Here is a 56,316-nt window from a genome sequence, read left to right as displayed (position 1 = left end):
CCTTGCCGGAGGGGCTCGATCCCACGGACGTGAAGCGCGACCAGCGAGACAGACCGGGCTACGGCCAGGTCAGCGGCTGAAATAGCGCCCCGGCGTCACCCCGAAGGACTTCTTGAACGTGGCGACGAAGGCACTCGGCCCCTCATAGCCCAGCCGGTCCGACACTTCACCGACAGCCATTCCCTGCGACAGCCACTCGACCGCCTTCATCAGCTTCGCCTGTCGTCGCCAGGCGCGGAAGGAAAGCCCCGTCGCGGCCGGAAAATGCCGTTCGAAAGAGCGCAGGGACAGGTTCGCCCGCCCCGCCAGGTCGGCAGCGGAAAGACCGGCCGCCGGATCGTCTATCAACGGCCGGATCGCTTCGCGCAGGCGCGGCTCCTCGGGGATGGGCAGATGCAGCGGCGCCACATGGGAGGTGGCGATCTGGTCGACCAGAACGGCGGCAAGCCGCCCGGTCGCATCGTCCGCGTCATAGTCGGGTGCGCAGGCCATGAAGGCGAGGATCAACTCGCGCAGCAATGCCGTCACCTGGACCACGAACGGCTCCTCCGGCATCGCCGGAAGCCCTTCGGGGCGCATGTACAGGAAACGGACTTCCGTCTCCGTGTGATAGCTGGAATGGTGCAGCACGCCCGGTGGAATGAAGATCGCCCGCTCCGGCGGTACGACGAAGCTGCCTCCCTGCGTGGCAACCGTCACCGACCCGCGCAGGATGTGGAAGAGCTGCGCCCGCCCGTGGGCATGGGGCCGCGTCACCGAGCCGGCCGGCTCCGTCCCCACATAGGAGATGATCGGGTCCGGATGCTCCTCCGGGAACTTCGTCTGACGCAGCGGATGGATCATGGGACCGTGGGTATCGGAACGCCGGTTCCCGGAACCATACAGGCAATGCCCTGGCCACGCCATGCCCCCGCCAGGCCTCTGACCGGACCTTCTGTCCGTCCTTCCGTCAGCGCGTCACGCAGCCGTGCGCCGTAGACTGAAAAAATAAAAACAGATCCAGTGCCCTAAAAAACATCAAACCTGAAAATAAAAGACAGATATAAACGCATATATTCAAAGTCGCCTTATTTGAGACTTAATTAAATATCAAAATAAAACTCGTACCTAAAAGATAATTCCAGAAAATACACAGCCCGGAAAACTCCGCAAAAACGGCGCCGAACTTGCCATCGGCGTGGCCATCACCTCTTGTTTGCCCGACCGGTCCGCGAGAGCCATGGGCTCGTTCATGCGGGCACCCTGAAGGTCGACAAGATGACCACCCGCACCACGCAATGCATCCTCCACTTCCCGACCCCTTTTCGGCTCGACGGTTTTGCCGACGCCCAACCGCCCGGCGAGTACCGGATCGACCGGGAGGACGAGTTGATCGAGGGACTTTCCTGGACCGCCTGGCGCAGGGTCGGAACCTTCATCCATTTGCCGGCGATCGGCGCCAGGGCAACAACGCAACAGATGGTGCGGGTCGATCCCGCAACTGTCGATGCCATAAGTGAAAAGGACGATCCACAATGACCACGGCAAGTTTTCGGCAACGCTATGCCAGCCAGTCCGCGGGTGATGCGGGAGAGCATCTCCTGAGTGTCGGGCAATCCGTCCGCCTGAAAAGCGCGATAGGCAACACGACCGGACAGACGCAGGTCTACCGCATCACCGGCATGATGCCGGCATCCGCCGGCGCCCCGCAGTATCGGATCCGCAATGCCGAGGAAAATCACGAGCGGGTGGCGCTCCAGGACGAGCTGGAGCTCGTCGACACGACAGGCCTCAACGCGAAGGCAACCTTGATGGAAAGGACGTTTGGGCATGGCTAAGGGACAGAAGCGTAGCAACCGGGAAATCCGCAAACCGAAGCAGACGAAGACGGAAGCCAAACCGGAAGCGCCATTTGCCAATCGGATCAAGCTCTCGGTGATCTCGGCCTCGACCGGCCAGCGCGAAAAGAGCAAGGCCTGAAGGTCCGGTCGGCCGTTTCAGGAGCAGGCAATGAAAGTCGTGATTGAATTCTTCCGGCTCCGGAAAACGGACAAGGCACATGCCGTTGTCGGGCGCGAGACGGTGGATGCCGTGGATCGGGACGATGCGATCGCGATCGCCGGACGCCTGCTCGATACGCTCGGAATGCCGCAGCGACCGGACGGCATGACGATCACCGAAGCCGGGGGCGCGGCGCTTCATTCCTGCCTTTTCAGCAACAGTCACGGCCAACCGGAGAACGACAATGATGAAAACCGTGAAACATGAGCCCGACCGCCAGCCAAACGTGGCGGCCATCGCCATCTGGGAAAACGAGGGTGGCGCATCCCGGCCCGCCCGCATGGACCAGCATTTCGGCAGACGGATCGAGAAGGACCGGACCTGGACAATCTATCACGTCTATACAGGGATCCCGGCGACGTCCAACGGCCGCAACATGACCGGCCTCAGTCATTCCGATGCGACCGACGGCATGCTGTTCCTCAATGATCGCAACACCAGAAACCGCGCTCATCGCCACGCCGCGCAAGCAAAGCCGCGGCGCGGGCTTTCGGCATTCCTGCTGGCGACCTGGCGAAGGACCGGAGGTCTCTCATGACATTGAGCTTTCCCAACCCCAGCCGGAGCTTCGACGAAGGTCGCAAAGGCGTGCGTTTCATCGGCCATGACGGCGTGTTCGAGGTCCCCTTCTTCATAGAAGCCGACGCACTTGCGAAAGCGGGCGGCGCCACCGCCCGCCTCGATGCCTCCCAGGCCGACTGCCTGTCGGCCTTCGACCGGCTGCGCGCCACCATTCACGACGTCGCGCGCACGATCCACACAAGCCGCCGCCGGTCCTCCTACACGTTGAACGCCTCCGACTTCCGCTAGGTCGTGGACTCATAATTGTGCCGGAAACGGCGTCTGGCCCGGCAATGATATGCCAGGAGGAGCGTGATGGCCGGGGCAAGTCCCCCGGCCGAGCGGTCCGACGCCGCAGATCGAAGCCGGACCGACGCCCTTCGGGTCTGTGCGAACCTGCCGGCAACGGCGTCGCAAAACCTTGAAAACCGAATGGTTTCCTGCGGTCTTGCTCCTTGTATCCGAACAGGTTCGCGCAGACCGTTTCTCGCCAGAATTATCAGTTCACGACCTAATGGAGGGAGCGATCCCGAACATGCTCATTCGCTGCGGCTACGAGATCAGGCTGCAATGCCAGCAGCCGACCGCGCTGGTCTGCCTGATGTCGATAGAGGACGCGCGCACCCCCGACATCCGGGTGCCGGAGACCCTCGACACCTCTCCCGCCGTGCCAACGGCCCTCTATCGCGACCTTTTCGGCAACCGGTGCCGCAGGCTGGTCGCACCAAGCGGCGCGTTCACCATCCGCAGCGATGCAACGGTCGCAGACAGTGGCCGCACGGACCGGATCCGGCACGGCGCCCGCGAGATGCCGGTCGAGGACCTGCCCGACGACTGCCTCGTCTTCCTGATGGGCAGCCGCTACTGCGAAACCGACCATCTGAGCCAGACGGCTTGGGACCTGTTCGGGTCGCTGCAACCGGGATGGCAGCGGGTGCAGGCGATCTGCGATTTCGTCCACCGGCACCTGCAATTCGACTACATGCAGGCCAGAGCGACCCGCACGGCCTTCGAAGCCTTTGAAGAGCGCGTCGGCGTCTGCCGCGACTATGCCCACCTTGCCCTGGCATTCTGCCGATGCCTCAATATCCCTGCCCGCTACGTCAACGGCTATCTCGGCGACATTGGCGTTCCGGTGGTCGACCCGATGGATTTCAGTGCCTGGATAGAGGTGTTTCTCGACGGTGAGTGGCACACGTTCGACCCTCGCAACAACATCCCGCGGATCGGCCGGATTGTCGTCGCCCGCGGCCGGGATGCCGCGGACATTCCGCTGATCAACTCCTTCGGTCCCCATGTCCTGAAAGAGTTCCGCGTATGGGCCTACGAGGAAGCGGTCTCCTCATAGGTTGGTCGGCACTCCGACCGGGGTATCCGTTGGTCACGCGGGCACCGCCCAGAACGCAGCTGCTTCTGCGGGAAGGGCCGCGAGCGCACGGTCGAAGGCCTGCTGGTCGACATGCTTGCGAAGGGCCGCTGCCACATCGGCAATCGCGGTGTCGGGCGAGAAGTTATGATGCCGTCGCAAGGCCTGCACCTCGCCGGTCATCTCCTCGCAGCTGCTGAAATCCCGTTTTGGCGCGTCCAGGTCCCAGTCGGCGATGAAGATCGCGCGAAGAAGCGGTGGCAACACCCCGGCGAAGCGGATCGCCTCCTCAAGCTCAAGCCGTGCCCGGAAGACCTGGAGCACACCCTGGACCATCGTGTAGGTCTGGTTGCGGGTCGCAAGGCCGGCACGGTCCCGCGCATCCTCCAGAAACCGGTCGAACACGACCGAGGCGTTTGAATATTCGGCAGGGATCGTCATGACCGTGCGCCCCTCACCGCGCCTTGCGGGCCTGGCCCGGCGGCTGGCCGGTGACGCGCTTGTAGGCCCGGCTGAAGGCCGCCTGCGACTGGTAGCCGAGTTGGCGGGCGACCTGGTCGATCGACATCCGGTCGCGCGACAGCCACTGCGCGGCCAGGCGCATGCGCAGCGCGCCCACGTAGCGCAGCGGCGTGGTGCCTGCCGGTGGCAGCGGCGAACCTTTCAGCAAAGACCGAGCGGGAGCTGCCCATGGCTGTCGCCATTTCCGCCAGCGTCCAGTCGCGCCCCGGATCCCGGTGCAACTCCGCAAGCACCCGCCCGAGCCGCTCGTCGCGCAGGGCCGCGACCCAGCCGCTGGCATCGCCGCACCCGCACTCGACCCAGTTGCGCACGACGGAGGCGGCGACCACCTCGGCCAGCCGCGCCAGGATACCGGCCGTTCCGGCCCGGTTCGTCGACATCTCCCGCTCCATCGCGTCAAGCAGCGGCCGCACCTCCGGCTCCTTGCCCGGTATCGACCCGACATGCAGCACCGACGGCATCAGTTCGATCAGCGGATGCAGCGTGTCGAGCTCGAACTGCATCGCGGCGGAAAAGATCAGCACGCCCTTGTCCGGAGAGGTCTTTCCGCATCCCGGCTCGAAGGAACACATGCCCGGACACAGCGGCACGGTAAGAAAGGTCTCGATCGGGCGCACCTCGGCGTTCGTTCGCGAGACAAGCGCATGTTCGTCGCCGCGTGGCAGCAGGATCGCATCGCCGCAGGACAGCGGCATCAGCTCTCCCGAGGGCGATCGCAGCAGCCCCGTACCGCCGGCAACGAAGTGGAACCGGGCTTCGGACGAGGCCGGGAACGCGGCTCCCAGCGGCGGCGGGAGATGCAACTTCCCGTAGCTGGCTCCGCGCATGCGCATGCCCATCAAGAGCTCGCCGATCGGATCCGCAGACATGGTCAGGGTCATGGCAATTTCCGGATTTTCGATCAATGATTGCAGAATATGTGTCATGGATCGTCCGGAAATGCCACCCATCTATCACCCATCTCGCTCCTAAGATGGGGACTTCAATGACTAGCGAACACAGCGCCGCCGGCACTCCGGCGGCAACCCTGACGGCTGCCTGGGCCGCCGTCTTTTCCATGTGCCTGGGGGTTTTCGGCCTCGTCGGCGCGGAATTCCTGCCCGCCAGCCTCCTGACGGACATGGCGCAGGACCTCGGCATCTCCGAAGGCCTCGCCGGGCAGGCCGTGACGGCGACCGCGGCCATGGGCGTCGTCGCAAGCCTGAGCGTCGCCGCCCTCACCCGGTCGATCGACCGGCGCCGGGTGCTGCTCGGCTTCTCCGCCCTGCTGGTCCTCTCGAACCTCGTCGTCGCCTTCTCGACGAGCGTCGAGATCCTGCTTGTCGGCCGGCTGATGCTGGGCGCGGCGCTGGGCGGCTTCTGGTCGCTTTCCACCGCCGTCGTCATGCGCCTCGTTCCCGAGGCCAACGTGCCCAAGGCGCTGTCGATCATGGTCTCCGGCGTCTCCGCCGCAACCATCTTCGCAGCCCCTGTCGGCAGCTATGTCGGCGACATGTTCGGCTGGCGCGTCGCCTTCGCCGGCGCGGCGGGGCTTGGCCTGGCGGTCTTCGCCTTCCAGTTCGCGACACTGCCCTCGCTGCCCTCGCGCGGCCGGGCGCGCTTCGGCATGCTGGTCGAGCTTATGTCACGCAGGCGCGTGGCGCTTGCCATGCTGGCCGTGCTGATGGTGTTCGGCGGACACATGTCGCTCTTCACCTATATCCGCCCCTTCCTTGAGACCGTCACCGACATCGGCATCACGGCAATCTCCGCGACACTGCTCGCGTTCGGCATCGCCAACTTCATCGGCAACTACCTGGGCAGCATGCTGGTCGCCCGCTCGCTGCTGATGACGCTCGCCATCATGCCGCTGACGATTGCGGTGCTGGCTTTCCTGCTGGCCACGATCGGCGGAACTTTCGCCATCGACCTGACGCTGATTGCCCTGTGGGGTCTGGCCTTCGGCACGGTTCCGGTGGCGTGGTCCGCATGGATCGCCCGTTCGGTGCCCGACGAGGCGGAAAGCGCCGGCGGACTGCTGGTCGCGGCGATCAACCTTGCCATTGCCCTTGGCGCGGCAATCGGCGGCCTGATCCTCGACCTGAGCGGCGTCCAGAGCGTGTTCCTCGCCAGCGGCTCCGTTCTGGTGCTTGCGGCGATCACGGTCATCGCCGGCGTCGACGCCAGGACCCCGCGCACGGCGGCGGAGGGCGCCGGGGCCTGACAAGGACATCTCCCCAACCACAAGTTGGCACCCGCCGGACCATGCCTGCGCGTTCAGGAGCGGTTCGGCGGGGGCAAGCATTCGTCGCCTCATCGACATAAATTGACAAAATGGCGATAACACGCAGACGGCCTTTCGCGGTAGAGGATTGGCAACGCGGTACTGCAGGCGCCTCCTGGCCAACACCCCCTTCCGGGTTGCCAACCGGTCGCAGGCGCACTGTACCGCCGTTCCTGTCTCCTCTTGCGGATGAACCCGATGCCAGACCGTCGCCCCACCACCTCCTCCATCGCACCGGTGGAGACGATACCGGCCTTCGCCGCAAGCGAGGCGGGCGCTGCCGTCCCGGGCGCCCCGCCCCCGTCCGGCGCGCCCAGGGGCACCGGCTGGCGCTCGCCGCTGGTGTTGCTGATGATCATGGCGGCGGCGATGCAGTTGTCCTTCGCCGCCTGGTGGAACCTGATGAACAATTTCGCGGTTCACGAGCTCGACTTCACGGGCCGGGAGATCGGCATCCAGCAGTCGATCCGCGAGATCCCCGGCTTCCTCGCCTTCACCGCCATCTACCTGCTTCTGGTTCTTCGCGAGCAGACGCTCGCCTATCTGTCGCTGGCACTGCTTGGCGTCGGCGTCGCCGCGACCGGCTACTTCCCCAGCACATGGGGCTTCTACATGACCACCTTCGTCATGTCGGTCGGCTTCCACTATTACGAGACGATGAACCAGTCGCTGTCGCTGCAGTGGCTGCCAAAGGAGAAGGCCGCGGCCGGCATGGGCAAGATCCTCGCGGTCGGAGCCTTCGCGCAGCTGGTCGCCTACGGCATGATCCTGGTCGCGTGGAAGACCTTCAACCTGAGTTTCGCCACCGTCTTCCTGATCGCCGGACTGCTGACGCTGGTGGTTCTGGCCTTCCTCGTCATCGCCTTCCCGCAATTCCGCGAAGGCGTGCCCCAGCGCAAGCAGCTGGTGCTGCGCAAGCGCTACTGGCTCTATTACGCGCTGACCTTCATGGGCGGCGCGCGCCGGCAGATCTTCACCGTCTTCGCCGGGTTCCTGATGGTCGAGCGCTTCGGCTACGACGTGCACGAGGTCGCCGGCCTGTTCCTGCTGAACGGTGCGGTCAACATGCTGCTGGCGCCCAAGATCGGTTCATGGATCGGCAAGGTCGGCGAGAAGACCGCACTGACGGTGGAATATGTCGGGCTGATCGGCGTCTTCGTGACCTATGCCTTCGTCACCAACGCCCATCTGGCCGGCGCGCTCTACGTCATCGACCACGCTTTCTTCGCCGTGGCCATTGCCATGAAGACCTATTTCCAGAAGATCTCGGACCCCGCCGACATCGCCCCGACCGCCGGCGTCGCCTTCACCATCAACCATATCGCGGCCGTGTTCATTCCCGCGCTGTTCGGCCTGATCTGGCTGGTCTCTCCCGCCGCCGTCTTCCTGATCGGCGCGGCCATGGCCTGCGTCAGCCTGATCCTGGCGCGGCTGGTGCCGGACGATCCCGCCGAAGGCAACGAGGTGACATTCTTCTGGCGCCGCGCCGCGCCGGCCCCGGCGGAATAGGTACCCGCCGCGAAAAACGGACGGCAGGCGCGGCGGAAGATCCTCGCCAGCGTCCGGCTCTGGCATCCCCCACGCCGGAAGCTTCAAACGTTGGACAGCACCCAGGTGGAGATCTCGCGCAGCACCGCGTCGGCGGCCGCGTTCATCGCTGCCACCGCGTCGGTGACGCTGGTGCTCTTCGCAGGCACCTCCGTGCGGAAGATGCGGGTCGCCTTGGTGCGGCCGTTGCGGTCGTTGACGAGGCGAACCATCATCTCCACGACGGCGCGGTCCTGCCCGTCGATGCGCAGTTCGAAGGCACGCAGGTCGCTCTGCAGCTGGTAGTCGATCAGCAACCCCTCGCCCGGCAGGCCGACACCGCGCAGACCCCTCGTGTTTTCCAGCGACTGGACGATCTTCGCCTGCACCACCTTGGGCAGCGTGTCGGTCCACGCGGCTTTCGGGAAATAGGTATAGACCGGCCCCGTATCGACCACCGCGATGGAGGCCGTGTCGAGCGCCTGCAGCGCGCGCGGCGCGGGAACCAGCACTTGCACACGGGCAGCCCGGCCCGCACGCCCTGTCTCCGCCGCCGGCGGTGTGGTCAGGCCGTAATAGGCATCCGGCGCACTCGATCCCGCACAGCCGGCAACGACGAGCACCAGCGAGAGGCCGATCACCGAGAAGGCGCGCCTCAGGCCGCCATGCCGAACATCATCCAACCGCATGCCCCACCCCGTCTGCATTCTCATCGTCTTTGCGCCCCGCCGAAGGTGGGCTTGTCGTCGCCGCCGAAGATCACACGCTGCGGGTCACGGTTGAGATCGGCGACGGTGCGCTGGATCTCCACCAGCGTCCGGCTGAGTTGTGCCATCGCACTGGAGAAGTCGGCCGAGCCGCGTGTGGTGAACCGCTCCAGCCCGCTGGTCACCGGACCGACGCGCTCGGCCAGCACGTCGGCGACCTTGCGGATCGAGGCAGCGGCCTGGGTCGCTTCCGCGACCAGCCCCTCGCCGTCGCCCTCGACCATGGCATCGACCTTGTCGACGACACCCTGAAGCCGTGTGCCGGTTGCATTGAGTTTCGCGGCAAGCTCCTGCGCATCGGCAAGGATCTGGTCGATCTCCGGCCCGCGCCCCTTCAGCGACTGCGAGAACTCGGTGACGTTGTCGACCGCCTCTCCGGCCTTGTCGATGGCCGTCGCAATCGTCTGCGTGCGGGTCGCAAGCCCCCCGGAAAGCTCCTCGACCGAGGCGACGACACTCGCCACCTTCTGCGGATCGACGGCGGCGACGATCCGGTCGATCCGCCCGACGGTCTCCACCAGTTGCTCGCCCAGCACGCGCGCGTCGGAGAGTATCTTGCGGATGTCCTCCTCGCTCGCTGCGGCGACCGAACTGACGCTCTCGAAATTCTCCATCGTGCGCGTCGTCGAGACGACGAGCCGGTCGATATCGTCGGAGCGGTCCTTGAGGATCGCTGTAAAGGCGGCCACGCCGTCGACGATCTCGGAAATCGCACCGGGGCGGATCGCGGCGATGACCTTGTCGAACTCGCCAAGGCTCTGTGTCAGGCCCACGGTGAACTGCTTCAGTTCCTCCGCCGCCTTTTCCGCATCGTCGATCAGGCCGACAAGCCCGTCCGCGGCATTGGCGACCTTCGAGGTGACGGAGGCCGCGTCGTCGACAATCTGGGTAACCTTCTCGGGCGGCACTGCATCGACGATTGCCGTGGCGCTGTCGACGAGCCCCTCAAGCCGGCCGGACAGGCTCTGCAGGGCTTCGCCGGTGCTCGCCACGCTCGACATGAACGTGTCGACGCCGTCGGCGTTCTTGGCCAGCGCATCGGAAAAGACGCGCGCGTTGACGATGATCTGGTTCACTTCCTCGCGGTTGTCCGTGACGACCTTCTCGACGGCGGCAAGCGTTGTATCGGCCCGGGTCAGGATATCGCGGGCGCCCTCGACGATGTCCTCGAAGGCGGAACGCTCGGCATGGATCACCGGCGGCTCCTCGGCATCGGGATCGAGCAGCAGCGGCGCGTCTGTGGTGCCCCCGGAAAGGTCGACATAGGCGATGCCGGACAGTGTCTGGAAGCCGAGCGTCGCCTTGACGTCCCTGCGCAGCGGCGTCGACGGGCGCACACGGATTGTCGCGATGACAACGCTGGGATCCTGCTGGTCGAAACCCAGGTCGCCGACGTCGCCGACCTTGATGCCGTTGAAGTTGACGGCGCCGCCGACCGACAGTCCGGTGACCGCCCCGTTGAAGATCACCTTCACCGGCAGCGCGCGCGGCCCTTCGGCGCGGCTTCCCAGCCAATAGATGAAAACGAATCCGATGATGAGCGTCGCAAAGACGAACGCGCCGATGGCAATGTAGTTCGCGCGGGTTTCCATGCTTTTTTCAGTTCCTGCTCATACCCGCCGCAGCGCCCGCTCACCGTTGAAATAGGACTGGACCCATGCGTTGTCGAACTTCATCAGTTCGTCGATGGTCCCGACCCTGAGCACCTTCTTCTCTCCTAATACCGCGACCCGGTCGCAAATGGAATGCAAGCTGTCCAGATCGTGGGTCACCATGTAGACCGTCAGCCCGAGCGTGTCCCGCAACTTGCGCACCAGATCGTCGAAGGCCGCCGCGCCGATCGGATCAAGCCCGGAGGTCGGTTCGTCGAGAAAGACCAGATCGGGATCGAGCGCCAGCGAGCGGGCAAGGCTTGCCCGCTTGATCATGCCGCCGGACAGTTCGGACGGAAATTTCTCGGCCGCGGAGCGCGGCAGACCGACCATCTCGATCTTGAGCAGCGCCAACTCGTCCATCAGCCGCTGCGACATGCGCATGTGCTCGCGCATCGGCACCTGGATGTTCTGCCGGACCGTGAGCGAGGAGAACAGCGCGCCCTGCTGGAAAAGCACTCCCCAGCGCCGCTCGACCTCCTGGCGTTCGTCGGGCGTCGCCTTCTGCAGGTCGACGCCGAACACCTCGATCGTGCCGGCGCGCTTCGGCGTCAATCCGAGAATGGCACGCATCAGAACCGATTTGCCGGTGCCCGACCCGCCAACGAAACCGAGAATTTCGCGCGCGTTGACGTCGAGGTCGAGATCCCTGAGCACAATCGTCGAGCCAAAGCCGACGGTCACCCCGCGGGCGCTCAGGATAACCTGGCGCGAACCCGCGTGACCGGCCGGAGCCGGGTTCTGCGCGGGAAGACTGTCGCTTGCCGGCTGCATTCAGATTCCGATCGAGGAGAAGAAGATTGCGAAAAGCCCGTCCACCACAATCACCATGAAGATCGCCTTCACCACCGACATCGTGGTGTGGTGCCCGAGCGATTCCGCCGAACCTTCCACTTTCATGCCCTCGACGCAGGCAACCAGGCCGATGATCAGCGCCATGAACGGTGCCTTGATGATCCCGACCATCAGCGTATCGACGGTAACCGCCACCTGCATCAGATCGATGAAAACGCGCGGCGCGATGTCGAGATAGATCCAGCTCACCAGCCCGGCGCCGAACAATGCCGCCAGGTTGGACAGAAAGGTGAGCACCGGCAGGGCAAGGATCAGGGCGAACAGGCGCGGCAGGATCAGGACTTCCGTCACCCTGAGGCCGATGACATGCAGCGCGTCGATCTCCTCGCGCATCTTCATCGAGCCGATCTCGGCGGTGAAGGCCGAGCCGGAGCGGCCCGCGACCATGATCGCGGTGAGAATGACGCCGATCTCGCGCAGCACCAGCACGCCGGCGAGATCGACCACGTAGATGTCGGCACCGAACTGGCGCAGGTAGAACCCGCCCTGCTGCGAAATGATCGCCCCGATCAGGAAGCTCATCAGCAGCACGATCGGCACTGCGCCGATGCAAGCCCGGTCGAACTGGGTCGCAACGGACACCAGACGCAGGCTACGAGGGCGCAGGAAGACGCCGGAAAGCACGCTGACCAGCGAGCCGACGATATGCAGCACGGCCTTGACGTCGCCGCCGACATCGACGACCTCGCGCCCGGTCTTCTCCAGGATGCCAAGCAGCGACAGAGGGTGGCGCTCCGGCTTCCAGGCCGGCGGGTGATGCTGCTCGACCTCGCCGATGAGGGCCTCGTAGGAGCTGCGCACGCCCGTTCGCTCGACCCGCCCCCCTTGAAACTCGATGTCCGCCTGCAGGCGGTGGATAAGCCAGGCTCCGGCGGTATCGAGCCCCTTGAGCTGCGACAGGTCGAGCTGAACCATATTTGCGCGCGGGATCGCGAACTCGCCGACGGCCAGCTCCATCGCTTCGCTGTTGCGGATCGTCCACGGCCCCTCGATCACGATCCGGCAGTCGCCTTCCCGGTCGCTGACCGAAATCCGTGGAATATCCTGCGCCGCGTGGACCGTCATCCGCCTCTGCCATTGTCGTGGATGCCATCTCGGCGGATCTCCGCCGGGCAAAGGTCGGAAGCTGCCGCAGGGTTTGCCGCACCGCCGCGCGCCCCCCTTGCCGAGCCTCCTCTCGCCCACGTATACCTTGACCCCGATGCAAGCGTCCAGCCGTGCGGGCCGGCGACATGCAGCCCGCGCCGGACACGCCCCCTCTCCCCTCGTGCCGGCCGGACATTCTTCAGGTATCAGGAGCATCCGATGGAAATCGCCCATCCCTATCTGCTGTTTCTCGGCGACGTGCCGGACGCGCTGGCGGCCAAGACCGGCCTCGGCATCGTCGACTGGCGCCGGGACTGGTGCCATGGCCAGCTCCGCCTGGACGGATGCAAGGCGGATGCGAAACTGCCCGACATGACGCCCCAGGAAGCCGCGAAGTCCGGTGTCAAGACGATGGTCATCGGCGCCGTCAATGCCGGCGGCGTGCTGCCGGACCATTGGATCGCCTCGGTTGTCGAGGCGCTTGATGCCGGCCTCGACATCGCCAGCGGCCTGCACATGCGGCTTGCCTCCGTGCCTGAGATCCGCGATGCGGCCGCCCGCAACGGGCGTCAGTTGCACGATGTCCGCCATTCCGACATGCGGTTCGACACCGGCAAGGGCACGAAGCGCAGCGGCAAGCGCGTGCTCGCCGTCGGCACGGACTGTTCGGTCGGCAAGAAATACACCGCCCTGGCGCTGGAGCAGGCCATGCGGGCGAAGGGCTTCGACGCGGATTTCCGCGCCACCGGCCAGACCGGCATCTTCATCTCCGGCCGCGGCGTCTCGCTCGACGCGGTCGTCGCCGACTTCATCTCCGGCGCGGCGGAATGGATCTCCCCCGCCGCCGATGAGAACCACTGGGACGTGATCGAGGGTCAGGGCTCGCTGTTCCATCCCTCCTTCGCCGGCGTCACGCTCGGTCTGCTGCACGGCTCGCAGCCCGACGCCTTCATCGTCTGCCACGAGCCGACCCGCACCAACATGCGCGGCGTCAAGACCCCGCTGCCGACCATCCAGCAGGTGATCGACCTGACCATCGCCTGCGGCCGGCTGACCAACCCGGACATCCGCTGCGTCGGCATCTGCATCAACACGGCCGCCCTCGGCGAGGACGAGGCGCGCAAGCTGCTGGCCGCCACGCAGGCCGAATACGGGCTTCCCGCAACCGACCCCGTCCGCTTCGGCTGCGACAACGTCGTCGAGCGGATCGCAGCCGAGTTCGGTCAGCCATGACCGTCGATCTGGCGGTCGCAACGGACAGTTGGCCGATCGAGGGCGGTTTCACCATCGCCCGCGGAAGCCGCACCCACGCCCATGTCGTCGTGGCGACCCTGACATCGGGACCGCATGGCGGGCGCGGCGAATGCGTGCCCTATGCCCGCTACGGCGAGACCGTGGAGGGGGTGATGGAGGAGATCGCCCGTCTCGCCCCGGACATCGCCCGCGGGCTCGACCGGGAAAGCCTGCAACTCGCCATGCCGGCCGGCGCGGCGCGCAACGCGCTCGACTGCGCCTTCTGGGACCTTGCCGCGAAACAGGCCGGCGTTTCCGCCGCCGAGCTTGCCGGCGTATCCGCGATGACGGCGATGACCACCGCCTTCACCATCAGCCTCGGCACGCCGGAGAAGATGGCCGACGACACGGCCCGCGCCCGCACCCGGCCGCTTCTGAAGATCAAGCTCGGCGGCGAGGGCGACGATGCCCGCATCGCCGCCGTGCGCGCCGCCGCGCCCGACGCACGCCTCATCGTCGACGCCAACGAGGCCTGGACCGAGGATCTGTTCGCCCGCAACATGGCCGCCTGCCTTGCCGCCGGGGTCGAACTGATCGAACAGCCGCTGCCCGCCGACGCGGACGGCGCGCTGGCAACGCTTGCCCGGCCGATCCCGGTCTGTGCCGACGAGAGCCTGCACACCGCGGCCGACCTGGAGCGGCTCGCACCGCTCTACGACGCGGTCAACATCAAGCTCGACAAGACCGGTGGCTTGAGCGAGGCGCTGGTGCTGGCCCGCGCCGCGCGGCGGATGAACTTCAAGGTCATGGTCGGCTGCATGCTCGGCACCTCGCTCGCCATGGCGCCGGCGACGCTGGTCGCGCAAGGAGCCGACTATGTCGACCTCGACGCACCGCTGCTGCTGGCCAAGGACCGCGAACCGGGCCTCGTCTTCGAGGGCAGCACGCTGCATCCCCCGCAACCGGCGCTCTGGGGCTGACATCGGCGCGGCCGCGAGGGTTCAGCTCTCGCGCCGCACGGCGAGGCCGGCGACCAGGAAGACCCCTCCAAGCGCGGCGAGCCCCGCCATTGCCGCGAAGGCCGGCACCGCGCCGCTCGCGTAGAGCAGGCCGGCGGCGGTGGACGCGAGGGCCGTGACCACCCCGCCGGCCATCGACATCACCCCCTGCGCGGCCCCGGCCCATTGCGGCGGGGCATTGCGCGCGACGAAGGCGACGGCGCCCAGATGAGTGGCGCCGAAACTGAGCCCGTGCAGCAGTTGCAGGGCTGCGATCGACACCGGATCGCTCGCCAGCGGGAACAGCAGCCAGCGCAGGACGGCGCCGCCGATCCCCAGCGCCAGCAGGCCGGTGACGCCGAGCCTTGCCCTCACCGTTGACGACATCGCGAAGAGGCCGATCTCGGTGATCACTCCGAGCCCCCAAAGCCCACCGACCCAAATACCGGACAGGCCGACCCCCGACCAGAACAGCGCGCTGAAGGCATAATAGGCGGCATGGCTCGCCTGCACGCAGCCCGCCGCCAGCACGACGAGCAGGAACCCGGCATCGAGGAAGCGCGCCTCGCCCCTCAGCAGGCGCAGTTTCGCCGCAAGACCGCTCCGGCGGCGGCCGCGCCCCGCCTCCTCCGTCTCGAGCCCGGCAAGGGCAAGATCGGGCGAGACGAAGGAGACCGATTCGTTTTCCAGGACCCGGACACGCCCCAGCGGCACCGACCAGCCGGCAAGAGCGGCGCCCGCAAGGCCCGCGACGATGCCACCGACCACAACTTCCACGGTCCATTGCCCGACCAGCGCGCCCCCGGCAAGGTTGGCAAGGATGAAGGAGATCGATCCCCACATCCGCATGCGCCCATAGTCGCCAGCGCCCTCCCGCTCGACCCGCGCGGCAAGTGCATCGCCCAGCGGCATCAGCGGCGACCAGGCGATGGAAATCACCACCAGCAAAAGCGCGCTGGCAAGGAAGCCCGTGACCACGAAGAATCCGGAAAACGCGATTGCAGCCAACAGGCTGAGCAGGGCAATGGCCCGTCCGGGCGAGGCGAAACGGTCGACGGCGGCGGAGATCAGCGGGTTGGCCGCAAGCCGCACGACAAGCGGCACGGCAAGCAGCGTCCCGATCTCGCCTGCGCCCAGGCCCGCCTCTGCGAGCACCAGCGGGAAGAAGGGGAGAAACAGGCCGAGACCGAAGAAATAGGCCGCGAACAGCGCCGCAACCCTGGCTCGCAAGGGCATGGATGGAGAACCCGTGTTCCGGTTGGACTGGCGTTCTATACCGATTTTAAGGATTTGGCGATTAAGCATGTGGGATCGCAGTCGGCATGCCGGCACCGGGAAAATTCAGGAACGCGGAACGATACTGATGGCTGACATGGGCACGCCCAGCGCGATCCGGGAAAGCGACTATGACGCGATCCTGACCGCCTTGACGGATACCGATCGCGGCCGCTGGTTCCTGCAGGAATACACCAAGCGGAACCAGAAGCCCGACACCCAGGTGGTGCTGGAGGCGATCGGTCGGCTGGAAAAGGCGATGACCCGCGAGCGCGCGGTGCCGAACATCGACCGCATTCGCCTCGATATCGCCGACATGCAGGAAGCCATCGAGCGCACCAAGCGCGAGATCGCCAACATCAAGCACGAGCAGGAAGACGGCAACCGCTTCATCGAGGCCTCCAACGAACTCGACGCGATCGTCACCAAGACGGAAAGCGCCACCCAGGAGATCCTCGCCGCCGCCGAAGCCATCCAGGAAACCGCCTGGACGCTGCGCGAGAACGGTGCCGACGAAGCCAGCTGCGACGACATCGATGCGCGCGCCACCGAGATCTTCATGGCCTGCTCCTTCCAGGACCTGACCGGCCAGCGCACCCAGAAGATCGTCCAGGTGCTGCAATACCTGGAATCGCGCATCAACCTGATGATCTCGATCTGGGGCATCGAGGACGCCACCGCCACCGACACGAAATTCGTCGAGGACACGCGTCCCGACGCGCATCTGCTCAACGGCCCCCAGATGGACGGCAAGGGCGTATCCCAGAACGCCGTCGACGAGATGTTCGGCAGTCTCGAGAAGGACACGAACGCAGCCGGGGAAGATCCTTTCGAGGCCGCGGCCAGTGCCATGGAGGCCGAGGTCGAGGAAATCCGCGCGGAAGACGAAACCGGTGCCGACGACAACGCGGACGACGCCTCGGTCTTTGCCGGGGAAACCGCCTCGCAGGACGAGATCGAGGCGCTGTTCGCCTCCCCGCCCCCTGCCGTTGAGGCTGACGAGGATCCCGCCGACGTCTTCCAGACCGCCCCTGAGGACGACGCCGGAGACCCCGACTACACGGCCGGCCTGGAATTCGACGACATCGATTTTGCCGAAGCCGATGTCTTCGAGCGTCCCGAAGCCAAGACCACGGCGGACGACATCCTCCCCGAGGACGACATCGTCATGATCGACGACGAGGACACCGCCGCCTGGGAAGCGGAGTTCAAGGTCGAGCCGGAGGACACCCCGAAGCCGGTGAAATCCGCCGCTCCCCTGTCCGACGATGACGGCGACGATCCGATGGACCAGTTGTCGCCCGGCGAAAAGCAGTCCCTGTTCAGCTAGGCTCGGGACCCGGGCGGGTTCATGCCGGGTCATTGCGGACAGCTGCGCTCCTGCCGCAGGGGAAGTGTCACTACGTAATTTTAACGCTCTGAAACTACGATTGTTCTTGGGAGGACGGCGTGTTTGCCGTTATCTGTTCCGAATTGAAACGACTGCATTGGACCATGGGGCATGATCCGGGACAGACTGGAGGAACTGGCGCGTATCCGTGAGCCTTCGGCTCGCTCGGAACTCGTTCGCCTGCTAAGTGCCCAATATGCCGACAAGCTGGAGCGCGAGCCGACCGACGCGGAGCGCTATCTTTTCTCCGGCCTTGTCCTTGATGTCTTCGAACAGCTCGAACATTCCGTGCGCCTCGACATTGTCGTTCGCCTGGCGCGCACCGAGCGCATCACCCAGCCGCTTGCCGACCGCCTCGCCGAGGAGCCCTTCGAGCTGTGCGAGCCGGTGCTCGAACATTCGCCCGTCGTCAGCACGGAAAAGCTGATCGAGGTGTCGCGCAAGCGCAGCGACCATCACAGGCTGGCAATCGCCCGGCGCATCCGCGTGCCCAAGGAGGTGGTCGATTCGCTGGTGGCCCGCGGCACCTTCCCCGTTCTCAACGCATTGCTGCAGAATGACGGATCGGAATTCGCTGTGCGCGCCCTGCTGGCGCTGCTGATCCTTGCCGGGTCCGACCAGCGTCTGCTCGGCGCCCTGGCGCTCCGCTGTGCCCAGGATGACGGCTTCCGCGACGACCTCCGCATGATCTCGCAGACCGACTGCCCCCTGATGCCGCCCGAACTGGAAAAGGCGCTCGACGACGACGAGACGCTGACCAGGATCGCCAGCCGCGCCGTTGCCGACGACCGCGACGCGGGACTGGAGATTGGCGGCGAGCAGCTCTCGAAGCACGAGATCCGCATCCAGATCGCCTCCGGCGAGCTCAGCTTCGAGAACATCCTGCTGACGCTGCTCGAGCGCAAGGACATGGATGCGATTGTCTGGCTGGTCTCGCGCCACCTCTCGCTGCGCGACGGCTCGGTGCGCGACACCTTCGCCTCGCAGGCCGACGGTGCAGTGGCAATGCTGATGAAGGAAACCGGAATCGGCCACAAGACCTACGGCAAGTTCCTGAAATTCCGCTGCGAATGGTTGGGGGTAGGCTCCGCAGGCGTTGCCCAGGAAGTCTACACCTACCGCACCATGCGCCACCCCGGAGGCAAGCGCACCTTCAACTGAGGGGCCTTTTGGCCGAGGCCTGGTTCACCCGGCGGCCAGCGCCTCCGCCATCACGTCGGCGTCGATATTGCCCCCCGACAGCGTCAGCGCCACGCACCGCCCCGCAAGCGGCAGTTTTCCGGACAGCACGGCGGCAAGACCGACCGCCCCACCCGGCTCGACCACCAGCTTCAGCTCCCTGAAGGCAAAGGCAACCGCCGCCATCGCTTCGGCATCGCTCACTGCAATTCCGCCCCATGCCCGCCGGCTGGTGATCGAAAAGCCGAGCTCGCCGGGTTCCCGCGACAGCAGCGCATCGCAGACAGAGCCGGCTTCGCGCGCATTGGGAACCCGCGTCCCGGCCGCCAACGAGCGGCCGTAATCGTCGAAGCCTTCCGGTTCAACCGGAACCATGTCGCAGGCAGGCAGGAGCGTTTCCAGTGCCAGCGCGATGCCGCCGGTCATACCCCCGCCACCGGCGCAGGTCAGCATCGCATCGGGAGAGAGCCCCATGGCCATCGCCTGTTCGGCCAGTTCCGCGCCGATGGTTCCCTGCCCGGCGATCACCCCGGCATCGTTGTAGGGGTGAACGAACGTCGCCCCGGTCTCGGCGCCGATTGTCGCGGCAATCGCGTCACGGTCCTCTTCACCGCGCCTGTAGGTGACGACGCGCGCGCCCGAACGCCGCGTGCGCTCCAGCTTCGCCGTCGGTGCATCCTGCGGCATGACGATGGTCGCCGGCATGCCGAGCAGCCGCGCCGCTTCGGCGACGCCTTGCGCGTGGTTGCCGGACGAGCAGGCGACGACGCCGCGCGACCGCTCGCCTTCCGGTATCAGCGACAGGCGGTTATAGGCGCCGCGAAACTTGAACGATCCGGTCCGCTGCAGGTTTTCCGCCTTGAGCAGCACGGTGCCGCCGACGAGTGCATCGAGATAGGCGGAGCGCAGCAGCGGTGTCAGTATCGCCTCGCCGGCAATGCGCGCCCGCGCATCGACGATGTCCTGATAGGACGGGGCAACTGCGAAACTGTCCATGGAGGCCTCCACCGGAGCGAAAAGGGATGCCCTATCCGTACACGATGGCGGCACGCGGAAGAAGGGCAAGACATTCGCTTGCCACGTCTTTTGGCAATCAGGCCGCGCCAGGCATCGCGGCGTTGGCCGCCGCCGCATTGCAGTTCTCGATGAACTGCCGGGTGCTCTGCGCCCAGCGATAGGTCAGCGCGACCTCGCGGCAGCGCGTTCTGGAAACTCCAAGCGCGGCAAGCGCCGCCTGCCCCAGGTCGGAAGCGAGGATGCCGGCGCCGGTCCCCTCAAGAATGTCCTGCGGGCCCATCACCGGGTAGGCCGCCACCGGCACCCCGCAGGCAAGCGCCTCCAGCACCACATTGCCGAACGTGTCGGTCAGGCTCGGAAAGACGACCACGTCGGCCGCCGCATAGTGACGGGCAAGTTCATCGCCGGTCTTCGATCCGGTGAACAGCACCTGCGGGTAGCGGGCCCGCAGCTCCGCCAGTTGCGGCCCGTCGCCGACCACGACGCGCGTGCCGGGAAGGTCCAGATCGAGAAAGGCGGCGATGTTCTTCTCCACCGCCACCCGGCCGACATACATGAAAACCGGCCCGGCAAGATTTGTGAGCCCGGCGGGGCGCGGCTCGCCCTCGCGCGGACGGAACAGCTCGTGATCGACACCGCGCGACCAGCGCATCAGGTTGGTGAAGCCGCGCGCGCGCAGTTCGCGCTCCAGCGTCGGCGTCGCCACCATGCAGCCATGGCCCGAATTGTGAAACCTGCGCAGCCAGGCATACGACCAGGAGACCGGCACCGGCATGCGCGCCGAAAGATACTCGGGAAAACGCGTGTGGTAGCTCGTCGTGAAGGCCCGCCCGAGGCCGCGCGCCACCCGCGCCGCGAGCAAGCCCAGCGGGCCTTCCGTGGCGATGTGCAGATGTTCGAAATCCCCGGCCTCTATCCGCCGGCGAAGCGCCGCCGGCGTCGTCAGCGTCAGCCGGATCTCGGAATAGGTCGGGCAGGGAACGGTGTAGAAATCGGCCGGCGACAGCACCTCGACCCTGACGCCCAGGCGCAGCAACTCCTCTACGGTACGCTCGATCGAGCGCACGACGCCGTTGATCTGCGGGTGCCAGGCGTCGGAGACGATGAGCAGCGATTTCATCATGCGGCGGCCTGCGCGCCGCGCGGCGCCTCGTCGAGGGCGGGCAGTTCGCGTGCCCGTTCCGCCCAGCGGATGATCTCGAACGTGCCGTCATGATGCTCGGCAACCGCGGTGCAACTCTCCACCCAGTCGCCTGTGTTAATATAGTGGGTGCCGAACTCGCGATGATCGGCGGCATGGTGGATGTGGCCGCAGATCACCCCGTCGACCCCCTGGCGCTCCGCCTCGCCGGCCAGCGTCTCCTCGAACTTGCCGATGAAATTGACCGCGTTCTTGACCTTCAGCTTGGCCCAGGCAGACAGCGACCAGTATTGCAGCCCAAGGCGGCGGCGCAGCACGTTCAGCACCGTGTTGAGGTTGAGCGCGCTGACATAGGCCCAGTCGCCGAGGAAGGCGAGCCACTTGGCATGACGCACGACCACGTCGAACCGGTCTCCGTGGATGACAAGATAGCGGCGCCCGTCAGCCGCCTCGTGGACGGTCTCCTCGACCACCTCGATGCCGCCGAAATGGGTGCCGAGGAAATCGCGCAGGAACTCGTCGTGATTGCCGGGCGTGTAGACGATGCGCGCGCCCTTGCGACCCTTGCGCATCAGCTTCTGCACCACGTCGTTATGGGCCTGCGGCCAGTACCACATGCGCCTCAGGCGCCAGCCATCAACGATATCGCCGACCAGGTAGATGGTCTCCGCATCGTGATACTTGAGGAAATCGAGAAGCAGCTCCGCCTGACATCCCCGGGTTCCCAAGTGGATGTCGGACAGGAAGATCGCCCGGTAATGTCGCGGGGCCGGCTCGATGGACATGGCACGCTCCTGACAAGACTTTGAGCGTTTAAATGCGCGATTCCGGTCTCAGAAATATGACAGCACGCGGAAACGGCTGCCGTCCTGCGGCAAGGGCGGGGTCGACTGGACGCGCGCCCTGCCCCTCCGCTATCACTTCTTGCAACCGCGAACGCGGCCCCGACAAGCCGCTTCGGCGACATGTCACCCAGGGAGAACGGACATGGATCTTGGAATTTCCGGCCGCACGGCCATCGTCTGCGCCTCGAGCCGCGGCCTCGGGCGCGGCTGCGCCGAGGCCCTCGCCGCCGCCGGCTGCAATCTCGTCGTCAACGGCCTCGACGCCGTCCGCCTCGATGCCACGGCCAGCGACATTCGCGCCCGTTTCGGCGTCGACGTGACCCCCGTCGTCGCCAATGTGTCGACGCCCGAGGGGCAGGAAGCCCTTCTCGCCGCCTGCCCGGAACCCGACATCCTGGTCAACAACAACGGCGGCCCGCCGCGCCGCGACTACCGGGAACTCGACCGCGAGGCGATGATCGACGGCGTCATCCAGAACATGATCTCGCCCATCGAGATGATCCAGAAGGTGGCCGACGGCATGGCCGAACGCGGGTTCGGCCGCATCGTCAACATCACCTCGATCACGGTGCGGATGCCGCTTGCCGGCCTCGATCTTTCGAGCGGCGCGCGGGCCGGACTGACAGCCTTCCTGGCCGGTGTCGGACGGCCCTACGCGGCGCGCAACGTCACGTTCAACAACCTGCTGCCGGGCAAGATGGACACCGACCGGCTGCGCGGCGGGCTGGAGCGGGCGGCCGAAACCTCCGGCCGCAGCGTCGAGGAGGTCGGACGGGCGCAGGCCGCGGAAATCCCGGCCGGGCGCTTCGGCACGGCGGAAGAGTTCGGGCAGGTCTGTGCCTTCTACTGTTCCGCCCATGCCGGCTATGTGACGGGGCAGAATATCCTCGTCGATGGCGGGCTCTATCCGGCCGCCTTCTAAGGTCGCAGGGCACAAACGAAGACACCGGCGGAGGGCCTCCGCCGGTGCAATACGAACAATTTCGAACATTGTTTGCGCATAATTGCGCGAAAATTGATCGAAACTTGCAGTTTTTTTGATACGCCGGACGGGCTCAGTAGCCGCGAACCGGATCGGCCTCGCCGCGATGCTTCGGCCCGCCCCAGCGATAGCGCATGGAGGCCGAGACGATGTTCACATTGGCATTGGCCTTGCCGATATAGGTACCGACTGCGGGAACGTAATCCTGATGGCCCGGGCCGATATTGATGTTCGCCTGTTCGCCGTGGATATAGGTGTAGCCGAGGTCGAACGACAGGTCCTCGCTGAACTCGTAGGAGGCGCCGGCCGACAACCACAGGCGGTTTGAATCCGGCAGACGGGTCGAGCGGATCGCATCGTCGATCGGCGAGAGCTCGTAGCCGATGCCGGCGCGCATCGTCAGGTCCTCGGTCACGTCGTACTCGCCGCCAAGGGCGAAGAACCAGCCGTCATTGTAGTTGAAATGCAGGGTCTGGACCGTCGCGCCATTGGCCTGAAGGGTGACCCGCGGCGACTTCAGCCGGCTCCAGTTGGTCCACTCGGCCGTGCCGAAGACGCGGAAGGCGTCGGTGACGCGCTGCTTCACCGACAGGTTGACCATGTCCGGCGTGATCAGGTTGGCGTTGATGGCATTGGTGCCGGCCGGTGACTGGATGCTGCCGCCGAGCGTGTGGGCAATGCCCGAGCGATAGCCCAGGCCGATCTCGGTGCCCTTGAACGGCTTGTAGGTGACGCCGGCGGTCACGCCGAAACCGATGTCGTCGCCTTCGAGTATGCCCGACGGGAAGCCCGCCACAGTGGGGATACCCGTCTTCAGCGACACGGCGAAATGCTGGAACTGCACGCCGAAGGCGACCGACAGCATGTCGTTGATCTTGTAGCCGATGATCGGGTTCACGTTGATCGACTGGGCCTTGGAGGAACGGGAATAGAACTGGCCGGCCCAGTTCTGCCCCGGCTTGGTGGCAAGGCCGAAGGGGGCATTGATCGCCACGCCGAAGAACACCTGGTCGGTCACCTTGTAGGCGGTGTAGGAGGCCGGCACATAGGCATCGTTGCCGATATCGCCGGACGGGACCGTGCTTGCGGGAACCGGTACGACGCCGGGCGTGAACGTGCCTGTGATCTCCGCGTTGGGAACGATCAGGGTGTTGTGCGTCTCGAAAGTAAACCCTTCGCCCGCGCCCGTAATCGTCGCCGGGTTCCAGAACATCGACGAGATGGACGGCCCCGTCGTGCCGTAGCCCGCGAAGGACATCCCCTGGTAGTAGGAGCTTTGCTCACGTAGTGCAAAACCACCAGCCTGCGCAGATGTTGCGGCAACAAGCCCGCCAACAACAGACAATGAAAGAATTACCGATGCTCTTTGTGTCAGCATGACTCGACCTGCTCCTCCCCGATACTTTCCGCGAGGCGATTGCCCCATCCCTCGCGGTCATTTCGACAAGGATGATCAAGTTGGTTCCGCTTCGCAATCGCGATGGAGACAGCAGAATGCGCAGGCCTCCCGGCGAAAATCCGTCGAAACCGCGCTTCCGTAGCGCCAACCTTCCCCTAGGGAATGTCCAAGCAACGGTTAAATCAGGACGTTTGACGACATTTTTGTAACGCCCTGCGCAGTCGCCGCGCAGATGCACAAAAAATATGCAAATCGCGAGAAGGGCGCAGGGCGCTTCGTTTCCAAAACAACTGTGGCGAATTTATCACTCAGGGCGGGTCGAAAGGGCGGCGTTCTCACGGCGCGGCGTTCCGCTTCCCGAAACGGTTCGGGATTCGAGCGGACCGGGGAAAGGGCGGCGACGGAACGACGGGGGCGTCATTCCGCCGCCTGAGGCAGAGCCGGCGCGGGGTCCGTTGCACTCTCTGCCTTGTCGGACGGGTCCTTGCGGGACACGACACCGCCGGAAGGAACGGTCTTCGCCGGAGCCGTATCGGACGCTGTTCCACCGGCCTGGCCTTCCTCCTCCGGCGCATTGCCCGCACGCGCGGCAAGCACCTGCGCCTCGGTGCGATCGAGGCGGCGCCGGAACCAGAGCGCATAGAGCGCCGGCAGGAAGATCAGCGTCAGCACGGTGGCGACCGTCAGGCCGCCGATCATCGCGATCGCCATCGGCCCCCAGAAGATGCTGAAGGTCAGCGGGATGAAGGCCAGCACGGCGGCAAGCGCGGTGAGGATCACCGGCCGCGCGCGGCGCACGGTGGACTCAACGATGGCCTGACGCATGGTCGCCCCCGCCTCCAGGTCGTGCTCGATCTGGTCAGCCAGGATCAGCGTGTTGCGCATCACCATGCCGCCCAGCGCGATGACGCCGAGAATGGCGACGAAACCGAACGGCGCGTCCGTGACAAGCAGCGCCGCGACCGCCCCCACCAGCCCCAGCGGGAAGGTGAGGAAGACCAGCGCCATCTTCGAGAAGGACTGCATCTGCAGCATGATGAGGACGGCCATGGCCAGCAGCATCAGGGGGAACACCGCGGCGAGCGCCGTGTTTGCCTTGGCTGATTCCTCCGCCGCGCCGCCCGCGTCGATCCGGTAGCCGGGTGGCAGGCCGGCCGCGATTTCCTGCATAACCGGCGTGAGCGCGGCGGTGACATCCGGCGCCTGAAGGCCCGGCGCCACGTCGGCGCGCACGGTAAGAACGGTCTCGCGGTTGCGCCGCCACAGGATCGGATCCTCGGACGTGTATTCGACACGCGCGACCTGGGAGACCGGGATAGCCCGCCCGTCGCGCACCTGCAGCACCAGGTCGGAGATGTCGCCGATCGCGGCGCGTTCGCTTTCCGCCGCCCTGACGACGACACCGACGGCATGGCGCCCCTCGCGCAACGAGGTGACCTCGTAGCCGGCCAGGAGCGTCTGCAGCGAACGGCCGATCTCGCTGGTCGACAGGCCGAGCGCGCGGGCCCGTTCCTGGTCGACCTCGAGGCGGACGCTCTTCACCTTCTCGCCCCATTGCAGCTCGGTGTTGCGCGTGTCGGGGCTCGCCCGCATCGCGTCGCGCACCTCTTCCGCGATGCCGCGCACCACGTCGAGATCCGGGCCGACCACGCGGAACTGCACCGGATAGCCGACCGGGGGCCCGAGCTCGAGCTTGTTGGCCCGCCCGCGAACGGCCCCTTCGGTGGCGGCGAAGCGCGCCTGCAACTGGTCGACCAGTGCGTCGGCATGCTCGCCGCCCTTGGACTGAACCAGCAGAAGGGCATAGCCCGGATTGGGCAGCGCCGGGTTGTAGGCAAGGAAAAAGCGCGGCGCACCGGCACCGATATAGGTGGTGAAATAGTCGACGTCCTGGCTGTCGGCAAGGAGCGCCTCGATCTCCCGCGTCGCGCGCTCGGTGGCGGCGAAGGAGGCCCCTTCCGGCCCCTTCAACTCGACCAGCACTTCCGGGCGCGAGGAATTGGGGAAGAACTGCTTCTTGACGTGTCCCATGCCGTAGCCGGCAAGGACGAGCAGCCCGATCGTGGCCAGAACCACCGGCAGACGGAAGCGCACCGCGCCCGTGACCATGCGGCGCAGGCGGTTGTAGGAGGGCGTGCGATAGATCGCGTCCTCGTCGACGTCGCCCCGCGCTGCGGCGTGACGCTCCAGCGAGCGCGGCAGAAGCTTGAGCCCGAGATAGGGCGTGAAGACCACCGCCACGACCCAGGAGACCAGCAGCGCCGTGGTCACCACCCAGAAGATGCCGCCCGCATATTCGCCGGCCGAGGACTTGGCGAAGCCCACGGGCAGGAAGCCCGCAGCCGTCACCAGCGTGCCGGTCAGCATCGGAAAGGCGGTCGATTCCCAGGCGAAGGTCGCCGCGCGGACCCGGTCCCAGCCCTGCTCGATCTTCACCACCATCATCTCGATGGCGATGATCGCGTCATCGACCAGGAGCCCCAGCGACAGGATCAGCGCGCCCAGCGAAATACGCTCCAGGTCGATGCCCATCAGCATCATGAAGACGAAGGTCGCGGCCAGTGTCAGCGGCACCGACAGCGCCACGATGATGCCGGTGCGAAAGCCGAGCGAAACGAAGGAGACAAGCAGCACGATGGAGATCGCGGCGACGAACTTCAGCAGGAACTCGCCAACCGCCTCCTCGACCACGTCCGGCTGGTTGGAGACCTCATGCAACTCGGCGCCGAGCGGCAGCCGGGCGCGGACCTCGGCCGCCTTGTCATGCAACAGCTCGCCCAGTTCCAGCACGTTGCCGCCATCGGCCATGGCAACGCCGAGAAGGATCGCGTTCTCGCCATTGTAGCGTGTCACGTAGGACCGCGGATCGGAAACGCCGCGGCTGACGGTGGCTATATCGCCAAGCCGAAACGTGCGCCCGTCCGCCTCGACCGGCACCGAGGCCACCGCCTCGACCCCCTTGAGGCTGCCGGTCACGCGCACCTGCACGGTCTCGCTCGGCGTGTCGACCGAACCGGACGGGACAACCGCATTCTGCGCGGCCAGCGCATCGAAGATGGCGCTGGCCGGGATGCCGAGCGTCGCCAGCTTGGCATAGGAAATATCCACGTGGATCTTCTGGTCCTGCTCGCCGAAGAGCTGGACCTTCTCCACCCCGGGAACGGAGAGGAAGGACTGACGCGCCATTTCGGCGAGATCCGAAAGCTCCGACCAGGTGGCATCCGGCGCGCTCAGCGCATGCACCTGGACGTAGACGTCCGCGTATTCGTCGTTGAAGAAGGGGCCGACAACGCCAGCCGGCAGGTCGGCGGAAATGTCCCCGACCTTCTTGCGGGCCTGGTACCACAGGTCCTCGACCTCGCCCGGCGGGGTGGCGTCCTCCAGGACGATCTGCGTCGCCATGAAGCCGGGACGGGTATAGGTCTCCAGCCGCGCCAGCCAGGGCAGCGTCTGCAGCCGCGTCTCGACCCGGTCGGCGACCTGATCCTGCATCTCGGCCGCGCTCGCGCCCGGCCACACGGCGGTGACCACCATCACCTTGACGGTAAAGGCGGGATCCTCGTTCCGGCCCAGATTGCTGTAGGCAAAGATGCCGGCGGCGGCCGTGACGAAGATGAAGAACAGGACCAGCGTCTGGTGGCGGATTGCCCAGGCGGACAGGTTGAAGCCGCTCATCGCAGGGCTCCCACGCGAACCGGGCCGGCCGTGTCGCGCGCGACCACCCTGAGCAGCAGACCCGGGTCAAGCCGGTGCGCTCCCATGCTCACCACATGCTCGCCCGTCGCGATCCCGCCCGAGACGATCGCCCGCTCGGCCTCGATCCGGCGGACGGTGACGGGGACCGGCTCGACCCTTTCCGCTCCCGGTTCCGCATGCCAGACATTGGCCTGGCTGCCGTCATACCAGACCGCAGCAAGCGGCACCGCGACATCGCCCTTGTCCGCGGCCCGATCCAGATGCACCGTCGCGGTCATGCCAAGACGGGCATCGACGCCTGGATCCAGGATGGAGAAACGCGCGGTGAAACTGCGCGCAGCCGCATCGGCAACGGGCGACATTTCGCGCAAGGTGGCCCGGAAGGAGCGGTCGGGCTCGGCCCACAAGGTAATGCGCGGCGTCGCGCCGGACACGGCGGCGACCTGCGCCTCGGGAATGGCGACCTCGACCTCGCGCTCCGCATCGCGGGCGATGCGCAGCACCGGCTGGCCCGCCGTGACGACCTCGCCCGGCTCCGCCAGGACAGCGGTCACGACGCCTTCGGCATCCGCCTCCAGGCGGGCATAGGCAAGCTGGTTGGCGGCGAGGATGCGCTGCTCGACGGCCGCCTTGAGAGATGCGGCCGCGGCATCGTCCGAGGCAACGGCCTGATCGAGCGCCGCCTGGCTGACATGCCCCTTTTCCTTCAGTGCCGCGATCCGCAGGCGGTCTTCCGCGGCACGGCGGGACTGTGCCCGCGCCGCCCGCTCTTCCGCCTCGCGCGCTCTCAGCGCCGCCTCCAGATCCGAGGCATCGAGCACGGCAATGACGTCGCCGGGCTTCACCCGGTCGCCGACATCGGCGCCGCGTTCGGAAATCTTGCCTCCCACCCGGAAGGCGATGGGTGCGTCACTGCGCGCGCGGATGATGCCCGTCAGCGAAATCGTGCGCCCGCCCGCCGGCGCCGCCGGCTCGACCCACACCGTGCGCGCCGGCTTGGCCACGTCCTCCTCGACGGCCGCCTCCGGCTGGCATGCGGCGGCGACAGCGCCAAGCGCGACAACGCCTGCAAGGCGCAAAAGAGGCACGCGGCGAAGGCGAGCGCCCGGAATATCTGGCCGGATCAAGTCGACGAGGCTGGAAAATGCGGGGAAACGGCTCATCTCATCTTTTCTCCGGTCAGGTATTCCGGTCGTTCAGGGCATGTGGAGCGCGGCGCTCCCGGACAGGCAGCGGATGGTTGCCCGGACGGATCACCAACGGCCGCCGGATTGCGGCGACCGCCCGGCACGAATATGGATATTAAATGACGATTGTCAACAAACGTCAGAGAACATATATCATACAGAAGAGCGGGACGATCCGCCGGATGCCCTTCGCGCGCGGCTGTCCGCCATCCACAGCCTGACCGCAGATGAAGGGACAAGTTGACGCAACCGCCGGCTCCTCCCATTGTTGGTGTGAACCGGCCCACGCGAGGCGCGCCCGGCAAGCGGGCAACCCGTGCGGCACTGCCGTCGTTCCCATCGATCGCGGCGTACCGAAGAAACAGAAAACCGGATCAGTGCATGATGAGTGACGTGCTTGAGAGCGAAGAGACACTGGCGGCGACCCGGGACGGGACGACGAGCGCAGCCGCGCATGACATGCGCCGGCGGATCGTCGAGAAGGCCAGCGAGCTTTTTCACCACTACGGCTACCAGAAGACCACGGTCGCCGACATCGCCCGGGAACTGGGCATGTCGCCGGCCAATGTCTACCGCTTCTTCGCTTCGAAAGCGGAGCTGACCAAGGCCGTCACGCTGCTGGTCACCGGCGGTTTGCGCGAGGCAATGGAAAAGGGCATGGAGACGGCCGAGGGCAGTTCGGCCGACCGGCTGCGCCAGATGGTCCGCCAGCATTTCCACCACACCCGCGACAGCTACACAGCGGACCGCAAGATCCACGACCTGCTCGAAGCCGCGATGGAGGAGGCCTGGGACGAGATCGAGGTCCACAAGGCCGAGATGCGGAGCTCGTTCGCCCGACTGATCCGCGAGGGAATCGACAAGGGCGAGTTCGCCGACCAGGACGCGAACACGGCGGCGATGCTGTTCCAGCACTCGCTGGTGATGTTCTTTCACCCCGCGCTCGTGGCGCAGACCTGCCGCTGCCTGCCCGAGGGGCACCAGGACCTGATGTTCGATCCGATGGTGGATTTCGCCCTCGCCGCGCTGCGCGACGGCCGGTTCCGCGAACTGCCGCCGGAACTCAGGGGCCCCGGACCGGCAAAACCCCTTTAGGACAAGCGGCGGCGCTCGAGAAACAAGCGCTCGGACGCATCGCTCCACAGGGCCAGCCTTGCGAGCGCGCGGACATAGCTCTTGTAGATCTCGCGATCGAGATCCCCGCCGGCGGCAAGACCGGCGACCACATCGTTCGACGTGTCGCGCAGCGCGCTCGTGATCTCGGTCGGATAGACCTTGAGCTCGACGCCGTCCTCGGCGACCAGCTGGCGCATCGCTTCCGCGTTTTTCCAGGCGCTTTCCGACATGCCGTGCAGTGTTTCCATCCGGCAGGCGGCGGCGATGATCGCGCGAAGATCGTCGGGCAATCCCTCATAGGCGACCCGGTTGACCAGTGCCTCGGTGGTGCCGTTCGGCTCGTGGAAGCCGGGCGTGTAGCAGAGCTTGCTGACCGTCTGGAAACCCATCGCCCGGTCGCTCTCCGGTCCCAGGAACTCGGCCGCGTCGATCAGCCCGCTCTTCAGCGCCGGCACCAGCTCGGCCGGCGGCAGGGAAACCGGGGTCGCCCCGAGCCGCCGCATGACCTCGCCGCCAAGGCCCGGCATGCGAACGCGCAGGCCCTTGAGGTCGTCGAGCGTCTGCACCGGTTTCATGAACCAGCCGCCAAGCTGGCCGCCGCCATTGCCGCCGGGAAACGGCTTGACCGCGAAGGGCGCGTAGAGCCGGTCCCACAGGGCCTGGCCGCCGCCCTGCTCGATCCAGGTCACATGCTCGTGCGGCAGGAAGCCGAAGGGAACCGTGGCGAAGAAGACCGCCGCCGGCAGCCGGTCCTGCCAGAACGTGGCGGAGGCATGGCCCATCTGCGCCGTACCGGCGGAGACGGCGTCGAACACCTCGCTGCCGGGCACCAGCCCGCCGGCGGGAAACAGGCGCACCCGCATCCGGCCGCCGCTCAGCAAGGCGATGGCATCGCAGATGCGCTGCGCCGCCTGGCCGGGGCCGGGAAGATCGGCCGGCCAGGCGGTGGCCATCTTCCATTCGATCGTCGGTTGCGCGAGCGCCGGCGTGGCCAGACCGCCAGCCAGCCCGACCCCGGCAAGGCCGAGCGCGCCACGTCGCGTCACCGTGAAGGACGGCGCGGGGTGTGTAGGGGACGTCGGGCGGGTCATGGGGCCATGTCTTCGGTTCGGTATTCGTCCTTGGCCGGCTGCGCCGTGCCGGGTGCCTGCCAACGGATGCCGGTGCACTGTCTCGTCGACCGGACCGGCCTGCCCGGACGCGGGATCCGAACATGCACCGCGGCAGGGATACTCAACGGTTTCATGGCAGACTCCGACACCCGCCGCAACTTCGCAAGCCCGGAACGTTCAAGTTTTCGGGTTCCGCGACGCTTCCACCCGGCCGTTTCATGCCTTGCCGGGGGGTGCTGCCGCCAACGGGCGAGGTTCCCCTTGCCCCGCACCAAGACATCCGCTTCACTGTCGGGCGACTCGCGGCACCCGCCGCCCCGGCTCCGGAGACTGAAATGGTTCCGTTTTTCGTGATGATCAAGTGCCACCTGGGCAAGGCCTACCAGGTCGCCAACGCCATCGCCGACGCCGAGATCGCCTCCGAGATCTACTCAACGGCCGGCGACTACGACCTCCTGGTCAAGGTCTATGTCGACGACGACGCCGATATCGGCCACTTCGTCAACGAGAAGCTGCATCCCTTCGACGGCATTCTCGACACCAAGACGATCATCACCTTCAAGGCGTTCTAGGGTGCGTTCCGATAAACGAGGAGCGGCCGGTTCTTCTAGATGAAGTTGATTTCAGGCGCAGTGACCTGACTTATCAGTCCGCCGGTGTTCACCGCACTGTAGATGGACCTTGGCGGGCGGGCGGCTCCGTCAACGCTGCGGCGCACCCAGCTTCTTGCTTCCATTGATTTCAACGACTGCGACAGGGCCCGGTCCGTTATGGACGGCAGGCTTCGCTTGATCTCGTTGAAATGGCTTGGCGTGCGCAGCGACGTCAGCACCGGCAAGGTCCAGGATCGGCGCAGCAACCGCCAGTCTTCCTCCGTGGAGACAGAGCGGACCCGGTTGGCGATGACAGCGGCAGCACCTCCCATCTGTGTGAGCCGGAATTCCGGGCGCAGCGGATGACCGTAACCGGGGTTGCGTTCAACCAATCCCATTTCGATCAAGTGATCCATGCTTTGCGCGAAGGCGGTCCGGCTTGCGCCGGTCGCGGCCAGGAGCGGCGCCTGCCGCCCGGCGACACCCGAATGCAGGCTCGACAATATGGGCAAGGCCCAGGCCCTTGAAGTGATGTTGACAAGCATCCCTATGTCCATAAAATATAGTTAGTATATTTTGAATCATGAGGAAAGCCCATGTCACTCATTTCGGTAGATCAAACCATCACCATCGCAATGTCGGTCAAGGACCGCCATGCGAGCGCGAAGTGGTACGAAACCATGTTGGGATTTGAGGTGCTCTATCACGCAGACGAGGCTGGCTGGTCCGAGCTTCGGACGAACACGCCCGGCGTCGCGATCGGCCTTGGCGAGCACACCAGGCCCGCGCCGGGCAACTGCGTGCCGGTCTTCGGCATCGCCGACCTGGATTCCGCGCGGCGGAAACTGGAAGAGGCCAAGGTCAGGTTCGATGGCGAAACGGATGTCGTCGAGGGCATGGTCAAGACCGCGACATTCTACGATCCCGACGGCAACGCGCTGATGCTTGCAGAGGATTTGACCGGAGAAGCTGCATAAGACGCAGGCTTCTTATGGCCCCACCGGTGTGTGCTTCCGGCGGGCACGGCCTCAGCGGAACCTTTCCAGGACGTCACGGCCGGGTTTCGGCAAGGTCCATCGCCGATACGGGGGCGTTGCATCTCAAATTGTCTGGCGGAGATGTCGCCTCGACCTCAAATCGAACGCTTCCGCTTGGGTCGTCCGCCAGACGCCGCGATCACACCTTGGATGGCGTCACCGTGCGCCGCTCCTTGGAGCGGTCGAGGCCGAGCTGTCGCTCGCGGTAGATGACGAAGACGCCCGCGCCGATGACGATCACCGCGCCCAGAACCACCTCCCCGGTCGGGATCTCGGAAAACACCAGCCAGCCGACAATCACCGTCCAGATCATCGTCGTGTACTCGAACGGCGCGATGGTCGAGGCATCGGCATAGCGGTAGCTCTGGGTCAGCAGGATCTGGCCGACGCCGCCGAGCAGCCCGATGAGCACCAGGATCACCGCATCGCCCGTGTCCGGCACGACCCAGCCGAAGGGCGCGGTCATCAGCGCGAAGAGCGAGGTGACGGCGGCGAACCACACGACGATGGTCGAGGTCCGCTCCGTGCTGGTCAGCCGGCGCACGGTGATCATGGCGAGCGCCATGAACACGGCCGCGGCGAAGGCGAGCATGGCGCCTTCCGAAGCCTCCTCGCTCAGCACCGCCCCGCCCAGATGCGGCGACAGGATGATGAGGATGCCGAAAAACCCGACGACCACCGCGCTCCAGCGGTAGGCACGCACCTTCTCGCGCAGGATGATCGCGGCAAGCGCCACGGTGATCAGCGGCGCGGAGAAGCTGATGGCGGTCGCATCCGGCAGCGGCAGGCGCGCCAGCGCGCCGAACCACATGGCCATCGCCGAGCCGCCGACGATCGCCCGGCTGACATGCCCCCACGGGCGGCTGGTGGTGAAGGCGACCGCGAGCTGCCCCTGCCAGGCGACCATGACAAGGACCGGGATCATGCCGAAGAAGGAGCGGGCGAAGATCAGCTCGCCGACCGGATAACGGCCGTCGAGGACCTTCACCATCGCGACCATGCCGGTGAAGATCAGCGCCGAAGTCACCTTCAGGCCAATGCCCAGACGCGGATTGTAGGCGTTCAGTTCGCGCGCGGGCGGGGCGACGGGCGGTTCTTGCGAACGCGTCGAACCTGCCGGGACGTCGCCGGGATTGTCGCCAGGAACTTCATTGGGGTCGGAACGGTCAAGAGGCATGCCGGCAAGGATCCACGACTGGCTCCAGCGACGCTGGGCATGTGCCTGAACCCGCCGGTTTGGAACGACTTTCCGTATTTATATGATGAATCGCAAGGGGCTTTCCCGCGCAAAACGCAAGGCACCCCCGCGCCTGCCACATGACCTAGCGTAAGACCGGCAGGCCAGCGGCGCGGAACCCCGCCGGCCTGCCCCGGTTTCAGTTGCGCGCGGCGGCGATCGCGTCCCACACCCGCGACGGCGTCGCCGGCATCTCGATCTGCGGCACGCCGGCACCACGACGCAGCGCATCGTTGACCGCGTTCATGACCGCCGGCGCCGCCCCGATCGTGCCGGCCTCGCCCGCGCCCTTGATGCCGAGCGCGTTGGTGGTCGAGGGCACGTTGCGCGTCTCGAAGCGGATGTCGGGAATGTCGGCGGCGCGCGGCATCCGGTAGTCGAGGAAGGACGCCGTCAGGAGCTGGCCGTCGCCGTCATAGACGGTGTGCTCCATCAGGGCCTGGCCGATTGCCTGGACGACGCCGCCATGCACCTGGCCGGCGAGCAGCATCGGGTTCACTGTCACCCCGAAGTCGTCGACGATGAGATAGCCGACAAGCTCGATGTCGCCGGTCTCCGGATCGACCTCCAGCTCGCAGACATGGGTGCCGTTGGGATAGGTCGCCTCGGCCTGCTTCACCTCCTCGCGGCCCGAAAGGGGCTCGGGCGCCGTCGCCGCGATCTCGGCCAGAGTGATCGCCCGGTCGGTGCCAACGACCCGCACGGACCCTTCCGCCAGTTCCAGATCCTCGACACCGGCCTCCAGCTTGTCGGCGGCCAGGTCCTTGACCTTCTTCACCAGGGCCTTGGAGGCTTCCAGGACGGATGGCAGGCCGATCGGGATCGAACGCGAGCCGCCCGTGCCGCCCCCCTTGCGCACCCGGTCGGTGTCGCCCTGGATCATGGTGATCCGGTCGAGATCGACGCCGAACTGCTCGGCGATGATCTGGCCATAGGCCGTGGCGTGTCCCTGGCCGTTGGTCTGGGTGCCGATCAGCAGCGTCAGCGAGCCGTCGCCGCCAAGCTCCACCGTCGCCTCCTCGGAGCCGGCAAAGGCGCAGGCCTCGATATAGGTCGCCATGCCGATGCCGCGATATTTTCCCTGCTCCGCCGACGCCACCGCGCGGGCCTCGAACCCGTCCCAGTCGGCCTCGGCCAGCGCCTTGTCCATATGCGCGGCAAACTCGCCGGTGTCGTACATGCGGCCCGTGTGGGTGGTGTAGGGAAGCTGCTCCGGGCGGATGAAATTGCGCCGCCGGATCTCGGCCGGGGCAAGGTCCATGTCCGCCGCCGCCTTGTCGACGAGGCGCTCCAGAAGATAGGCCGCTTCCGGGCGTCCGGCGCCGCGATAGGCGTCCGTCGGGACGGTGTTGGTGAAGACGCCCTTCATCGCCGCGTGCATGGCCGGGATGTCGTAAAGGCCGGTCGTCATCGACAGGCCGAGGAAGGGAATGAACGGCCCGTACTGGTGCAGGTAGGCCCCCATCGCGGCAATCAGGTCGACCCGCATCGCGAGAAACCGTCCGTCCGCATCGAGCGCCATCTCGGCGACCGCGAGATTGTCGCGGCCATGCGCATCGGCGAGGAAGTGCTCGGTGCGATCGCAGATCCACTTCACCGGCCGTCCCAGCCGCTCGGCGGCAACCAGGCAGACGGGATATTCGGGATAGACGAAGTTCTTGGTGCCAAAACCGCCGCCGACATCCGGCGTGACGACGCGCAGGCGATCCTTCTCGATGCGAAGAATGTCGCCGGCGATGATGTCGCGCATGCCGTGGCCGCCCTGGGTGCCGGCGGTCAGCGTGTAGCGCCCCGTCTGCGGATCGAACTCGGCGATACAGCCGCGCGGCTCCATGTAGTTGCACACGAGCCGGTTGTTGACGATCTCGATGCGGGTGACGTGATGGGCCGTGTCGAAGGCGGCGGCGGTCGCGGCCGCGTCGCCGATCTCGTAGTTGAAGGCGACGTTGGTGCCCGTTTCCGGCCACACGAGCGGCGCGCCGGGATTCAAGGCGTCCCCGGTCTCGACCACCGCATCGAGCGGCTCGTAGTCGATCTCGATGAGTTCGGCCGCCGACTTTGCATTGGCCAGCGTGTCGGCGACGACGAGTACCACCGGTTCGCCCACATGGCGGACCGTGTCGGTGGCCAGCACCGGGCGCGGCGGCACCGCATGGCGGGTGCCGTCGGTCTGGGTCAGCACCACCTTGGTGGGCATCAGTCCGAGGTCGGGAATATCGGCCGCGCTCATCACCATGACCACGCCGGGCGCCGCGCGGGCATCGTCAAGCGGCCCCAGCACGATGCGGGCATGCGCCATGGAGGAGCGCAGGACGAAAGCCCGCAAGGCCCCCTCCGGCGCAAGATCGTCGGTATAGCGGCCGTTGCCGGTGACAAGCGCGTCGTCTTCCTTGCGGCGGACGGGCGCACCCATCCCGAACTTGGCGTGAACCGTCTCGTTCATTGAAAATGCCTCGTTGCTACGGCCGGGCCGGGCCCGGAAATCGCTGCGGTGAATGTGAAAATCGTTGCGTGCGACATGTCGCGCGAACCGGGAGGGTCAAGGGCGAACCGTCCAGGCATGGAGGATCCCGGCCGGAGCGGACCGGCGGCGGAGCCGCCAGCCAAGCGTTGACCGCAACTGTAACGGCAATCGGCGCCTTTCGCCAAGTGCCTCGAAACGGCGGTTGAAAGCGTATGCAGCACGCCCCTTTCGCCTAGGGTCAGGACCCGTTAAATTGACGAAAATGGCGTTCGATATGACAAGAGATGCCAGGAAAAGCTCGAAGAGCGGGGTTGGCGCCCCGGTCGAGAGCTTTGACGCCGCTGATCGCCGTCAGATCGGACGTCCTTCGGATCGGGCGAATTTGCACGGGCGTCAGCGTCGCAAGACCTTGAAAGGCTTCAGCCTTCCTGCGGTCTTGCTTCTCGCATCCGCACAAATTCGCTCCGACCATGTCCGCCAATTCAATGGGCCCTGCCCCTAGCCCGCGAGGCGCGCTATGCTTGCCGCCTCGCCTCGACGGGTTCAACCCCGCCTCCCATCGCACCGGCACGGATCGGCCCGCCCATGTCCGCAAACCAAGAGCGCCCCGACCCCGGCGACAACGGCAAGAGGAGACAGGCGCCTGCCGCAAGGCCTTCGGGGCGACACGGGCTGGCGGACCGCTACCGCGATGCCGGCGACCGGCTCTCGCTTCTGCCCGGCAATGTGCGCGGCATTCTCTGGATGCTGGTTGCCGGCCTGTTCTTCACCTTCATGGTGACCCTGATCAAGCTGCTCGGCGAACGGCTTCACGTCGCCGAGATCATCTTCATCCGGCAGATGGTGATGGCGACGATCGTCGCCCCGACGATCATCTACGGCCTGCCGGGATCGCTGAAGACCAGCCGGCCCCACCTGCATGTCATCCGGGTGAGCTGCGCCTCGGTGGCGATGCTCACCGGCTTCACCGCCGTCGTCCACCTGCCGCTTGCCGACGCCACCGCGATCGGCTTTTCCAAGACGTTTTTCCTGACGATCTTCGCGATCCTGTTTCTCGGCGAGACCGTCGGCAGGCATCGCTGGACGGCAACGGCGGTCGGTTTTCTCGGCGTGATCGTCATCCTCCAGCCGGGCGGCGACAGCGGCTTCAACATCTACGCGGCGATGGCGGTTGGAGGCGCGGCGGCGGCGGCCGTCGTCATGATCATCATCCGCAAGCTGTCCCAGGTGGAGAGGCCTGTGACGATCCTCACCTATCAGGCGGTCTTTGTCGGCCTGATCATGCTGCCCATCGCGCTCTATTACTGGGTGACGCCGACCCTTGCCGAATGGGGCCTTCTGATGGTCGTCGGGCTGGTGTCCTGGGCCGGGCAGATGTGCAACATCCGCGCCTTCCGCGCCGGCGAGGCCTCTGCCCTGGCAGCGCTCGACTATGCAAGGCTTCTCTATGCGACGGTGATCGGCTTCCTGGTCTTCGGCGACCTGCCGGCACTGGCGACCTATGCGGGCGCCGCACTGATCGTGGCCGGCGCGCTCTACACGGTGTGGCGCGAGAACCGGCTCGGGCGCCAGGTCACGGCACGCAGCGGCGTACGTGCCGACCCGCCATAGGCGCAGCCCCCGGGGGGGGTGGGGGCGACCTCAGCTGCCGTTGAACTGCGGGGTCAGGATCCCGTCCACCCGATAGCCGCCAAGCGAGGCGGCCATGGCGGCAAAAGCCGGGGAGCGGGTGAAGGCGACCAGCGCCTGGAACGGCGCCTCGAACCACTCGCGCCGGGCAACGAGCAGATCGAACCGTTCTTCGCACACGGGCACGAAATCCAGCTTGAACTGGCGAGCGGAGGCGGCAAGGCCGAAGGCGGCATCGGCGCTGCCGTCGAGCACGGCGAGTGCGGCCTCGCGTTCGTCGCGCGCAACAGGGCCGCCCTGCGGCACGGCAAGGCCCGCCTCGCCGAAAAGCCGCTCCAGCAGCAATTGCCCGCCGGCCTGAGCCTGCCGACGCACGATCCTCTTGCCGGCAAGATCCTGGAGGGCCGAGATCGAGGCGGGATTGCCCGGCGGCACGATGATGCCGCGGCTGCGCCAGGCCCATTCGACCAGGACGACGGGACGGAAGCGGAAACGCCGGGCAATCAGCTCCCTGTTCCAGCCCTCGTCCTCGACCACGTGCAGGCCGGCGGCGATCCCTTCCAGCCGGTCGAACCGGTCGAGCCCGTCGAGACTGCCGTCGAAGAACGTGGCGAGGCCCGACCCGGATTCGCGCAAGGCCCATTCCAGCAGCGGATCGTGGCTCCCCAGAACCACCTGCGGGCGCGCGGCCTCGTGGCCGGGCGCATCGCTGGCATTCTCGATCCAGGCCAGCACCACCTCGCGCGGGAACAGCAGCTTGCCGGTGGCGCGGCTGTGCGGAATCTCCCCGGCAGCAGCAAGGTCATAGATCTTGCGCTCCTTGACGCGGAGCAGGTCCGCCATTTCCTTGGTCGTCAGATAGGTCGGCGGTTCGGCCGTCATCGTGCCGGGAATCCTGTTTGCGGGCAGCTTGTTGCGGCGAAATAAAACGTGCATCCGACAATGCCAAGCCGCCGCCCGCACTTCAAGCGCGACGCGTCATCCGTCCCCCTGGGGGACGATGCCCAAGGTCAGGCCTCTTGCGCGCGTTTCGCGCTCTCCTCCTCGACCAGTTCCTTCTTCGAAAGCTTGCCGACCATGGTTTTCGGCAGGCTGTCGCGGAACTCCACCTCCTGGGGCAACTCGATTGGCGAAAGATGGTCCTTCAGGAAGGTGCGCAGGTCCTCCGCACTCAGGCTCTTGCCGGTCCGCAGCTTGACGAAGGCTTTCGGCGCCTGCCCCCGATAGGCGTCGGGAATGGCGATGACGATCGTCTCCTCGACACTGGGATGCTGATAGATCGCCTCCTCGATCACCCGCGGATAGACGTTGTAGCCCGAGCACAGGATCAGGTCCTTGATCCGGTCGACAAGGTAGACGAAGCCGTCCTTGTCGCGATAGCCGACATCGCCGGTGTGGAGCGCCCCGTTGCGGATGGTGCGCGCGGTCTCCTCGGGCCGGTTGTAGTAGCCCATCATGACTTGCGGACCGCGCACCACGAGCTCGCCCTTCTCGCCGTCCGGCATCAGCTTGCCGGGCTCCTCGATGTCGTGGAACTCCAGCGAGGTGCCGGGAAGGGCAAGGCCGATGGAGCCCGACCGGCGGTTCTCGTTGAGCGGGTTGCCGGTGACCACGGGCGAGGATTCGGTCAGCCCGTAACCTTCCACCAGCAGGCAGCCGGTCCGCCGCTCGAACTCCTCCTTGACCTCCACCGGCAACGGCGCGCCGCCGGAGAAGCACAGGCGGATGCTGGTCAGATCGTAGTTCTTGGTGATCTCGGCATTGTTGATCGCCGTGTAGATCGTCGGCACGCCGGGGAAGAGCGTGACCTTCTTGCGCTGGATCGTGTCGAGCAGCATCTTCAGCTCGAAACGCGGCATCAGCACCATTTCCGCGCCGATGGCGACCGAGAGGTTCTGCGCCACCGTCATCGCGAAGACGTGGAAGAAGGGCAGCACGCAGAGCTTCTTCTCCTCGCCCGGGCGGGCGGCGGAGAACAGCGTGCGCATCTGCTCCAGATTGGCGGCCAGATTGGTATGGGTGAGCATCGCCCCCTTGGGAACGCCCGTGGTGCCGCCGGTATATTGCAGCACGGCAATGTCCGTGTCGGGATTGATGTCCGCGACCCGCGGCGCGCCGCCGTGGCCGATCACCTCGCCGTAGCGGGGATGGGCGGCGTCATCCGGGATCCGCGCCCGCTCGCGTCCCTTGAACAGGGTGAACAGGAGCTTCTTGGGCTGCGGCAGGATGTCGGCCATCGGGCAGACGATGATCTTGTCGAGCGTGCCCTCGCGGCGAACCGCCTCGACCTTGTCGTAGATGATCCTGAGGTCGAGGGTCACCATGATCCGCGCGCCGGAATCTCGCGCCTGGAACGACAGTTCGCGCTCCACATAGAGCGGATTGAAGTTGACGATGACGCCGCCGATCTTCAGCACGGCGAAGTAGAAGATCGTGTAATAGGGCGTGTTGGGCAGGCACAGGCCGACCTTCTCGCCCTTGACGACCCCCATCGCCTGCAGGCCGGCGGCGGCCTTGTCGACCAGCGCGCCAAGCTCGGCATAGGTCCAGCCCTTGCCGAGAAAGTCGATCGCCGGACGGTGGCCGAACTGGCGCACCGTGTCGTCGAGATAGGTGTGGATGGGCTGCGGACGAAAAGCGGCAAGCCAAACCTGGGGTTCGCTCAAGGTGGTTCCTCCCGGACCGGATGTTCTTGGTCTCGCCGCCTCCTCCCCCGCAGGCGGCAGCGCCGGCTTGCGCGGCGCCGGCAAAACATGGATCAAGCTTCCCTTTACGTCAACGTTAAATGACGACAGCCCCCTTGCCGCATGACCGCGCCAGCCAGAATAGCACGGCTTCGCGCAAATCGTCGCCATCCGCGCATGTCCTTCATTCGACGAGCGAAAAGCTGTCGACATCGAAGAGGCCCATGTCGGTGATCTTCAGATGGGGAATGACCGGCAGGGGCAGGAACGCAACCTGCAGGAAGGGCTCAGGCAGGGTGCACCCGAGGTCCCGGGCGGCACGGCGCAGCGCCTCCAGCGCGTGACGGACCGCCTCGAAGGGCTCGAGGCTCATCAGGCCGGCGACCGGCAGGGCGAGTTCTGCGACGATCCGCTCGCCGTCGGCCACGACGAAGCCGCCCTGCAGCGCGGCGATGCGGTTGACCGCGCTCGCCATCGAGAGGTCGTCCGCGCCCACGACGCAGACATTGTGGCTGTCATGGCCGACCGAGGAGGCGATGGCCCCGCGCGTCAGGCCGAAGCCGGAGACGAAGGCCCGGCCGATATTGCCGTTGCGGCCGTGCCGCTCGACCACCGCCACCTTGGCGACGTCCTGCGCCGGATCGGCCGGCACGAAACCCTCCGACACGGCAAGCGAGCGGGTCAGCCGCTCGGTGATGATGCGTCCCGGCACGACGCCGATCACCTCGCGCGCGTTGGCGCCGTCGCCCGCGATGCGGAAATCCTCCGGGCTCATCTTGCGCAGATGGACGCTCTCCAGCCCGACCGGCGCCAGCGGGGGACGCGCGGCGAAGAGCCCGGCATCGACCGGCCGTCCGGCGGCGACCACCGAATGGACCCGGCAATCCTCGAGATCGTCGAGCAGCACGATGTCGGCGCGCCAGCCCGGCGCCACCAGCCCCCGGTCGCGCAGGCCGAAGGCGGTCGCCGCCGACCAGCTTGCCGCGCGGTAGGCATCGCAGGGACGCGCGCCCTTCGCGATCAGCCGGCGGATCATGCTGTCGAGATGGCCTTCCTCGGCAATATCGAGCGGGTTGCGGTCATCGGTGCACAGGCACACGAAGGAGGCCGTGTCCGGCGTCAGGACCTCGGCCAGCGCCTCCAGGTCCTTCGACACGGAGCCCTCGCGGATCAGGATGGTCATGCCCTTGGCGAGCTTCTCGCGCGCCTCCGAAGCGCTCGTCGCCTCGTGGTCGGTGCGGATGCGGGCGGCGAGATAGCCGTTGAGGTCGAGCCCGGAGAGCAGCGGCGCATGCCCGTCGATGTGTCCGTCCTGGAACGCGGCGAGCTTTGCCAGAACCGCAGGATCCCGGGCCAGCACGCCGGGAAAATTCATGAACTCGGCAAGCCCGATCACCGCGCGGTGGTCGCGCAAGGGCGCGAGGTCGTCGATCTCCAGCCGCGCGCCGGCGGTCTCGAAGACCGTTGCCGGCACGCAGGAGGAGAGATTGACGCGCAGGTCCATGAGCGTCCGCTCCGCCGCATCGAGGAAATAGCGGATGCCCTCGACGCCCAGCACATTGGCGATCTCGTGCGGGTCGCAGATTGCCGTCGTCACGCCATGCGGCAGCACGCAGCGGTCGAATTCCAGCGGCGTGACGAGAGAGGATTCCACATGCAGATGGGTATCGATGAAGCCCGGCACCGCATGCCGGCCGCCGGCATCGATCTCCCGATCGCCGCGATAGGCGCCATGCGTGCCGACGATCCGCTCGCCGACGATTGCGATGTCGGTCTCGGTCTCGGACCCGTCGATCACCGAGAACAGCAGGGCGTTGCGGATCACCAGGTCGGCCGGCACCTCGCCCCGCCCCGCGGCAATCGCACGATCAAGGAAGGCTTGCTTTGCCAGGGTGTTCGGCATGGGAGGTCTCCTCGGATGCAACCGCACGGCGGAACAGTCGATACGGGGCCGATACGGGCATGACGGTGTTGACCGGGACCATGGCACAGGCGAGCGGGCCCGCGCCAGCCTGCCCGGGCAGGTGGGCAATTGCGCAGTGCAAAAACGATTTCAGTTGACAGGTCGCCACCATCAGAGATTTTATAAATCAACTAAAAGAAATAAATGCGAATGGTCGGGAAGGCCCTTTTCCGGCTATTCTGACGTAACGTCTCTTCCGTGGGAGGAACAAGGCGGTGGCCAGACGCCCGCTTGTCGGACAAGGCTCGAATTCCGTGCAGTTGCGCCGCTACAACGAGCGCATCGTGCTGCAGGTGTTGCGCCGTGTCGGCGAGGCCTCGAAGGCGGACCTTGCCCGCCTCGCCCAACTTACCAATGCGGCGATCGGCGGAATAATTCAGGACCTTAGCGCCCTCGGCCTGATCGAGACGCTGGGCAAGCGCCACCTTGGCGGGCGCGGCCAGCCGGCGACCATGCTGCGGCTCGCCCCGACCGGGGCCTACGGCTTCGGCGTGCGTCTCGACCGCACCTCGATCGAGACGGTGATCGCCGATTTTTCGGGCCGCATCATCGGCCGCCAGTCGCACGACCGTTTCCTGCCCTCGCCCGAGCGCGCCGTCGAGATCGTCTCGCGCGACATCGCCAGCCTGCTGAAGCTGATCGCCCCGGAAGAGCGTATCCGCATCGCCGGCGTCGGCCTCGCAATGCCCTTCAATCTCGGCTCCTGGCTGCATGAGCTCGGCCTGCCGAGCGAGCATTTCCACCTGTGGGACGACATCGACTTCAAGCAGATGCTGGAAGCGGCGATCGAGTTCCCGGTCTTTTCCGAAAACGACGGCACGGCCGCCGCCATCGCCGAGCTTTTCTCCGGCGCCGGACGGCATGCCGACGACTTCCTCTACCTGTTCATGGGACCGGCCATCGGCGGCGGCCTCGTCTATGGCGGCGACTGCCTGAAGGGCGTCAACGGCAATGCCGGCGACGTCGCCATGATCCCGGTGCCGCCGAGCCGCCTTGCCTCGGCCCCGGCGCCGCGCAGCGGCGAACTCGACATCCTGCTGACCCGCGCCTCGATGGTGGCGCTGAAACGGCATCTGGCCCATCACGGGCTGGGCGCCGAGACCCGGGGCGATCTGGAAAAGGCGGTCGCGGCGCGCCATCCCGCCGTCGACGAATGGATGGCGGACTGTGTCGCCGCGCTGACGCCGGCCATCTGGTCGGCGATCTCGCTGATCGACGTGCCGCTCGTCGTCATCGACTTCGACATCGACGGCGGCCTCGCCGACCGGCTGCTCGCCGCGCTCGGGGAATCGCTTCAACGCGCCGCCCCGGAAGCCCGCCGGCCGCCACGCGTGCAGCGCGGCTCCTTCGGCCAGGACGCGGGCGCGGCAGGCGCCGCCAACCTGCCGATCTTCTTCAACTATTCGCCCCGCGCCGCGATCCTGACGGCCAACGAGGCGATGCGAAGTGCAACCGACACCGGCCCCGAAAGGCTGCGCGCCGGCAACGGACCTGCACAGGATGACCGCCCGGCATGAGGAGCCGGCCGGCCAACACGGCCTGGAAAACAGCTTGGCCAAAACACCCTGGGAGGAACTGACATGCTACGCAAACTGATGCTTGCCGGCTCGATGCTCGCGATGACGGCCGCAGCGCCGGCGATGGCAGCGGACATTTCCGCCTGCCTCGTCACCAAGACCGACACCAATCCCTTCTTCGTCAAGATGAAGGAAGGCGCCACGGCCAAGGCAGCGGAGCTCGGGATCGAGCTGAAGTCCTATGCCGGCAAGATCGACGGCGACCACGAAAGCCAGGTCGCCGCCATCGAGACCTGCATCGCCGACGGCGCCAAGGGCATCCTGATCACCGCCTCCGACACCAAGGCCATCGTCGACAGCGTCGAGCAGGCCCGCAACGCCGGCATCCTGGTGATCGCCCTCGACACACCGCTGGAGCCGATCGACGCGGCCGATGCAACCTTCGCCACCGACAACTTCAAGGCCGGCGAACTGATCGGCCAGTGGGCGAAGGCAACGCTTGGCGATGCCGCCGCCGACGCGAAGATCGCCATGCTCGATCTCGCCGTCAGCCAGCCTTCCGTCGGCGTGCTGCGCGACCAGGGCTTCCTGACCGGCTTCGGCATCGACGTGAAGGACCCGGCCCGCTGGGGCGACGAGGACGATCCGCGCATCGTCGGCAACGACGTCACGTCCGGCAACGAGGAAGGCGGCCGCACGGCGATGGAGAACCTTCTCACCAAGGATCCCACGATCAATGTCGTCTACACGATCAACGAGCCGGCGGCTGCCGGCGCCTACGAGGCGCTGAAGGCGGTCGGACGCGAGAACGACGTGCTGATCGTCTCGGTCGACGGCGGTTGCCCGGGCGTCAAGAATGTCGCCGAGGGCGTCATCGGCGCCACCTCGCAGCAATACCCGCTGCTTATGGCCTCGCTCGGCATCGAGGCGATCAAGGCCTTCGCCGACAGCGGCGCCAAGCCGGAGCCGACCCCGGGCAAGAACTTCTTCGACACCGGCGTGGCGCTCGTCACCGACAAGCCGGCCGAGGGCGTCAGCTCGATCGACACCAAGGAAGGCACGGACAAGTGCTGGGGCTGATCGCCTGACTGGTCGGACATGACGATCCGAACCAACCATCAACGCGGGGGCGGAAACGCTCCGCCCCCGCATCGCGCCAGGCAGGGCCGGGACCAACCAGGCCCCCTTCCGGGGAGGAGAGCATGAGCGACGCGCAGACATCCGGTGCGGACGATTTCGACAAGAACCTCGCGGGCAGTGCCGCGACGGTTGCCACCTTCGACAGCCACCATCGCTCGCTGCTGGACAGGATCCAGCACCGGCTCCACGCGCGGCCCGAATTCGTGCCGCTGATCGTGCTGGTCCTGTCGCTGGCGGTGTTCGGCATCCTGCTCGGCTCGAAATTCTTCTCGCCCTTCGCGCTGACGCTGATCCTGCAGCAGGTGGCGATCGTCGGCATCGTCGGCTGCGCCCAGTCGCTGGTGATCCTCACCGCCGGCATCGACCTGTCGGTCGGCGCGATCATGGTCCTGTCATCGGTGGTGATGGGCCAGTTCACCTTCCGCTATGGCCTGCCGCCGGAGATCGCGGTCCTGTGCGGCCTGGCCTGCGGCATGCTGTGCGGCTTCATCAACGGCGTGCTCGTCGCCTGGATGCGGCTGCCGCCCTTCATCGTCACCCTGGGCATGTGGCAGATCGTGCTCGCCACCAACTTCCTGTTCTCCGCCAACGAGACCATCCGCAGCCAGGACATCGAGGCGCAGGCGCCGATCCTCCAGTTCTTCGGCGAGAAGTTCAACATCGGCGGCGCTGTCTTCACCTATGGCGTGATCGCCATGTTCGCGCTGGTCATCGTGCTCAACTACGTGCTCAACCACACCGCCTGGGGTCGGCATGTCTATGCCATCGGCGACGATCCGGAGGCGGCGGAACTGGCCGGCGTGCGCGTCTCGCGCATGCGCATCTCCGTCTACACGCTGGCCGGGCTGATCTGCGCCGTTGGCGGCTGGGCCATGATCGGCCGTCTCGGCTCGGTCTCGCCCACCACCGGCCAGTTCACCAACATCGAATCGATCACGGCCGTGGTGATCGGCGGCATCTCGCTGTTCGGCGGACGCGGCTCGATCCTCGGCATGCTGTTCGGCGCGCTCATCGTCGGCGTCTTCTCGCTCGGCCTGCGCCTGATCGGCACCGACCCGCAATGGACCTATCTCCTGATCGGCGTGCTGATCATCTCGGCCGTCGCCATAGACCAATGGATCAGAAAGGTTGCAGCATGACCGGCGAACCGATCCTCACAGCAACCGGCCTCGTCAAGCGCTATGGCCGCGTCGTCGCCCTCGACCGGGCCGATTTCGACCTCTATCCCGGCGAGGTGCTCGCCGTGATCGGCGACAACGGCGCCGGCAAGTCCACGCTGATCAAGGCGATTTCCGGCGCCGTCACCCCCGACGAGGGCGAAATCCGGCTGGAGGGAAAGCCGGTCCATTTCTCCTCGCCAATGCGCGCGCGCGACGCCGGCATCGAGACGGTCTACCAGAACCTTGCCCTGTCGCCGGCCCTGTCGATCGCCGACAACCTGTTCATGGGCCGCGAGATCCGCATGCGGGGATGGATGGGCAAATACCTGCGCAAGCTCGACCGCAAGGCGATGGAAAAGATCGCCCGGGACAAGCTGTCGGAGCTTGGCCTGATGACCATCCAGAACATCAACCAGGCGGTGGAGACGCTGTCCGGCGGCCAGCGCCAGGGCGTTGCCGTGGCGCGCGCCGCCGCCTTCGGCTCCAAGGTGGTGATCATGGACGAACCGACCGCAGCGCTCGGCGTCAAGGAAAGCCGCAAGGTCCTCGACCTGATCCGTGACGTGAAGGCGCGCGGCCTGCCTATCGTGCTGATCTCGCACAACATGCCGCATGTGTTCGAGGTGGCCGACCGCATCCACATTCACAGGCTCGGGCGTCGCGCCTGTGTCATCAAGCCCGGCGACTTCTCCATGTCGGACGCGGTCGCCATCATGACCGGTGCGATGGAGCCACCGCAGGCCGAGGCGGCGTGACAGACCAACCGGACCAGACAAACGGAAACCGAACGACATGATTCTCGTATGCGGCGAAGCGCTGTTCGATCTCTTTGCCGAGGAGGACGGCGAGCGGCTGACGCTCGATGCGCGCATCGGCGGCTCGCCCTTCAACGTCGCCGTCGGGCTTGCCCGGCTGGAGACACCGGCCGCTTATTTCGGCGGCTTGTCGCGCGACTTCCTCGGCCGCAGGCTGAAGGCGGCGCTGGAGCGGGAAGGCGTCGACACGAGCCTTGTCGTCGACAGCGACGCGCCGACAACGCTGAGCCTCGTCGGCCTCGACGCCGTCGGAAGCCCCGCCTACAGTTTCTGCGGCGAGGGGGCGGCCGACCGGATGATCTCCCCCGCCGACATTCCCGACCTGCCGGAGGCGATCGACACCGTTCATCTGGGCTCCTTCTCCGCGCTGGTGCCGACCATCGGCGACACGCTGCTGTCGCTCGCCGCGCGCGAGCATGGCCGCCGAATGATCGCCTATGATCCGAACATCCGACCGACCGTGGTCGCCGATCTCGATGCCTGGCGGAACCGCATCAGCGTACTGCTGCCGCATGTGGACCTGCTCAAGATCAGCGCGGAGGATGTCGAGACGCTCTATCCCGGTGCCGATCCGCTGGCCCTCGCCCGCGACTGGCTGGAGCACGGACCGGCGCTGGTGGTGATCACCCGTGGCGGCGACGGCGCCCTTGGCGTGACGGCTCGCACCGTCGCCTCCGACCAGGGCCAGCGCGTTACCGTGGCCGACACGGTCGGCGCCGGCGACACCTACCAGGCGGCCCTGCTGGCGCGCCTCGGGGAAACGGTCGGGCGCACCCGCGCGGCGCTGAAGGGGCTCGACGCCGAAACGCTCGCCGGCCTGCTCGCCTATGCCGGGCGGGCCGCCGCAATTACCTGTACCCGGCGCGGAGCGGACCTCCCCCGCCGCGCCGACCTCGCCGCCTGAAGGGGTACCCGAAGGCATGACCCGCCTTTTGAAAGGATCGCAATGGCAACGCGCGTCATCGAAGTAGCCCCGTTCGACCTGATCGTCTTCGGTGCGACCGGCGACCTTGCCCACCGCAAGCTTCTGCCGGCGCTTTATCACCGGGATCTCGACGGGCAAATCCCGCTGGATGCCCGCATTCTCGCCTGCTCGCGCCGCGACATGTCGGATGCCGACTACCGCCGGTTCGCGGACGAAGCGGTGCGCGAGCATGTCAGCGACATCGAGGACGCGGCCCTTGCCCGGTTCCTTGACCGGCTCTCCTACCTCGCCGTCGACGCGGCCGGCGACCGGGGCTGGCGCGAGCTCGCCGCTGCCCTCACAGGGCGCGAGGAGGTGGTCCGCGCCTTCTATCTCGCCGTTTCGCCCGACTTCTTCGGCCCGATCTGCGAACGTATCGGCGCGAATGGACTGTCCACCAATCTTGCCCGCGTCGTCATCGAGAAGCCGATCGGCAAGGACGGCGCCTCGGCACGGGCGGTCAACGCGGCGATCGGCGCGGTCTTCCGCGAGGACCAGATCTTCCGCATCGACCATTATCTGGGCAAGGAGACGGTGCAGAACCTGATGGCGCTGCGCTTCGCCAACGCGCTGTTCGAGCCGCTGTGGAACGCCGCCCATATCGACCATGTGCAGATCACCGTGGCCGAATCGCTCGGCGTCGAGGGTCGCGCCGGCTATTACGATACCGCCGGCGCGATGCGCGACATGGTGCAGAACCACATCCTCCAGCTGCTCTGCCTTGTCGCCATGGAGCCGCCGGAGTCGATGGACGCGGATTCGGTGCGCGACGAGAAGCTGAAGGTGCTGAAGGCCTTGCGGCCGATGGACGCCGAACTGGCGGCACGGGCGACGGTGCGCGGCCAGTACCGGGCCGGGGCCTCGTCCGGCGGGGCCGTGCCCGGCTACCTGGAGGAGCTCGACGACCCCGCCTCGCAGACGGAGACCTTCGTCGCCGTCAAGGCGGAGATCGCCAACTGGCGCTGGGCGACGGTGCCCTTCTACCTGCGCACCGGCAAGCGGCTCGCCGCCCGCGTCTCCGAGATCGTCGTGCAGTTCCGCCCGATCCCGCATTCGATCTTCGGCGAGGAGGCCGGCGCGATCTCTTCCAACCGTCTCGTCATCCGCCTGCAGCCGGACGAGGGCGTGCGCATGCAGGTGATGATCAAGGACCCCGGACCGGGCGGCATGCGCCTGCGCCAGGTGCCGCTCGACATGTCCTTCGCCAAGGCGTTCAAGGTGCGCAACCCGGATGCCTATGAGCGGTTGATCATGGACGTGATCCGCGGCAACCAGACTCTGTTCATGCGCCGCGACGAGGTGGAAGCCGCCTGGGCCTGGGTCGATCCGATCCTGCAGGCCTGGGCGAGCCAGAAGGAACCGCCGAAGGGCTATACCTCCGGTACCTGGGGGCCCTCCGCCGCCATCGCCCTGATTGAGCGCGACGGGCGGACCTGGTTCGAGGACCTGATCTGACCGGTATGGCGGCCGCCCGCCCGACCGTGTCGCCCCGCGCATCTCCATCGGGCACGGCGCCCGGTTGAAGACGAAATTAAATCGATTTAAACATCGTGCCGGAACGGGTATCACACCCGCCGGTCCAACAGGAAAGCCGGTCCCGGACATCTCCCGCCCGGGCGCCGCAACCGAAAGGACGGAGACCGCCATGAGCCTTCATTCGACACTCGCAGCCGTCACCGAACGCATAACCGAGCGCAGCCGCGACAGCCGCACGCGCTATCTTGCGCGGATCCGCGCCGCCGGCGAGGCCGGCCCGAAGCGCTCGACGCTGTCCTGCGGCAACCTTGCCCACGGCTTCGCCGCCTGCGGCGTCACCGACAAGTCGCGGCTTGCCGGCGACGTGGTGCCCAATCTGGGCATCATCACCGCCTATAACGACATGCTCTCCGCACATCAGCCCTATGAGCGCTTTCCCGAACTGATCCGCGACGCGGCGCGCGAGGTCGGCGGTGTCGCCCAGGTGGCCGGCGGCGTGCCTGCCATGTGCGACGGTGTCACGCAGGGCCAGACCGGCATGGAGCTGTCGCTGTTTTCCCGCGACGTGATCGCCATGTCGGCGGCCGTCGGCCTGTCGCACCAGATGTTCGACGCCGCCGTGTTCCTCGGCATCTGCGACAAGATCGTGCCAGGGCTGATGATCGCGGCGCTCTCCTTCGGCCACCTGCCGGCGGTCTTCGTGCCGGCCGGGCCGATGCCCTCCGGCATCTCCAACGACGAGAAGGCCAAGACCCGCCAGCTCTACGCGGAAGGCAAGATCGGCCGCGCGGAATTGCTGGAATCGGAGAGCAAGTCCTACCACTCTCCCGGCACCTGCACCTTCTACGGGACGGCCAATTCCAACCAGATGCTGATGGAGATCATGGGCCTGCACCTGCCGGGGGCAAGCTTCGTCCATCCAAACACGCCGCTGCGCGATGCGTTGACGAAGGAAGCGGCCAAGCGTGCCCTGGCGCTGACCGCGCTCGGCAACGCCTACACGCCCGTCGGCGAGATGATCGACGAGCGCGCCATCGTCAACGGCGTCGTCGGCCTGCATGCGACCGGCGGCTCGACCAACCACACCCTGCACCTTGTCGCCATCGCCCATGCGGCCGGCATCCGGCTGACCTGGGACGACATCTCGGACCTTTCCGAGGCGGTGCCGCTGATCGCGCGCATCTATCCCAACGGCATGGCCGACGTGAACCACTTCCAGGCGGCCGGGGGCATGGGCTACCTGATCGGCGAACTTCTGTCGGAAGGCCTGCTGCACGAGGACGTGCGCACCGTCAACGGTACCGGCCTGTCGACCTATACGGTCGAGGCGCGCCTTGGCGAGGACGGCGGCGTCGCCTGGGTACCGGCGACCCGCGAGAGCGGCGATGCGAAGGTACTGTCCACCGTGGCCAAGCCGTTCCAGCCCAATGGCGGGCTGACCGTGCTCGACGGCAATCTCGGACGGGCGGTCATCAAGGTCTCGGCGGTCGCACCGGAACGGCGGATGATCGAGGCGCCGGCGCGGATCTTCAACTCCCAGGAAGCCGTGCAGGACGCCTTCAAGGCCGGCGAACTGACGCAGGATTTCATCGCCGTGCTGCCCTTCCAGGGCCCCCGGGCCTGCGGCATGCCGGAGCTGCACAAGCTGACACCGGCACTCGGCGTCCTCCAGGATCGCGGCATCCGCGTCGCGCTTGTCACCGACGGGCGCATGTCGGGCGCGTCGGGCAAGGTGCCGGCGGCCATCCACGTGACGCCGGAAGCCGTTGACGGCGGCCCGATCGCCCGCATCCGCGACGGCGACATGATCCGCGTCGACGCCACCACCGGCCGGCTCGAGGTTCTCGTCGACGCAGCCGAGTTCGAGGCCCGCGCCCCCGCGACGGCCGATCTTTCGGCGCACCAGCAGGGCATCGGCCGCGAGCTGTTCGCCGCCTTCAGGGCCCATGCCGGTCCCGCCGACCAGGGCGCCCATGTCTTTGGCGCCTGATCTCCTCGGCGCCTGATCCTTTCCCCGCGCCCCTGCCGGCGCGCAACCATCCGGAGCATTCGACGCAATGGCACAGAACACCGACATCCTCGACCGCGTCATGGGCGCCGCGCCGGTCATCCCGGTGCTGATCGTGGAGGATCCGGCCAAGGCCGTGCCGATGGCGCGCGCCCTGGTGCGCGGCGGACTGCCGGCCATCGAGATCACGCTGCGCACCCCCCGCGCGCTGGAGGCGATCCGGGCCGTCGCCGCCGAGGTGGAAGGCGCGATGGTCGGCGCCGGCACCGTGCTCGACGCCTTCCAGTATGACGAGGCTGTCGCCGCCGGGGCGACGTTCGTCGTCTCGCCCGGCGCCACCGGAGCGCTGATCGAGGCGGCCTCCGGACACGACGTCCCGCTGTTGCCGGGCGCGGCAACGGCCTCGGAAGTGATGCGGCTGCTGGAGGCAGGCTACTCGCGGCTGAAGCTGTTCCCGGCGGAAGCCGTCGGCGGCGCCAACCTGCTCAGGTCCCTCGCCTCGCCGCTGCCTGCCGCCCGCTTCTGCCCGACCGGCGGCATCACCGAGAAAAGCGCCCCGACCTATCTGGCGCTCCCCAACGTCGTCTGCGTCGGCGGCTCATGGATCGCCGGGGCGGACGCGATCGCCAGTGGCGACTGGGCCGGGATCGAGGCGCGGGCGCGCCTCGCCGCCGCGCTTTCCTGACCGCCGCCCGGCGTGGCAACGGGCGTGAAAAAATATCCCGCGCAGGCCCGCAGGCAGGTCTTGCGCGCGGCCCCGGACCTTCCCATTTGCGCTTGGCCGCGAGCGATCATGCCCGCGTCCTTCGAGGGTCAAGGCCATGCCAGGCTCGCCTGCCGCCACCCAACCGGCGGTTTCACCCCGCACGCGCGACGCGCGTCCGGGCATTGTCTTCTACATCATACTCGTCTCCGCGATCGCCCTGTTCGGCGCCGAAGTCTGGACCATGACCCTCGGCTTCCTATGGGCGCTGAGCGGCATCCTGTCGCTCGGTCAGACCGGCATCGCACTGGTCGCGGCCGTGCTCCTGCCGGCGGCCACCCTCGCCACCTGGAAGCTCGCCGTGATGGCCTTCGAGGGCGAACGCGACCTGCTCCGGCAGGACCCGACCGGGACCTGATCCGGCAGCCGCCGAACCGGCGCCCCGCGCGCCCGGACCTGCAGTTTCCCGAGGCGGCATTCCGTCGCCACGCAGTCCTCCCTTGTCGCCTCCGGCACGCCCCGCCCGAGGCGCCGGAGCCTTGTCATGCTCATCGATACCGGGCTTCTCGCCCTTGGTCTTGCCCTGCTCTTCGGCGGCGGCGACGCGCTTGTGCGCGGCGCGGTCTCGCTGGCCGCGCGACTGCGCGTACCGCCTCTCCTTGTCGGCCTGACCATCGTCGGTTTCGGCACCTCCATGCCGGAACTGCTGGTCTCCCTGCAGGCAGCCATGGCCGGCCTGCCGGATATCGCCGTGGGCAACGCGGTCGGATCCAACACCGCCAACATCCTGCTCATTCTCGGCCTCACAATGCTCGTCGCGGCCGTGCCGACGCGCATCGACGGGCTCGGCCGCGACCTTGCGGCGATGCTCGCAAGCGCCTTCGCCCTGGCCGTCGTTGCCTGGACCGGCACCCTGTCCGCACCGGTCGGCATCGCGTTCGTGGCCGTGCTTGCCGGCTATCTCGGCTATTGCGCAAAGACCGGCCGCAGCGAATCTGTCGACATCGTCGACGCCGCCCGGCTGATGCCGGTCTGGCAGGCGCTTGCCCTTGTCGGCGGCGGTCTCGCAGCCCTGGTTTTCGGTGCCGACTGCCTGATCGACGGCGCCACCCGGATCGCACGTGCCTTCGGCCTGTCGGAGGCCGTGATCGGGCTTACGGTGGTGGCCGTCGGCACCAGCCTGCCGGAGCTTGCGACCTCCGTCACCGCCGCGTTTCGCCGGCAACCGGAGATTGCCATCGGCAACATTGTCGGTTCCAACATCTTCAACATTCTGGGCATTCTCGGCGTGACCGCGATGCTTGCACCCGTTCCGATCGCCAATCGGATGGCCACCTTCGACATTCCGGTGATGCTGGTCGCTTCACTGGCGCTTGCCGCCCTGCTGTTCGCCATCCCCGGCCGCGCGCCGCGTCTCGCCGGGCTCCCGTTTCTCGCGGCCTATGGCTGGTATTGCGCCACATTGCTTGCCTAGGGTCGGGATCCACCGAATGCCGCCCGCTCCAAGGACATTGAAAGAGGAGGACACCGATGACGCAGGCAGCCATGCCGCATGAGCTGAAGCAGCGGGCCACGGACCTGCAGGCAAAGGGATTGCGCCGGATCTTCGCCGAAGACCCCGGCCGGTTCGACAAGCTCTGTGTCGCGTTCGACGACCTGCTCATCGACTTTTCCAAGATGCACTGGGACCGCGAGGCGATTGACGCCCTCGCCGCCCTTGCCCGTGCGCGCGGTGTGGAGGATCGGCGGGCGGCGATGTTCGAGGGTCGCCCGATCAACTCGACGGAAGGCCGCGCGGTGCTTCATGTCGCGCTCAGAAACCGTTCTGGCAGCCCGGTCGAGATCGACGGGCACGACGTGACGCCCGACGTTGAGGCAACGCTGGCGCGCATGGCCGCATTCTCCGACGCCGTTCGAAACGGCGCCCTCACCGGCTCGGGCGGACATCCCTTCACCGACGTGGTCAATATCGGCATCGGCGGCTCCGATCTGGGGCCGGCCATGGTGACACAGGCGCTTGCCCCCTTCGCCGACGGTCCCCGCCTGCACTACGTGTCGAATGTCGACGGCGCCCATATCGCGGACACGCTGAAGCCACTCGACCCGGCGACAACGCTCGTCATCGTCGCGTCGAAGACCTTCACCACCATAGAGACGATGACCAATGCCGCGACGGCGCGCGCCTGGATCGTCCGCCATCTCGGCGAGCAGGCCGTCGGCGCCCACTTCGCCGCCGTTTCCACAGCCCTCGACAAGGTCGACGCCTTCGGCATTGCCGCCAGCCACACCTTCGGTTTCTGGGACTGGGTCGGCGGCCGCTATTCCGTCTGGTCGGCAATCGGATTGCCGGTGATGATTGCCATCGGGCCTGACGATTTCGGCGCCTTTCTCGACGGCGCCCATGCAATGGACCGGCACTTCGAGACGGCGGAAGCAAAGGTCAACCTGCCGATGCTGCTCGGTCTTGCCGGCATATGGCATCGCAATGCCTGCGGCTTTCCGGCCCGGGCGGTCCTTCCCTACGACCAGCGGCTCGCCCGCCTGCCCGCCTATCTCCAACAGCTCGACATGGAATCGAACGGCAAGCGGGTGACGCTTGCCGGCGATCCGGTGAGCGAGGCAACCGGCCCGCTGGTCTGGGGCGAACCCGGCACCAACGGCCAGCACGCCTTCTACCAGCTCCTGCACCAGGGCACCGACGTGATCCCGTGCGAGTTCATTCTCGCCGCAAAGGGACACGAGCCGGACCTTGCCCACCATCACGCCTTGCTGGCGGCAAACTGCCTGGCCCAGTCGGAAGCCTTGATGAACGGCCGCACGAGGGAGGAAGCCGAAGCGATCCTGCGCGCGGAGGGCCGAAGCCAGGACGATGTCGCCCGGCTCGCCCCGCACAAGGTGTTCCCGGGCAACCGTCCCTCGGTCACCATCCTGCATGAGCGACTGACGCCCTTCGCGCTCGGCCGCCTGATCGCGCTCTACGAGCACCGGGTGTTCGTGGAAGGCGCGATCTGGAACATAAATTCCTTCGACCAGTGGGGCGTGGAACTGGGGAAAGTGCTTGCCGGGGAACTGCTGCCGATGGTCGACGGCCGCGCGCCGGCGAAGGGGCGCGACGCCTCGACGCTCGGCCTGCTGCGCCGGCTGCGCAACTAGCACACCATTTCCCTCTCGCGGAAAATCGTCAAAAGGAACGAGCATCCAATGATCTGCGTCACACCTTCGCTCCAGCGATCTGCTAGACTGAATGGTGTTTTAGTGCTCAGATAGGCTGCAACGGAGGGACGGTTCGCCCTCTCCCGTGGTGGTGCCTACCGGGAGGCGACATTCGCCGGAACCAAGTGGACATGTGAGGAGTTATAGGATGGTCAGGATTGTTCTTGTGGGCGCAGCTGCGCTTCTGCTGGCGGCATGCCAGTCCGACAGCCAGCGCGACCGCGCACTTGTGGGCGGTGGCCTTGGCGCCGCAACGGGTGCGGTGATCGGAGCGGCGGCAACCGGCGATGTCGGCGGCGCTCTCGTGGGTGGCGTCATCGGCGGCGTCGGCGGTGCCATGGTCGGTTCGGCCACCACGCCGAAGAACTGCATCGCGCGGGATCGCTACGGCCGCCGCTATCGGGTCGTCTGCCCGTAAGGGGCGCCAATCGCCTGCCCGAGAGGACATGCCTGACCGCCGCAACGCAAGCTTCGGCTGACCGTTGCGGCGGCGTTCGCGTTTGA

51 protein-coding genes and 1 pseudogene are annotated in these 56,316 nt (G+C 66.7%); 30 read left to right on the top strand and 22 right to left on the bottom strand.

The window, feature by feature from the left end:
* Positions 1-69: 69 nt before the first annotated feature.
* Positions 70-843, bottom strand: coding sequence for a helix-turn-helix domain-containing protein (locus tag RBB46_RS14910; protein ID WP_306029808.1), 774 nt, complete (start codon positions 841-843; stop codon positions 70-72).
* Positions 844-1,257: 414 nt separating this feature from the next.
* Here RBB46_RS14910 and RBB46_RS14905 point away from each other — a divergent pair, with 414 nt between their 5' ends.
* The 7 genes from RBB46_RS14905 to RBB46_RS14875 all read left to right on the top strand — a co-directional run bounded on the left by RBB46_RS14905 (position 1,258) and on the right by RBB46_RS14875 (position 3,949).
* Positions 1,258-1,518, top strand: a complete 261-nt coding sequence (locus tag RBB46_RS14905) for a hypothetical protein (protein ID WP_306029807.1) — start codon at positions 1,258-1,260, stop codon at positions 1,516-1,518.
* Positions 1,515-1,817, top strand: a complete 303-nt coding sequence (locus tag RBB46_RS14900; RefSeq protein WP_306029806.1) for a hypothetical protein — start codon at positions 1,515-1,517, stop codon at positions 1,815-1,817. Before RBB46_RS14905 ends, RBB46_RS14900 begins: the two co-directional genes overlap by 4 nt.
* Entirely contained in the window at positions 1,810-1,959 is a 150-nt protein-coding gene (locus RBB46_RS14895; RefSeq protein ID WP_306029805.1) for a hypothetical protein, read from the top strand. Before RBB46_RS14900 ends, RBB46_RS14895 begins: the two co-directional genes overlap by 8 nt.
* Before the next feature lie 30 nt (positions 1,960-1,989).
* Positions 1,990-2,247, top strand: coding sequence for a hypothetical protein (locus RBB46_RS14890; RefSeq protein ID WP_306029804.1), 258 nt, complete (start codon positions 1,990-1,992; stop codon positions 2,245-2,247).
* A complete protein-coding gene (locus RBB46_RS14885) occupies positions 2,228-2,578 on the top strand; it encodes a hypothetical protein (RefSeq protein WP_306029803.1) in 351 nt (116 codons plus the stop codon). The genes RBB46_RS14890 and RBB46_RS14885 overlap by 20 nt, the downstream gene beginning before the upstream one ends.
* Positions 2,575-2,850, top strand: coding sequence for a DUF1488 domain-containing protein (locus RBB46_RS14880; RefSeq protein ID WP_306029802.1), 276 nt, complete (start codon positions 2,575-2,577; stop codon positions 2,848-2,850). Before RBB46_RS14885 ends, RBB46_RS14880 begins: the two co-directional genes overlap by 4 nt.
* A 286-nt stretch (positions 2,851-3,136) precedes the next feature.
* Positions 3,137-3,949 (top strand): transglutaminase family protein, encoded by an 813-nt coding sequence (locus tag RBB46_RS14875; RefSeq protein WP_306029801.1) that lies wholly within the window; start codon positions 3,137-3,139, stop codon positions 3,947-3,949.
* A gap of 33 nt (positions 3,950-3,982) precedes the next feature.
* On the opposite strand, the gene RBB46_RS14870 is transcribed toward RBB46_RS14875, so the two are convergent.
* The 3 genes and pseudogenes from RBB46_RS14870 to RBB46_RS14860 all read right to left on the bottom strand — a co-directional run.
* Positions 3,983-4,408: a DUF2267 domain-containing protein gene (locus tag RBB46_RS14870; RefSeq protein ID WP_306029800.1), complete on the bottom strand. Its 426-nt coding sequence runs from the start codon at positions 4,406-4,408 to the stop codon at positions 3,983-3,985.
* Positions 4,409-4,421: 13 nt separating this feature from the next.
* Entirely contained in the window at positions 4,422-4,571 is a 150-nt protein-coding gene (locus RBB46_RS14865) for an AraC family transcriptional regulator (protein ID WP_306029904.1), read from the bottom strand.
* A 271-nt stretch (positions 4,572-4,842) separates the two neighbouring features.
* Positions 4,843-5,316: pseudogene (locus tag RBB46_RS14860) on the bottom strand (cupin domain-containing protein); the annotation flags it as partial.
* A gap of 158 nt (positions 5,317-5,474) precedes the next feature.
* On the opposite strand from RBB46_RS14860, the gene RBB46_RS14855 reads away from it, so the two are divergent.
* Together RBB46_RS14855 and RBB46_RS14850 are read left to right on the top strand one after the other, a co-directional pair.
* Positions 5,475-6,692 carry an MFS transporter gene (locus RBB46_RS14855; RefSeq protein ID WP_306029798.1) on the top strand — a complete coding sequence of 406 codons (1,218 nt, stop codon included), beginning with the start codon at positions 5,475-5,477 and terminating at the stop codon, positions 6,690-6,692.
* A 258-nt stretch (positions 6,693-6,950) separates the two neighbouring features.
* Entirely contained in the window at positions 6,951-8,261 is a 1,311-nt protein-coding gene (locus RBB46_RS14850; protein ID WP_336623166.1) for an MFS transporter, read from the top strand.
* 83 nt (positions 8,262-8,344) lie between these two features.
* Here the strand turns inward: RBB46_RS14850 and RBB46_RS14845 are convergent, their stop codons facing one another.
* Genes RBB46_RS14845 through RBB46_RS14830 form a run of 4 tightly spaced genes read right to left on the bottom strand, consistent with a single transcriptional unit; the run spans position 8,345 to position 12,618 of the window.
* On the bottom strand, positions 8,345-8,968 hold the full coding sequence (locus RBB46_RS14845; protein ID WP_306029797.1) for an ABC-type transport auxiliary lipoprotein family protein: 624 nt from the start codon (positions 8,966-8,968) through the stop codon (positions 8,345-8,347).
* Between the two features lie 20 nt (positions 8,969-8,988).
* Entirely contained in the window at positions 8,989-10,638 is a 1,650-nt protein-coding gene (locus RBB46_RS14840) for an MlaD family protein (protein ID WP_306029796.1), read from the bottom strand.
* 18 nt (positions 10,639-10,656) lie between these two features.
* Positions 10,657-11,472, bottom strand: a complete 816-nt coding sequence (locus RBB46_RS14835; protein ID WP_306029795.1) for an ABC transporter ATP-binding protein — start codon at positions 11,470-11,472, stop codon at positions 10,657-10,659.
* Positions 11,473-12,618 (bottom strand): ABC transporter permease, encoded by a 1,146-nt coding sequence (locus tag RBB46_RS14830; protein ID WP_306029794.1) that lies wholly within the window; start codon positions 12,616-12,618, stop codon positions 11,473-11,475. It lies immediately after the preceding gene.
* A gap of 240 nt (positions 12,619-12,858) precedes the next feature.
* Here RBB46_RS14830 and dgcN point away from each other — a divergent pair, with 240 nt between their 5' ends.
* Complete coding sequence (gene dgcN / locus RBB46_RS14825; RefSeq protein WP_306029793.1) at positions 12,859-13,872, top strand: N-acetyltransferase DgcN; 1,014 nt, start codon at positions 12,859-12,861, stop codon at positions 13,870-13,872.
* Positions 13,869-14,852, top strand: coding sequence for an N-acetyl-D-Glu racemase DgcA (gene dgcA, locus RBB46_RS14820; RefSeq protein ID WP_306029792.1), 984 nt, complete (start codon positions 13,869-13,871; stop codon positions 14,850-14,852). The genes dgcN and dgcA overlap by 4 nt, the downstream gene beginning before the upstream one ends.
* Positions 14,853-14,873: 21 nt before the next feature.
* Here dgcA and RBB46_RS14815 read toward each other — a convergent pair whose 3' ends face one another.
* Positions 14,874-16,106 (bottom strand): MFS transporter, encoded by a 1,233-nt coding sequence (locus tag RBB46_RS14815; protein ID WP_306029791.1) that lies wholly within the window; start codon positions 16,104-16,106, stop codon positions 14,874-14,876.
* Positions 16,107-16,233: 127 nt separating this feature from the next.
* On the opposite strand from RBB46_RS14815, the gene RBB46_RS14810 reads away from it, so the two are divergent.
* Positions 16,234-17,475 (top strand): protein phosphatase CheZ, encoded by a 1,242-nt coding sequence (locus RBB46_RS14810; protein WP_306029790.1) that lies wholly within the window; start codon positions 16,234-16,236, stop codon positions 17,473-17,475.
* Between the two features lie 171 nt (positions 17,476-17,646).
* Entirely contained in the window at positions 17,647-18,696 is a 1,050-nt protein-coding gene (locus RBB46_RS14805) for a DUF2336 domain-containing protein (RefSeq protein ID WP_306029789.1), read from the top strand.
* A gap of 24 nt (positions 18,697-18,720) precedes the next feature.
* On the opposite strand, the gene RBB46_RS14800 is transcribed toward RBB46_RS14805, so the two are convergent.
* From RBB46_RS14800 to RBB46_RS14790, 3 genes are all read right to left on the bottom strand, one after another.
* Complete coding sequence (locus tag RBB46_RS14800) at positions 18,721-19,710, bottom strand: threonine/serine dehydratase (RefSeq protein WP_306029788.1); 990 nt, start codon at positions 19,708-19,710, stop codon at positions 18,721-18,723.
* 97 nt (positions 19,711-19,807) lie between these two features.
* Positions 19,808-20,851, bottom strand: a complete 1,044-nt coding sequence (locus RBB46_RS14795) for a glycosyltransferase family 1 protein (RefSeq protein WP_306029902.1) — start codon at positions 20,849-20,851, stop codon at positions 19,808-19,810.
* A complete protein-coding gene (locus tag RBB46_RS14790; RefSeq protein WP_306029787.1) occupies positions 20,851-21,657 on the bottom strand; it encodes a UDP-2,3-diacylglucosamine diphosphatase in 807 nt (268 codons plus the stop codon). The genes RBB46_RS14795 and RBB46_RS14790 overlap by 1 nt, the downstream gene beginning before the upstream one ends.
* Before the next feature lie 202 nt (positions 21,658-21,859).
* On the opposite strand from RBB46_RS14790, the gene RBB46_RS14785 reads away from it, so the two are divergent.
* Positions 21,860-22,639 carry an SDR family oxidoreductase gene (locus RBB46_RS14785; RefSeq protein ID WP_306029786.1) on the top strand — a complete coding sequence of 260 codons (780 nt, stop codon included), beginning with the start codon at positions 21,860-21,862 and terminating at the stop codon, positions 22,637-22,639.
* A gap of 133 nt (positions 22,640-22,772) precedes the next feature.
* Here RBB46_RS14785 and RBB46_RS14780 read toward each other — a convergent pair whose 3' ends face one another.
* The 3 genes from RBB46_RS14780 to RBB46_RS14770 all read right to left on the bottom strand — a co-directional run bounded on the left by RBB46_RS14780 (position 22,773) and on the right by RBB46_RS14770 (position 28,957).
* Entirely contained in the window at positions 22,773-24,077 is a 1,305-nt protein-coding gene (locus RBB46_RS14780; protein WP_306029785.1) for an OmpP1/FadL family transporter, read from the bottom strand.
* A 438-nt stretch (positions 24,078-24,515) separates the two neighbouring features.
* Positions 24,516-27,773 carry an efflux RND transporter permease subunit gene (locus RBB46_RS14775; RefSeq protein WP_306029784.1) on the bottom strand — a complete coding sequence of 1,086 codons (3,258 nt, stop codon included), beginning with the start codon at positions 27,771-27,773 and terminating at the stop codon, positions 24,516-24,518.
* On the bottom strand, positions 27,770-28,957 hold the full coding sequence (locus RBB46_RS14770) for an efflux RND transporter periplasmic adaptor subunit (RefSeq protein ID WP_306029783.1): 1,188 nt from the start codon (positions 28,955-28,957) through the stop codon (positions 27,770-27,772). Before RBB46_RS14770 ends, RBB46_RS14775 begins: the two co-directional genes overlap by 4 nt.
* Before the next feature lie 408 nt (positions 28,958-29,365).
* Between RBB46_RS14770 and RBB46_RS14765 the strand changes: the two genes are divergently transcribed.
* Positions 29,366-30,076, top strand: a complete 711-nt coding sequence (locus RBB46_RS14765) for a TetR/AcrR family transcriptional regulator (RefSeq protein WP_306029782.1) — start codon at positions 29,366-29,368, stop codon at positions 30,074-30,076.
* On the opposite strand, the gene RBB46_RS14760 is transcribed toward RBB46_RS14765, so the two are convergent.
* Positions 30,073-31,188 carry a TRAP transporter substrate-binding protein gene (locus tag RBB46_RS14760; protein ID WP_306029781.1) on the bottom strand — a complete coding sequence of 372 codons (1,116 nt, stop codon included), beginning with the start codon at positions 31,186-31,188 and terminating at the stop codon, positions 30,073-30,075. The genes RBB46_RS14765 and RBB46_RS14760 overlap by 4 nt on opposite strands.
* Positions 31,189-31,544: 356 nt before the next feature.
* Here RBB46_RS14760 and RBB46_RS14755 point away from each other — a divergent pair, with 356 nt between their 5' ends.
* Positions 31,545-31,781, top strand: a complete 237-nt coding sequence (locus RBB46_RS14755) for an Lrp/AsnC ligand binding domain-containing protein (protein ID WP_306029780.1) — start codon at positions 31,545-31,547, stop codon at positions 31,779-31,781.
* A 35-nt stretch (positions 31,782-31,816) separates the two neighbouring features.
* Here RBB46_RS14755 and RBB46_RS14750 read toward each other — a convergent pair whose 3' ends face one another.
* Positions 31,817-32,347 (bottom strand): winged helix-turn-helix transcriptional regulator, encoded by a 531-nt coding sequence (locus RBB46_RS14750; protein WP_306029779.1) that lies wholly within the window; start codon positions 32,345-32,347, stop codon positions 31,817-31,819.
* A 51-nt stretch (positions 32,348-32,398) separates the two neighbouring features.
* On the opposite strand from RBB46_RS14750, the gene RBB46_RS14745 reads away from it, so the two are divergent.
* Positions 32,399-32,779 (top strand): VOC family protein, encoded by a 381-nt coding sequence (locus RBB46_RS14745; protein ID WP_306029778.1) that lies wholly within the window; start codon positions 32,399-32,401, stop codon positions 32,777-32,779.
* A gap of 199 nt (positions 32,780-32,978) precedes the next feature.
* Here the strand turns inward: RBB46_RS14745 and RBB46_RS14740 are convergent, their stop codons facing one another.
* Positions 32,979-34,016, bottom strand: coding sequence for a DMT family transporter (locus tag RBB46_RS14740; protein WP_306029777.1), 1,038 nt, complete (start codon positions 34,014-34,016; stop codon positions 32,979-32,981).
* 199 nt (positions 34,017-34,215) lie between these two features.
* Positions 34,216-36,519, bottom strand: coding sequence for a xanthine dehydrogenase family protein molybdopterin-binding subunit (locus RBB46_RS14735; protein ID WP_306029776.1), 2,304 nt, complete (start codon positions 36,517-36,519; stop codon positions 34,216-34,218).
* A 606-nt stretch (positions 36,520-37,125) separates the two neighbouring features.
* Between RBB46_RS14735 and RBB46_RS14730 the strand changes: the two genes are divergently transcribed.
* Positions 37,126-38,151 carry a DMT family transporter gene (locus RBB46_RS14730; RefSeq protein ID WP_306029775.1) on the top strand — a complete coding sequence of 342 codons (1,026 nt, stop codon included), beginning with the start codon at positions 37,126-37,128 and terminating at the stop codon, positions 38,149-38,151.
* Between the two features lie 30 nt (positions 38,152-38,181).
* Here the strand turns inward: RBB46_RS14730 and RBB46_RS14725 are convergent, their stop codons facing one another.
* The 3 genes from RBB46_RS14725 to ade form a co-directional block, all read right to left on the bottom strand.
* Positions 38,182-39,051, bottom strand: coding sequence for a helix-turn-helix transcriptional regulator (locus RBB46_RS14725; RefSeq protein ID WP_306029774.1), 870 nt, complete (start codon positions 39,049-39,051; stop codon positions 38,182-38,184).
* A 128-nt stretch (positions 39,052-39,179) separates the two neighbouring features.
* On the bottom strand, positions 39,180-40,835 hold the full coding sequence (locus RBB46_RS14720; RefSeq protein ID WP_306029773.1) for a long-chain fatty acid--CoA ligase: 1,656 nt from the start codon (positions 40,833-40,835) through the stop codon (positions 39,180-39,182).
* 202 nt (positions 40,836-41,037) lie between these two features.
* Positions 41,038-42,756 (bottom strand): adenine deaminase, encoded by a 1,719-nt coding sequence (gene ade / locus RBB46_RS14715; RefSeq protein ID WP_306029772.1) that lies wholly within the window; start codon positions 42,754-42,756, stop codon positions 41,038-41,040.
* 275 nt (positions 42,757-43,031) lie between these two features.
* Here ade and RBB46_RS14710 point away from each other — a divergent pair, with 275 nt between their 5' ends.
* From RBB46_RS14710 to RBB46_RS14655, 12 genes are all read left to right on the top strand, one after another.
* A complete protein-coding gene (locus tag RBB46_RS14710; protein WP_306029771.1) occupies positions 43,032-44,333 on the top strand; it encodes an ROK family protein in 1,302 nt (433 codons plus the stop codon).
* 63 nt (positions 44,334-44,396) lie between these two features.
* Complete coding sequence (locus RBB46_RS14705; protein ID WP_306029770.1) at positions 44,397-45,413, top strand: sugar ABC transporter substrate-binding protein; 1,017 nt, start codon at positions 44,397-44,399, stop codon at positions 45,411-45,413.
* A gap of 122 nt (positions 45,414-45,535) precedes the next feature.
* Positions 45,536-46,612, top strand: a complete 1,077-nt coding sequence (locus RBB46_RS14700; protein ID WP_306029769.1) for an ABC transporter permease — start codon at positions 45,536-45,538, stop codon at positions 46,610-46,612.
* On the top strand, positions 46,609-47,388 hold the full coding sequence (locus RBB46_RS14695; protein WP_306029768.1) for an ATP-binding cassette domain-containing protein: 780 nt from the start codon (positions 46,609-46,611) through the stop codon (positions 47,386-47,388). Before RBB46_RS14700 ends, RBB46_RS14695 begins: the two co-directional genes overlap by 4 nt.
* 37 nt (positions 47,389-47,425) lie before the next feature.
* Positions 47,426-48,352, top strand: a complete 927-nt coding sequence (locus tag RBB46_RS14690) for a carbohydrate kinase (protein ID WP_306029767.1) — start codon at positions 47,426-47,428, stop codon at positions 48,350-48,352.
* A 42-nt stretch (positions 48,353-48,394) separates the two neighbouring features.
* A complete protein-coding gene (zwf, locus tag RBB46_RS14685) occupies positions 48,395-49,867 on the top strand; it encodes a glucose-6-phosphate dehydrogenase (RefSeq protein ID WP_306029766.1) in 1,473 nt (490 codons plus the stop codon).
* Between the two features lie 190 nt (positions 49,868-50,057).
* Complete coding sequence (gene edd, locus RBB46_RS14680; protein ID WP_306029765.1) at positions 50,058-51,878, top strand: phosphogluconate dehydratase; 1,821 nt, start codon at positions 50,058-50,060, stop codon at positions 51,876-51,878.
* A 67-nt stretch (positions 51,879-51,945) separates the two neighbouring features.
* Positions 51,946-52,581, top strand: a complete 636-nt coding sequence (eda, locus tag RBB46_RS14675) for a bifunctional 4-hydroxy-2-oxoglutarate aldolase/2-dehydro-3-deoxy-phosphogluconate aldolase (RefSeq protein WP_306029764.1) — start codon at positions 51,946-51,948, stop codon at positions 52,579-52,581.
* A gap of 136 nt (positions 52,582-52,717) precedes the next feature.
* On the top strand, positions 52,718-53,017 hold the full coding sequence (locus RBB46_RS14670; RefSeq protein WP_306029763.1) for a hypothetical protein: 300 nt from the start codon (positions 52,718-52,720) through the stop codon (positions 53,015-53,017).
* Between the two features lie 126 nt (positions 53,018-53,143).
* Positions 53,144-54,073 (top strand): calcium/sodium antiporter, encoded by a 930-nt coding sequence (locus RBB46_RS14665; protein ID WP_306029762.1) that lies wholly within the window; start codon positions 53,144-53,146, stop codon positions 54,071-54,073.
* A 56-nt stretch (positions 54,074-54,129) separates the two neighbouring features.
* Positions 54,130-55,752 carry a glucose-6-phosphate isomerase gene (gene pgi, locus RBB46_RS14660; RefSeq protein WP_306029761.1) on the top strand — a complete coding sequence of 541 codons (1,623 nt, stop codon included), beginning with the start codon at positions 54,130-54,132 and terminating at the stop codon, positions 55,750-55,752.
* 208 nt (positions 55,753-55,960) lie between these two features.
* The gene (locus RBB46_RS14655; RefSeq protein ID WP_306029760.1) at positions 55,961-56,230 is read left to right on the top strand and encodes a glycine zipper domain-containing protein; all 270 of its coding nucleotides are present in this window, start codon (positions 55,961-55,963) and stop codon (positions 56,228-56,230) included.
* The last annotated feature ends 86 nt before the right edge of the window (positions 56,231-56,316 follow it).

It is taken from the genome of Stappia sp. MMSF_3263 (genome assembly GCF_030733745.1).
In the GTDB taxonomy this organism is placed as follows: Bacteria; Pseudomonadota; Alphaproteobacteria; order Rhizobiales; family Stappiaceae; genus Stappia.
Note: the sequence above shows the minus strand (reverse complement) of the source record. Positions and strands in the feature narration are given on the sequence as shown.

Bases quoted from the DNA above. Each gene is read 5' to 3' on its own strand.
- RBB46_RS14910 (WP_306029808.1), bottom strand. From the start codon at position 843: ATGATCCATCCGCTGCGTCAGACGAAGTTCCCGGAGGAGCATCCGGAC.
- RBB46_RS14905 (WP_306029807.1), top strand. From the start codon at position 1,258: ATGACCACCCGCACCACGCAATGCATCCTCCACTTCCCGACCCCTTTT.
- RBB46_RS14900 (WP_306029806.1), top strand. From the start codon at position 1,515: ATGACCACGGCAAGTTTTCGGCAACGCTATGCCAGCCAGTCCGCGGGT.
- RBB46_RS14895 (WP_306029805.1), top strand. From the start codon at position 1,810: ATGGCTAAGGGACAGAAGCGTAGCAACCGGGAAATCCGCAAACCGAAG.
- RBB46_RS14890 (WP_306029804.1), top strand. From the start codon at position 1,990: ATGAAAGTCGTGATTGAATTCTTCCGGCTCCGGAAAACGGACAAGGCA.
- RBB46_RS14885 (WP_306029803.1), top strand. From the start codon at position 2,228: ATGAAAACCGTGAAACATGAGCCCGACCGCCAGCCAAACGTGGCGGCC.
- RBB46_RS14880 (WP_306029802.1), top strand. From the start codon at position 2,575: ATGACATTGAGCTTTCCCAACCCCAGCCGGAGCTTCGACGAAGGTCGC.
- RBB46_RS14875 (WP_306029801.1), top strand. From the start codon at position 3,137: ATGCTCATTCGCTGCGGCTACGAGATCAGGCTGCAATGCCAGCAGCCG.
- RBB46_RS14870 (WP_306029800.1), bottom strand. From the start codon at position 4,408: ATGACGATCCCTGCCGAATATTCAAACGCCTCGGTCGTGTTCGACCGG.
- RBB46_RS14865 (WP_306029904.1), bottom strand. From the start codon at position 4,571: ATGCGCCTGGCCGCGCAGTGGCTGTCGCGCGACCGGATGTCGATCGAC.
- RBB46_RS14855 (WP_306029798.1), top strand. From the start codon at position 5,475: ATGACTAGCGAACACAGCGCCGCCGGCACTCCGGCGGCAACCCTGACG.
- RBB46_RS14850 (WP_336623166.1), top strand. From the start codon at position 6,951: ATGCCAGACCGTCGCCCCACCACCTCCTCCATCGCACCGGTGGAGACG.
- RBB46_RS14845 (WP_306029797.1), bottom strand. From the start codon at position 8,968: ATGCGGTTGGATGATGTTCGGCATGGCGGCCTGAGGCGCGCCTTCTCG.
- RBB46_RS14840 (WP_306029796.1), bottom strand. From the start codon at position 10,638: ATGGAAACCCGCGCGAACTACATTGCCATCGGCGCGTTCGTCTTTGCG.
- RBB46_RS14835 (WP_306029795.1), bottom strand. From the start codon at position 11,472: ATGCAGCCGGCAAGCGACAGTCTTCCCGCGCAGAACCCGGCTCCGGCC.
- RBB46_RS14830 (WP_306029794.1), bottom strand. From the start codon at position 12,618: ATGACGGTCCACGCGGCGCAGGATATTCCACGGATTTCGGTCAGCGAC.
- dgcN (WP_306029793.1), top strand. From the start codon at position 12,859: ATGGAAATCGCCCATCCCTATCTGCTGTTTCTCGGCGACGTGCCGGAC.
- dgcA (WP_306029792.1), top strand. From the start codon at position 13,869: ATGACCGTCGATCTGGCGGTCGCAACGGACAGTTGGCCGATCGAGGGC.
- RBB46_RS14815 (WP_306029791.1), bottom strand. From the start codon at position 16,106: ATGCCCTTGCGAGCCAGGGTTGCGGCGCTGTTCGCGGCCTATTTCTTC.
- RBB46_RS14810 (WP_306029790.1), top strand. From the start codon at position 16,234: ATGGCTGACATGGGCACGCCCAGCGCGATCCGGGAAAGCGACTATGAC.
- RBB46_RS14805 (WP_306029789.1), top strand. From the start codon at position 17,647: ATGATCCGGGACAGACTGGAGGAACTGGCGCGTATCCGTGAGCCTTCG.
- RBB46_RS14800 (WP_306029788.1), bottom strand. From the start codon at position 19,710: ATGGACAGTTTCGCAGTTGCCCCGTCCTATCAGGACATCGTCGATGCG.
- RBB46_RS14795 (WP_306029902.1), bottom strand. From the start codon at position 20,851: ATGAAATCGCTGCTCATCGTCTCCGACGCCTGGCACCCGCAGATCAAC.
- RBB46_RS14790 (WP_306029787.1), bottom strand. From the start codon at position 21,657: ATGTCCATCGAGCCGGCCCCGCGACATTACCGGGCGATCTTCCTGTCC.
- RBB46_RS14785 (WP_306029786.1), top strand. From the start codon at position 21,860: ATGGATCTTGGAATTTCCGGCCGCACGGCCATCGTCTGCGCCTCGAGC.
- RBB46_RS14780 (WP_306029785.1), bottom strand. From the start codon at position 24,077: ATGCTGACACAAAGAGCATCGGTAATTCTTTCATTGTCTGTTGTTGGC.
- RBB46_RS14775 (WP_306029784.1), bottom strand. From the start codon at position 27,773: ATGAGCGGCTTCAACCTGTCCGCCTGGGCAATCCGCCACCAGACGCTG.
- RBB46_RS14770 (WP_306029783.1), bottom strand. From the start codon at position 28,957: ATGAGCCGTTTCCCCGCATTTTCCAGCCTCGTCGACTTGATCCGGCCA.
- RBB46_RS14765 (WP_306029782.1), top strand. From the start codon at position 29,366: ATGAGTGACGTGCTTGAGAGCGAAGAGACACTGGCGGCGACCCGGGAC.
- RBB46_RS14760 (WP_306029781.1), bottom strand. From the start codon at position 31,188: ATGACCCGCCCGACGTCCCCTACACACCCCGCGCCGTCCTTCACGGTG.
- RBB46_RS14755 (WP_306029780.1), top strand. From the start codon at position 31,545: ATGGTTCCGTTTTTCGTGATGATCAAGTGCCACCTGGGCAAGGCCTAC.
- RBB46_RS14750 (WP_306029779.1), bottom strand. From the start codon at position 32,347: ATGCTTGTCAACATCACTTCAAGGGCCTGGGCCTTGCCCATATTGTCG.
- RBB46_RS14745 (WP_306029778.1), top strand. From the start codon at position 32,399: ATGTCACTCATTTCGGTAGATCAAACCATCACCATCGCAATGTCGGTC.
- RBB46_RS14740 (WP_306029777.1), bottom strand. From the start codon at position 34,016: ATGCCTCTTGACCGTTCCGACCCCAATGAAGTTCCTGGCGACAATCCC.
- RBB46_RS14735 (WP_306029776.1), bottom strand. From the start codon at position 36,519: ATGAACGAGACGGTTCACGCCAAGTTCGGGATGGGTGCGCCCGTCCGC.
- RBB46_RS14730 (WP_306029775.1), top strand. From the start codon at position 37,126: ATGTCCGCAAACCAAGAGCGCCCCGACCCCGGCGACAACGGCAAGAGG.
- RBB46_RS14725 (WP_306029774.1), bottom strand. From the start codon at position 39,051: ATGACGGCCGAACCGCCGACCTATCTGACGACCAAGGAAATGGCGGAC.
- ade (WP_306029772.1), bottom strand. From the start codon at position 42,756: ATGCCGAACACCCTGGCAAAGCAAGCCTTCCTTGATCGTGCGATTGCC.
- RBB46_RS14705 (WP_306029770.1), top strand. From the start codon at position 44,397: ATGCTACGCAAACTGATGCTTGCCGGCTCGATGCTCGCGATGACGGCC.
- RBB46_RS14700 (WP_306029769.1), top strand. From the start codon at position 45,536: ATGAGCGACGCGCAGACATCCGGTGCGGACGATTTCGACAAGAACCTC.
- RBB46_RS14695 (WP_306029768.1), top strand. From the start codon at position 46,609: ATGACCGGCGAACCGATCCTCACAGCAACCGGCCTCGTCAAGCGCTAT.
- RBB46_RS14690 (WP_306029767.1), top strand. From the start codon at position 47,426: ATGATTCTCGTATGCGGCGAAGCGCTGTTCGATCTCTTTGCCGAGGAG.
- zwf (WP_306029766.1), top strand. From the start codon at position 48,395: ATGGCAACGCGCGTCATCGAAGTAGCCCCGTTCGACCTGATCGTCTTC.
- edd (WP_306029765.1), top strand. From the start codon at position 50,058: ATGAGCCTTCATTCGACACTCGCAGCCGTCACCGAACGCATAACCGAG.
- eda (WP_306029764.1), top strand. From the start codon at position 51,946: ATGGCACAGAACACCGACATCCTCGACCGCGTCATGGGCGCCGCGCCG.
- RBB46_RS14670 (WP_306029763.1), top strand. From the start codon at position 52,718: ATGCCAGGCTCGCCTGCCGCCACCCAACCGGCGGTTTCACCCCGCACG.
- RBB46_RS14665 (WP_306029762.1), top strand. From the start codon at position 53,144: ATGCTCATCGATACCGGGCTTCTCGCCCTTGGTCTTGCCCTGCTCTTC.
- pgi (WP_306029761.1), top strand. From the start codon at position 54,130: ATGACGCAGGCAGCCATGCCGCATGAGCTGAAGCAGCGGGCCACGGAC.
- RBB46_RS14655 (WP_306029760.1), top strand. From the start codon at position 55,961: ATGGTCAGGATTGTTCTTGTGGGCGCAGCTGCGCTTCTGCTGGCGGCA.